This window comes from Paracoccus sp. NBH48 (genome assembly GCF_015390265.1).
Taxonomy (GTDB): domain Bacteria; phylum Pseudomonadota; class Alphaproteobacteria; order Rhodobacterales; family Rhodobacteraceae; genus Paracoccus; species Paracoccus marcusii.
Map to the genome: position 1 here is coordinate 1 of NZ_VUOJ01000010.1, position 47,419 is coordinate 47,419.

Consider the following 47,419-nt stretch of genomic DNA (forward strand, 5'->3'; position numbering starts at 1 on the left):
CACGTGACGCAGGTCGAAATCCGCAGCGCCGACGACATCCGTCACCGCCTGCTGTTCGATCCGGGCCATGGGCTGGACGAACGCCTGCTGCGCGAACAGTTCGTCTAAGGGGGCGTCAGCCCGCGCAGATCTGCTGCAGCGCCAGCCACTGTTCGTCGGTCAGCAGGCGGGCAGGCGTGGTTCCCTGACGGATCGGGTCGGCCTCGATCAGTGGCAGGACGGCGGCGCCGGTCGGATCGATGCTGCGCGCATAGGGTTCGGTCGACAGCCCGCGTTCCGCAAAGGCCGGGGGCAGGGTGGCCAGGTCGGGCCGGGGCAAAGACTGCGACAGCAGCGTCTCTCCATAGCCCTGCATCGCGTCGCGGGACAGCGTCCCAAGAGTCATCAGACGCAGTGAGTTCATCAGTCCCGCATGCCGCAGCGCATCCAGCGTCGCCTGCTTGTCCGCGACCGCCAGACGGGCGGCGATGAGGTGACCGGCAGAGGCTTCGGGCCCGGGGGTGGTGGCCAGCAGGTCGTTGCCCAGCACATAAAGATCACCCGGCAGGCGACGCGCCCCGTTCAGCGGCGCGGGCACGACCTGCACCAGGGCCTGGTCGCCGATCAACTGGGGTGCGATCCAGTCCAGCACCTGCTGGCCCGACCGCCGACGGCAGACGGCACCGGCGCTGTGCTCCAGATCGGCCAGCACGGCCAAGCCGATTGTTCGCGCCTGCGCAGGGGGAGCGATCCGGGCCGCATGGCGGATCAGCGCGTCGGGCAGCCAGAACGTCAGGGCAGCCAGCATTGCCACCGCGCCCAGCACCGTGACGACGCCCCGCAGGCGGCCCGGCACGGCACGGTGGATGGCGATGGCCCGTTGGACGCGTTCGATCCCCTCAATCATCAGCGGATCATCGATCTCGACGGTCTCGTCGGGCGCCTGACCGTTTGGGGTATAGATCGCGGGCAGCTGTCCCGGATTGATCCGCGTCACCGCAGGCAGCGACCAGTGCGACAGAGGTCGGTCAGATTTCGGGTCCATCATCGTCAGAGTCGCGGCGCCCACCGAGACGATGACCTCGCGCAGCCGTGATTCGGGCGTCTCGCGCCACGAGCCCTGCGCCTCAAGGCGCTGGAATTCAGTCAGGGCAGTCACGGGGGCGGGCATGGTCTAGGGTCGTCCTGCAGGGTGCCCAGACCATAGCGACGCGCCGCGTTGCGTCAATGCGGCGCGGGTCACTCGACCGTATCGGCGATCCGCATGCCCTTGTCGCGGGCCAGGGTGCGCATCCGTTCCTGCAGCTTCTCGAACGCGCGCACCTCGATCTGGCGGATGCGTTCGCGCGATACGCTGTAGCGGCTGGACAGATCCTCCAGTGTCATCGGATCGTCACGCAGACGACGCTCCATCAGAATGTCCTTCTCACGCTCATTGAGTGCATCCATCGCGTCGATCAGCATCTGGCGTCGGGTGTCCAGCTCCTCGGATTCCGCATAGGCCTCGGCCTGATTGGCGTTCGTGTCCTCCAGCCAGTCCTGCCACTGCGCCGACGATTCGCCGTCGCCCGACCCGACCTGCGCATTCAGCGAGGCGTCACCACCGGAAAGCCGGCGGTTCATGTCGACGACCTCTTTTTCGGTGACGTTCAGTTCAGTGGCGATCTGCGCGACATTCTCGGGACGAAGATCGCCTTCCTCCAGGGCGCCGATCTTAGACTTGGCCTTGCGGAGGTTGAAGAACAGCTTCTTCTGTGCGCTTGTGGTGCCCATCTTGACCAGCGACCAAGACCGCAGGATGTATTCCTGGATCGACGCACGGATCCACCACATCGCATAGGTTGCAAGGCGGAAGCCTCGTTCCGGGTCAAACCGCTTGACCGCCTGCATCAGGCCGACATTCGCCTCGCTGATCACCTCTGCCTGCGGCAGGCCATAGCCGCGATAGCCCATCGCGATCTTTGCGGCCAGACGCAGGTGACTTGTGACCAGCTGATGCGCGGCATCGCTGTCCTCATGATCGGCCCATGCCTTGGCCAGCATGTATTCCTGTTCGGGTTCCAGCAGCGGAAACTTGCGGATCTCCTGCAGATAGCGGTTCAGACCCTGTTCCGGGCTTGGGGCGGGAAGATTTCCATAAGTCGCCATGATGTTCGCCTTTCGCAGAGACCGGTTAACGCAGCGTCGAACAGCCCGGTTCCGGGACAGAATGCCGCATCCGCGCGGGCAGTGTCATGTGTGGTCGGCTCACGCTTTCGTCAAGGGGCGGTGCGAAGGGCGTCCAGAAGGGCCTGCATGTCGTCAGGCAGGGGACTGTCGAACCCCATCTCGACCCCGGTCACCGGATGGACGAACCCCAGATGCGCGGCGTGCAACGCCTGTCGGGAAAACGCCTGGACCGCTGCTGCAGCTGTGCCAAGCGCCTTGGCAGAGGCGCGTCGCGACCCGCCATAGACCGGATCGCCGATCAGCCCCAGGCCGCAATGGGCCATGTGCACCCGGATCTGGTGGGTGCGCCCCGTTTCCAACCGGCATTCCACCAGCATGGCCGAAGGCGGCGTGCCGAACCGTTCTAGCAGTCGTGCGCGGGTTACGGCATGCCGGCCCTTGTCGGCAAAGACCGCCTGACGTTGGCGGTCGGTCGGGTGGCGCGACAGGTGCGTGGCGATCCGCAGCACCAGCCCTTCCTCGAACGAGACGCCGGGCGTGCCACGCAAACGCGGATCGGCCGCGTCGATCGCCCCATGCGCCAGCGCAAGATAGCGCCGGTTGGCGGTGTGCGCCTCGAACTGGGCGGCAAGACCGTGATGCGCACGGTCCGACTTGGCGACGACCAGCAGGCCCGACGTGTCCTTGTCAATGCGGTGCACGATGCCGGGGCGCTTTTCACCCCCGATGCCCGACAGCGAATCGCCGCAATGGGCCAGCAGCGCATTGACCAGCGTGCCGGTGGGGCTGCCCGGCGCGGGATGGACGACCATCCCGGCGGGCTTGTCGATCACGATCAGGTCATCATCCTCATGCGCGATGACCAGCGGAATGGCCTCGGCCCGCGTCTCGACAGGCTCGGGCGGGGCCAGGGCGATGCGGTATTCCTGACCCTCGGCGACGCGCGCCTTGACGTCGCGTGCGGGGCCATCCGGACCGCTTACAGCACCGTCGGCGATCAGCCGCGCCAGGCGCGACCGCGACAGGGCCGCATCCTCTGGCACCGCCATGGCAAGCGCCTTATCAAGTCGGTCGGGCGGGTTGGCCGGAATGGTCACGGAAAGGATCGACATGGCGCAGGATGATACCGATTGGAAGGTGGCGGCGAAAGCCGTCCCGGAACTGCGCTTTCTAAAGACGCTGGTGACGGGGCTGACGCTGGTCATGGGGGTGGGGATGATCGCGGTCGTGGCGCTGCTGTGGGTGCGGCTGAACCAGCCCGTGCTGCCCGAACTGCCAGATGCGATCACGCTGCCCCAAGATGCGCAAACCCGCGCGGTGACCTTCGCGACCGATCGGATCGTCGTGCTGACGACGGACGACCGGGTGCTGGTCTATGACCGCGCGGGAACGCTGATGGGACAGACGGTGCTTCAGCCCTGAGGCTTGTCGGCACCCGCGGACAGGGCGTCCAGCCGCGCCTTCAGTTCGGCATTCTCGGTGCGGGCCTTGATCGCCATCTCGCGCACGGCCTCGAACTCCTCGCGGGTGACAAAGTCGCGGTCGGCCAGCCAGCGGTCAATCCAGCCCTTCATGGCCGTCTCGGCCTCGCTGCGGGCGCCTTGGGCCACGCCCATCGCATTGGTCATCAGCTTGGACATGTCGTCGAAGAAACGGTTCTGGGTGGTCATCTGGCGGTGCCCTTCTGTCTTGCGTTGCGTCCTATATGGTCCGGTGCGGTCCCGGGTTCAATGTTGACAGTGCGGCTTTGGCGACTAGCGTGCGCGGCAAATCGCAGACCCGAGGCCTCATGATCCCGTTTCCCGACATCGCCCCCGAAATCTTCACGATCACCCTGGGCGGGTTCTCGTTCTCGCTGCGCTGGTATGCGCTGGCCTATCTGGCCGGCCTGATCCTGGGCTGGCGGCTGATCGTCGCGATGATGCGCCGTCCCGCGCTGTGGGGCGGCACGCCGCCCACAGCGCCCGACCGGGTCGACGACTTGCTGACCTGGGTCATCCTGGGGGTGATCCTGGGCGGGCGTCTGGGGTTCGTGCTGTTCTACGAGCCCGCCTATTATCTGTCGAACCCCGGGCAGATCCTGCAGGTCTGGCAGGGCGGGATGAGCTTTCACGGCGGCTTTGCCGGCGTGATCGTGGCGACCTGGGCCTGGTCGCGCAGCCAGGGCGTGCCCGTCCTGCGGCTGGCCGACGCGATGGCCGTCGTGGCGCCGATCGGCATCTTCTTCGGGCGCATCGCCAACTTCATCAACGCCGAACTGTGGGGCCGCCCCACCGACCTGCCGTGGGGCGTGGTCTTTCCCGGCGAGGCGGCGCAGACCTGTCCCGGCATCGTCGGACCCTGCGCCCGCCACCCCAGCCAGTTGTACGAGGCGGGACTTGAGGGCCTGCTGCTGGGCCTGATCCTGCTGGTCCTGGTCCGCGCCGGGGGGCTGCGCCGTCCGGGCCTTGCGTTCGGGGTTTTCCTTGCCGGCTATGGGCTTGCGCGCATGTTCGTCGAACTGTTCCGCGTCGCCGATGCCCAGTTCATCACGCCGGACAACCCGCTTGGCCACGTCCTGGGCGGCCCTGTAATCGGCCTGACGATGGGGCAGACGCTGTCGCTGCCGATGGTCCTGATCGGGCTGGCGCTGGTGGCTTATGCGCGGCGCCGCCCGCCTGTCGCCGCATGACGCCGCTGGCCGCGATCATCGCGGCGCGCATCCGCGCGACGGGGCCGATCAGCCTGGCCGAGTACATGCAGGTCTGCCTGATGGACAGTCGTCACGGCTATTATGCGACGCGCGATCCCTTCGGCATCGCGGGTGATTTCACGACCGCCCCGGAGATCCACCAGATGTTCGGCGAACTGTGCGGCCTTGCGCTGGCGCAGGCTTGGCTGGACCAGGGTGCCCCGGCCCCGTTCGCCTTGGTCGAGCCGGGACCGGGCCGCGGGACGCTGATGGCCGACATGCTGCGCGCGATGCGGCAGGTGCCAGGCCTGCACCAGGCCGCCGACGTTGCCCTGATCGAGGCCTCGCCGCATCTGCGCGGCGTTCAGCGCGATCGCCTTGGTCCCCTCACGCATCTCGACCGGATCGAGGATATAGGTTCCAAACCTTTGTTTATGATCGGAAACGAGTTCATCGACGCCCTCCCGATCCGTCAGTACCAGCGGACCGACGATGGCTGGAGAGAGCGTCTGGTCGGGCTGTCGGATGATGGTCTGCGCATGGGACTTGGCCCCGTCGTGTCGCTGGCCCGGACGGGGTCCTTGGGCGACATCGTCGAGGAATGTCCCGAAGGCGCGGCCTTTGTCGAGGCCGCTGCCCGCCACATCGCGACCCATGGCGGCTGCGCGATCCTGATCGATTATGGCGGGTGGAACGGCTTCGGCGACACGTTTCAGGCTCTGCGCAACCATGCCCCCGAAGATCCGCTGGCGCATCCGGGGCAGGCCGACCTGACGGCGCATGTTGACTTCGCGCTTTTGGCAGCTGCGGCCATCCGGGGCGGGGCGGTGGCGTCGCGTCCGGTGCGGCAGGGCGATTGGCTGCGCGCCCTGGGGGCCGAAGCACGGGCCGCCCGGCTTGCCGCTGCGGGTGACGGGGGCGCGATGGCCGCGCTTCGGCGCTTGACCCACCCCGACGAAATGGGTCACTTGTTCAAGGTAATCGCGATCTGGCCCAAGGGCGCGCCGCCCGTGCCCGGATTTGTCGCGCTGGAGGCCCATGCAGACCACGCTTGAGATCCTGACCCACCCGTTGCTTTACGACGTTAGGCACGGATTTTTCACGCGAAAGGGTGGGGCATCCTCCGGGTTGTTCGCAGGTCTGAACTGTGGGCGCCGCTCTTCGGACCAAAGCGAGATGGTGCTGGTTAACCGGGCCCGCGTTGCGGGCGCGATGGGCCTGCCGCTGGCGACCGTCAAGCAGATCCATTCGGCGGACGTGGTCACCTTAATGGACGATCACGATGTCAATGTGGTCAAGGACATCAAGGCCGACGGGCTGGTCACCGCCCGGCGCGACGTGGCCCTGGCTGTGCTGACCGCCGATTGCCAGCCCGTGCTGCTGGCCGATGCCGCGGCCGGCGTCGTCGGCGCCTGTCACGCCGGTTGGCGCGGCGCCATCGCTGGCGTGATCGAGGCGACGGTGGCTGCCATGCGCGATCTGGGCGCGACCGACATCCGCGCGGTGATCGGTCCCACGATCAGCCAGCGCGCCTATGAGGTCAGTCCCGAATTCATGGATGAGTTTCTGGCTGACGATACGGCCAATGACCGGTTCTTTTCCGGCGGTCCGAATGGTCGGCCGATGTTCGACCTTCCCGCGTTCGGGCTGTCACGCCTGCGCGCAGCTGGCGTGCAGGCGGAATGGTCGCGGCACTGCACCTATTCGGACCCCGACCGCTTCTTCAGCTATCGCCGGTCCACGCATGAGGGCCAGGCCGATTACGGTCGGCTGATCAGCGCCATCTCGCTCTAGCCCCCGAACGCAACTGAACGCAACGGAGGCGGCATCCGCCGCGCAGGGTTCGGGCGCAGGCCGCGGCGCAGGGCCATCTGAATCCCGGCGCCCAGCAACGCCGCCATCTGTCCCAGGACCAGCGCGATCAGGGCTGCTGCGGCCATGGCGGCATCGGCCAGGCGCCGCATCAGGCGCAGGCTGTCGGATTTGCCCAGCACTGTCAGGACGCGGGTGGTGTCCGGCCCCGCGGCTTCCGACAGACGCGCAAGGCGGCGCAGGTCGTCCGGATCGTCGGCCAACCGAATGATCGGCAGCAGTTCGGGAACCGAGGCCTGTCGCCCGATCGTCCGCAGATCACCGGCGATGCCGGACAGGGCCCGTGCCGGGGCCGGGCTGCGCGCCGCGGCTGACAGCGCGCGTGTCATGCCGGGCGACAGCGCATCGGCGCGACGCGCGACGCGCAGCGTGGTGGCCGCGCCCTTGATCGACAGGCTGCTGCCCGCCGTGATCAACGTACTGGCGGTCGCGGCAAGGCCCAGGGTCGCCAGCGCAGCCTCGATGCCGTCGGGGTCGCCTCCGGTAGCCCAGGTGCCGCCCTGCCGGATCAGCGCGGCGGCATCGCCTGCGGGCGACAGTTCGAACGGCAGGGTGCAGGCGGCGACCAGCGACAGGCTGGGACAGGCGGTCACGTCGCGCATGCAGGTGCCGCAATCGGACAGCGTGTCCAGCATGCCAACCGCCAGCGCGGCGTCGGCACGGGCGCGCAGGTCGGGTGGCAGCGGCATGCCCTGATCGCGGGCCAGATCCATCAGCATCTGCACCCGCTGGCGGTCGCCTGCATTCAGCGCGGCGGTCAGGCGGGGGATCAGCCAGTCCGGGGTCGCGCGGTCGGCCACGGCGCGCATCAGGGCCGCACGGGCCTGATCCAGGCCGCGATCGACCAGCGGTGCGGCAAAGGGGTTCTGAGACAGCATCCAGCCCGTCACCGCGACCGTCGCCAGCGACCAGATCAGCAGCGTCAGGCGGGCCAGCCTGCGCAAGGATCAGCCTGCTTCGCGGACGCGTTCCTCGACGATCTCGAAGGGGACGGCGGGTTCGTCCTTGGCGCCCCGGATCACCAGCGACGTCTTGACCGATGCCACGTTCGGCGCGGCGGTCAGGCTGTTGGTCAGGAAGCGCTGGAAGGTCGACAGGTCCGGAGAGATGCATTTCAGGATGAAATCGATCTCTCCGTTCAGCATGTGGCATTCGCGGACCAGCGGCCATTCCTGGACCAGCGCCTCGAAGGCCGACAGGTCGCGTTCGGATTGTGACGCAAGGCGGACCATGGCAAACACCTGCACCTCGAACCCCAGTTCGCGGGCGTCGATGTCGGCATGGTATCCGCGGATATAGCCCAGCTCCTCCAGCGTGCGGACGCGGCGCAGGCAGGGCGGCGCCGAAATGCCCACCCGGCGGGCCAGTTCGACATTGGTCATGCGCCCGTCGGCCTGAAGTTCGGCCAGTATCTTGCGGTCAATGTCGTCCAATTTGGCGCCGGCCATGGTTGTCTTTCTTCTGTCAGGTCTTGGCGTTGCCGGAAACTACAATGCCGCCCCGTCCGGCGCAACAATCTTATCGACGTCGGTCCGTGGCGGGGATGCGTTGCAGTCCGGCGCATGAGGGACTACCTCATGCACAAACCGCGAAAGGGGCGCAAGATGACCGAACGCAGCCATGTGAAACTTTTGATCGTGGGATCGGGCCCGGCGGGATACACCGCCGCCGTCTACGCCTCCCGCGCCATGCTGGAGCCGATGCTGATCCAGGGGATGCAGCCCGGCGGGCAGCTGACCATCACCACCGAAGTGGAGAACTGGCCCGGCGACACCGAAATCCAAGGCCCCGACCTGATGGTCAAGATGGAGACACACGCCCGTGCAATGGGTGCCGAGATCGTGACCGATCTTGTGACCGCGCTGGACCTGCAGAAGCGTCCCTTCACGGCGACCTGCGACAGCGGTCGGGTGGTCACCGCAGACGCGGTGATCCTGGCCACGGGGGCGCAGGCGCGCTGGCTTGGCCTGCCGTCCGAGGAGAAGTTCAAGGGTTTCGGCGTCAGTGCCTGCGCCACCTGTGACGGGTTCTTCTATCGCAATCGCGAGGTCGTGGTGATCGGCGGCGGGAACACCGCGGTCGAGGAGGCGCTGTTCCTGACCAAGTTCGCCAGCAAGGTGACGTTGGTTCACCGCCGCGACAGCCTGCGGGCCGAGAAGATCCTGCAAAACCGCTTGTTCGCCCATCCCAAGGTCGAGGTGATTTGGAACAGCGAACTGGCAGAGGTCACGGGCACCGAGACGCCGGTCGGCGTCAGCGGTGCCACTCTGCGTAACCTTGTCGATGGAACAACGCAGATGATCAAGGCTGACGGCGTGTTCGTGGCGATCGGTCATGCACCTGCCAGCGAATTGGTCAAGGATCAGCTGGAGCTGCACAACGGCGGTTACGTCAAGGTCGAGGCGGGCAGCACGCGCACCTCGATTCCGGGCGTGTTCGCGGCGGGCGACCTGACCGATCACATCTATCGTCAGGCTGTGACCAGCGCCGGCATGGGATGCATGGCCGCGCTGGATGCTGCGCATTTCCTCGAGGCTCAGGGCGAGGTCGAGCTGGAGCCTGAGCAGCGGGTCGCCGTCATCTACTGACGGCTCAGCCGCGCTCGCGCGAGCGTTCGCGGGCCGGCAGCTCGCCCGCGTGATCCAAGGCACCCGACGGTGCGGCCTCACGCTGCGTCTCTGCCAAGCCGGCCTTGCCGGGATCGGCATCGGGGTCGTTCGGGTGCAGCGGTCCACCGGTCTCCATCATCGCGTTGGTGGCGTCGTCCTTCAGTGCTGCAGCTTTCTCGGCCAGATCCTTCTGGCTGGGATCGGCATCGCCTTCGCGCCGTTCGCGTTCGACCGTCGCCCGGTTCAAGGCGGCGGTCAGGAACTCGGCCTTGTTGCGCGTGCCCGCGTTGCCGGCCGCAGGGTTTGTGCCCTTGGGCCCGGCCTTTCCGCGCGCCTCGCGCCCTTGGCGGGCCGCAATGTCGCGCGCGCGGTTTCGACGGACGCGCAGCAGCCCCACCAGATCGGACAATTCCTTGTCGGACAAACGGCCCAAGGCAGGTTGTCGGGTCTGGTTCGCCAGCTCCAGTTCATCCTGGGACAAGGCGCGCTGCTCTTCCTGGCTTGCGGTGGTCTGGTCGGTCATCATGCGCTCCTGTCGTTGCGGTTCGCGGACCCAACGTGACGCGTGTGGTCGGGTTCCCCGCGGCACGCCCGAAGCGAAAAGCGTTTTCCCAGACTTGAATATCGCTTTCATGGGGGCTATGCGTCGCCTCGAGTCGCGCGATCCCCGCAGGGTCGCGTGTTGATCCGTTTCTGCGCAACCCACGAGTCGTGACCATGACCCTGCCCAAGCATGCCCCCATTCCCGAACTCTATGTCTCCGAGGCGTCGGCCGCCGCGCTCAAGGACGATGCCGGGCGGATGCCCAGCTGGGACCTGACGCCGCGCCAGATCTGCGATCTGGAGCTGCTGATGAACGGCGGCTTCAACCCGCTGAAGGGCTTTCTGACCCAAGCCGACTATGACGGCGTCGTCAGCGACATGCGCCTGACGTCGGGCGCGCTGTGGCCGATGCCCATCACGCTGGACGTCTCCGAAAAGTTCGCCGAAGGGCTGGAGCCGGGCACCGACATCGCCCTGCGCGACCAGGAGGGCGTGATCCTGGCGATCATGTCGCTGACCGACAAATGGGTTCCCAACAAGGCGCTGGAGGCCGAGAAGGTGTTCGGCGCCGACGACCTGGCGCATCCGGCGGTGAACTATCTGCACAACGTCGCGGGCCCGGTCTATCTGGGCGGCCCGGTCAAGGGTCTGCAGGCGCCGACGCATTACGATTTCCGCGCCCGCCGCAACACGCCCAACGAACTGCGCACCATGTTCAAGAAGCTGGGCTGGAGCCGCGTCGTCGCGTTCCAGACCCGCAACCCGCTGCACCGTGCGCACCAGGAGCTGACCTTCCGTGCCGCCCGCGAGGCTCAGGCGAACCTGCTGATCCATCCGGTCGTCGGCATGACCAAGCCGGGCGATGTCGACCACTTCACCCGCGTCCGCTGCTACGAGGCGGTGCTGGACAAGTATCCGGCGGCCACCACCAACCTGTCGCTGCTGAACCTGGCGATGCGCATGGCCGGCCCGCGCGAGGCGGTATGGCACGGCCTGATCCGGGCCAACCACGGCGTGACCCACTTCATCGTCGGCCGCGACCATGCCGGACCCGGCAAGAACAGCCAGGGCCAGGACTTCTATGGCCCCTATGACGCGCAGGAGCTGTTCAAGGCCCACCAGTCGGAAATCGGCGTCGAGATGGTCGACTTCAAGCACATGGTCTATGTGCAGGAAAAGGCGCAGTATTTCCCCGCGAACGAGATCCCCGAGGGCAGCACCGTCCTGGACATCAGCGGCACCGAACTGCGCCGGCGCCTGCGCGAAGGGCTGGACATCCCGGAATGGTTCAGCTTCCCCGAGGTCGTGCAGCAGCTGCGCCGCACTTCGCCCCCGCGCGCCAACCAGGGCTTCACCGTGTTCTTCACCGGCCTGTCGGGGTCGGGCAAGTCGACGGTTGCCAACGCGCTGATGGTCAAGCTGATGGAGATGGGCGGTCGTCCCGTGTCGCTGCTGGACGGTGACGTGGTCCGCAAGCACCTGTCGTCCGAGCTGGGGTTCAGCAAGGAGCATCGCGACATCAACATCAAGCGCATCGGCTATGTCGCGTCCGAGATCACCAAGAACGGCGGCATCGCGATCTGCGCGCCGATCGCGCCCTATACCGCGACCCGCCGCGCCGTGCGCGAGATGGTCGAGGCCGGCGGCGCCTTCGTCGAGGTCCATGTCGCCACGCCCCTGGAGGAATGCGAACGCCGCGACCGCAAGGGCCTCTACAAGCTGGCGCGGGAAGGCAAGATCAAGGAGTTCACCGGAATTTCCGATCCCTATGAAAGAACCGGCCAACCCCGAACTGCGCGTCGACACGACCGACATCGACGTGGACAGCGCCGCCCATCAGGTGCTGCTTAAGCTGGAGAGCATGGGCCTGATCGGCCTGTCCTGATCCCTGCCGCAGTGATACGAACGGCCCCGGTGCGACACCGGGGCCGTTTGGCGTCCGGAACCTTGCGCGCCTGCGGATGGTTCCGCGCTGACCGTCAACGGAGTTGCCCGATGCCCCATCCCGCCAGCCCGCCCAAGGGCGTCAACCCCTGGGCAGCAACCGTGCTGTTGCTGATGGGCAATTTCATGAACCTGATCGATGTCAGCATCGTCAACGTGGCGTTGCCCTCGATCCGCACCGATCTTGGCGCCAGCGAGACGCAGATCGAATGGATCTCGGCGGCCTATGTGCTGGCCTTTGCGGTGGGCCTGCTGCCCTGCGGGCGCTTCGGGGACAAGCTGGGACGCAAGCGGCTGTTCCTGTCGGGCGTGGGGCTGTTCACGCTGGCATCCGTCCTGTGCGGGCTGGCGCCCGACATCAACGTCCTGATCGGCGCGCGTGCGCTGCAGGGCATCGGCGGGGCGATGATGGTGCCGCAGGTCATGGCGATCATGCACGTGATCTTTCCCCCCGAACAGAAGGCCAAGGCATTCGCGCTGGCGGGCGTGGTCATCAGCCTGGGCGCGGTCACGGGGCCGCTGCTGGGCGGCGTGCTGATCAGCGGGAACTTCTACGGCCTTGAATGGCGGCCCATCTTCCTGGTCAACCTGCCTGTGGGGCTGCTGGTCGTATTGGCGGGGTTCTGGCTGATCCCGCGGCTGGAATCGTCGCGCGACATGGCGATCGACTGGTGGGGCGTGGGCCTGTTCGGTCTGGCCATCACGCTGGTCGTCCTGCCGATGATAGAGGGACCGCTGCTGGGCTGGCCGTGGTGGACGCTGGTCACCCTGGTCGCGGCAATCCCCGTCGGGGCGCTGTTCCTGCGGCGCCAGCACGCGCTGGAGGCAGAGGGCCGGGAACAGCTGCTGCCGATGGTGTTGCTGCGGGATCGGGGCTTTCTGTCCGGGGTGACGGTGGTGATGCTGCATTTCTCGGCCATTCCGGGAATGTTTCTGGTCCTGGCCATCTATTTCCAGACCGGCTTTGGCCTGACGCCGCTGGAATCGGGCATCGCCACGGCGCCGTTCCCATTGGGCATCATGCTGGGCAGCTATGTCACCGGGCGGTTCGGGACGCGGGCGCTGGTGGGGCGGGTCGCCCTGGGCGCGGCGGTCATGCTGGCCGGGATGATCTGGTTGCGCCACGCGGCGGGCCATCCGCCTGCCGATCTTGGCCCCGGTACGCTGGCCGAGCCTTTGGCGATGAACGGCCTGGGGATGGGTCTGGCGATCTCTCCCCTGTTCCAACTGGTGCTGCGTGACGTGCCGGGGCGCATCGCGGGGGCCGCGACGGGCGGCATGCAGGCGTTCCAGCAGATCGGCGCGGCCATCGGCATTGCCATCGTCAGCAGCCTGTTCTTTGTCCGCCTGCGCGTTGATCAGGACCATGCCGCGGCCATCGGCCACGCGCTATCCTATCAGATCTGCGTCTTTGCGGCGATCCTGACGGTGCTGGCACTGCGCCAATGGCGCGGTGACCGCCGGGCGGTGACGTCATGAGCTGGCGGTCGTCCCTGGAGGTCTGGGATGTCGCCACCGGGCAGTCCCGCGTGATCCTGCGCCACCCCGATGCTGATCGAGGCGCCGAATTGGCACCCCGACGGCTGGTTTCTTGTGAACGGAGAGGGGCGCCTTTGGCGCGCCGATGCCGACGGCCTGCAGCCGCTGCAGACAGGCTGCGCCGAACGGTGCAACAACGACCATGGCTTTCTGCCCGACGGGCGGGTGATCTTTTCCGCACATGACGGGACCGGCGCCGGGATGCATGTCTGGGACGGCGCGGCCACCCAACCGGTGGGCACGCAGCGCCCAAGCTGGTGGCACGGCGCGCATGGTGACCGGCTGGTCTATGCCTGCGCGCGGGGCGACCGCGTGGTGCGGATCGCCACCTGCGCCCTGGATGGCAGCGGCGAACGGGTGCTGACCCCGGACGTCGCCCATCACGACGGTCCCGATTTCAGCGCGTGTGGCAACTGGATCTGGTTCAACAGCGACGCGACCGGTCATGCGCAGATCTGGAAGATGCGTGTCGATGGCTTGGACGCCGCGCCGGTCTTTCGCGACTATTCGGTGAACTGGTTCCCGCATCCGTCGCCCTGCGGGCGCCATGTCGTCTATCTGTCCTATGCGCCCGGGACGCTGGAACATCCGCGCGACCGGGACGTGTCCCTGTGGATCATGGCGCCTGACGGGACGGAACGGCGCAAGCTGTGCGACCTGTTCGGTGGACAGGGCACGCTGAACGTGCCCTGCTGGTCGCCCGATGGGCGGTCCTTCGCGTTTATGCGCTATGCCTAATGGACGCTGACGGGCCGCAGCTCGTTCTCGCGCGCCAAGGTGAAGGCCAGGGCGCGGTCCTGAACCAGGGCCAGCCGTTCGCCGTCGGTGTCGTGGACGGCGTACAGGGTCTGAACGCCGGGCAGTTGGTCCTGAACGTCGCGGGGCAGGGTCGCGGCGGCGACTTGCCGGATGTAGACGGTCTGGGCGGACGTACCGCCTCCGAAATCGAATTTACTATCCATGATGATCCCCTTGCTTGCGGCTGATCGGAATGGTCTTGACGACCTGCTGCGGGTTCACCCGGCGCAGGTCGATGTGCAGAAGCCCGTTTTCCATCGCGGCGGACGTTACCTCGACCCCGTCAGCCAGCACGAAGCTGCGCTGAAAGGCGCGGGCGGCGATGCCGCGATGCAGATAGACGCGGGCGTCGTCCGGTTCGGGTTGCCGGCCGCGGATCACCAGCTGGCGGTCCTCGGTCGTGATGGCCAGGTCGTCCTCGGCAAAGCCGGCGACGGCTAGGGTGATGCGGAAGGCATCGGGCGGCAGGTGTTCGATGTTATAGGGCGGATAGCCCTCGGCCCCCTTGGAGGCCCGTTCCACCAGGCGTTCAAGCTGGTCGAACCCCAGCAGATAGGGATGTGCCCCTAAGGAAATCTTCGTCATCTCAGCCCTTTGCGTTGCAGCGACTGCAGGTCCGGGGTCCCCGTTTGCGGCGGCCCCTGTCCTGCACAAGATATGGAAAGGACGGCATCGTTTTGCAAGATCCGCGCTGTCAGGGCCGAAGGTCGCAGGCCTCCATCGCCTGTCCGATCGCGCGCCGAGACCCCTCCAACGGCAGGCTGAGCGTCACCGGCCCGGCCAGCAGGGTGACCTGCCGCCCCCCGGTCAGCGCCGACAACAGCTGTGATCCGGGATCGGCGGCGATCGAATGGACGCCGTTCGTCATGTCGGACGGCACGGCGATCCGCTGTCCGTCGACCAGGACGACGATCGGATCATCGGTCTGTCCCATCCCGTCGATCACCAGCCGTCCCTCATCGCCGGGCCGGCAGACATAGCTGAGCCTGCGTCCCTCATAGGCGATCTCGGCGGCGTGGCCGGGCCCGTCGGGCAGGCGCCCCGTGTTCCAGGTGACATCGCCATCGGACTGGCCCGCGGCGGGGCCGGCGATCATCAGCGCAAGGATGGTGGCAAGCCGCGACATGGCAACCCTCCGGAACACGCCCTCACGATGGCGTGAGCCGCGCAGTTTGTCCATGCCAGCTTAACAGATGCCGCGCGACGCGCTATAAGTCGGAACCACGGCATTTCCCAAGAGCCCGCCCGATGAACATGCAGCATTCGATGAACCACGACGAGATCAGCCGCGCCCGTCTTGCGGCCCTGCGCTGCGAGCATCGCGACCTGGACGAGGCCATCGCCGCCCTTCAGGGCCAGCTGACCGCCTCCGTCGCCCTGCAGCGGCTGAAGAAGCAGAAACTGTCGCTAAAGGATCGCATCGCCCGACTGGAGGATGAGCTGACCCCCGACATCATCGCCTGATTGCGACCCGCGCGGACCCGCGCTAGGACAGGCACGCGGCGCACAATACGGGGACGACAGATGACCGAAGCGGTGGGAATCATCATGGGCAGCCAGTCCGACTGGCCGACCATGCGCGAGGCGGCACAGATCCTGGACGAACTGGGCGTGCCCTATCACACCCGCATCGTCAGCGCGCACCGCACCCCGGACCGGCTGTGGGACTATGGCAAGTCGGCGGTCGGGCGTGGTCTGCGCGTGATCATTGCGGGGGCAGGGGGCGCGGCCCATCTGCCCGGCATGATGGCGTCCAAGACCCGCGTCCCGGTGATCGGGGTGCCGATCCAGACCAAGGCGCTGTCCGGTGTCGATTCGCTGTATTCGATCGTGCAGATGCCCAAGGGCTATCCGGTCGCCACGATGGCGATCGGGGCGGCGGGTGCCGCCAATGCGGGGCTGATGGCCGCGGGCATCCTGGCGCTGAACGACCCGGCACTGGCGCAGCGGCTGGACGACTGGCGCATGGCGCTGTCGGCCTCGATCCCCGAGGAGCCCGCCGATGACTGAGGTCCGCACCATCGGGATCCTGGGCGGCGGCCAGCTGGGCCGGATGCTGTCGGCGGCCGCAAGCCGCCTTGGCCTGCGCTGTCACATCTTCGAACCGGGCGCCGCCCCTGCGGGTGACGTCGCCTGGCGCGTGACGACCGCCCCCTATGAGGACGAGGCCGCACTGCGCTCCTTTGCGGACAGCGTCGACGTCATCACCTATGAATTCGAGAATGTGCCGACCAGCGCACTGGATCTGCTGGAAAGCCTGCGCCCCATCCGCCCGGGGCGGCGCGCGCTGGCCGTGTCGCAGGACCGGTTGACCGAAAAGACCTTCCTGACCGACATCGGCCTGACCGTCGCGCCCTTTGCCGACGTGGCGGATCAGGGCGCGCTGGACGACGCCATCGCGCGGATCGGTCGCCCGTCGATCCTCAAGACCCGCCGCATGGGCTATGACGGCAAGGGGCAGGTGCGCATCGGAGAGGGTCCGGCCGACTGGACCGGCGCACCGTCGGTCCTGGAGGGGTTCGTCGATTTCACTGCCGAGATCAGCGTGATCATCGCACGCGGCACCGATGGCCAGGTGGCGGCCTTCGATCCAGGCCTGAACGTCCATGAGGGCGGCATCCTGCGCACCACCACGGTGCCCTGCGGGCTGCCCGGGCGGGTGACCACCGACGCGGTGCTGATCGCCGCGCGCATCGCCAACGCGCTGGATTATGTCGGCGTGCTGGGGGTCGAGCTGTTCGTGACCCCGGAGGGACTGATCGTGAACGAGATCGCGCCCCGCGTGCACAATTCCGGCCACTGGACGCAGGCCGGTTGCGCGGTCGATCAGTTCGAACAGCATATCCGCGCCGTGGCAGGACTGCCCCTGGGCGACGGCAAGCGCCATTTGGACGTGGTGATGGAGAACCTGATCGGCGACGACATGGACCGTGTGGCCGCGCTGCTGGCACAGCCGCGGACGCAGGTTCACCTCTATGGCAAGGGGCAGGCGCGGCCGGGCCGCAAGATGGGCCATGTGAACCGGATCGCCGGATGATCCGACTGGCGGTGCGTGCCGCGATCCTGCATCGCGATCGCGTGCTGGTGGTGAATGCCTATCCGGTGCAGCAGTCCGACCTGTGGTGCCTGCCGGGCGGCGGGGTCGAACCGCAAGCCTCGCTGCCCGACAATCTGGCGCGCGAGGTTTTGGAGGAGACGGGCCTGAGCATCGCCGTCGGGGATCCCTTCCTGGTGAACGAATTCCACGACCCCTCCCGGCGGTTTCACCAGGTCGAGGTGCATTTCCGCGCCACGCTGACAGGGCCTGACGTGCCGACGCTGACCGATCCCGAAGGCGTCGTGAATCGTGCGCGATGGGTCACCCGTGCCGAGCTGACCACGCTGCGGCACAAGCCCGATATGCTGGGGGGATGCGATCTGGGGAGATGGCACTGCGCGGTACGACCCGCTGGAGCGGATCGTCGGCTGATGCGGAACCACGGCGGGGGGTCCGGGGGGCTGGCCCCCCGGCCCGTCGCGGGACGCACCTACTCGGCGGCTTGCTTGACCGCGGTCTCGGATCCGACCTTCATGCGGAAGCCGCGCTCCAGCTGATCGAAGGGCGCCACCGGATAGTCGCCCGAAAAACAGGCGTCGCAATAGCGAGGCGCCTGCGGGTCGCGGCCCGCGGCCTCGCCCGCCGCGCGGTACAGTCCGTCCAGCGACACGAAGGACAGGCTGTCGACGCCGATCCATTCGCGCATCTGTTCCGGCGACATGTTCGCCGCCAGCAGCTTGTCGCGGTCGGGAGTGTCCACGCCATAGAAGCAGGGCCAGGCCGTCGGGGGCGACGCGATCCGGAAATGCACCTCGGCTGCACCCGCATCGAGGATCATGTCCTTGATCTTGCGGCTGGTGGTGCCGCGGACCACGCTGTCGTCAACCAGAACGACCCGCTTGCCGCGGATCAGTGCCCGGTTCACGTTCAGCTTCAGCCGGACGCCCATGTTGCGGATCTGGTCGGTGGGCTCGATGAAGGTGCGGCCCATGTACTGGTTGCGGATGATCCCCATGCCATAGGGAATGCCCGATTCCTGCGCAAAGCCGATCGCCGCAGGCGTGCCGCTGTCGGGGACCGGGCAGACCAGGTCGGCCTCGACCGGTGCCTCACGGGCCAGTTCCACGCCGATCTGGCGGCGGGTCTCATAGACCGACCGGCCGCCGATGATCGAATCGGGTCGCGAGAAATACACGTGTTCGAAGATGCAGAAGCGCCCGGTCGACGGGCCAAAGGGCCGCGACGATTCGATCTGGCCCTTGGAGATGACAACCATCTCTCCGGGCTCGATCTCGCGCAGGAATTCGGCGCCGATGATGTCCAGCGCGCAGGTTTCTGAGGCCAGGACGTACCCGTCCTCGCCCACGCGGCCCAGCACCAGTGGACGCACGCCCAGGGGCGTCGCGGACGCCGATCAGCTTGGTGCGGGTCATGGCGATGACGCTGAACGCGCCCTCGACCCGGCGCAGCGCGTCCTTCATCCGCTCGGGGATGTTGCGCTGGATCGACCGGGCCATCAGGTGGATGATGCATTCGCTGTCCGACGACGACTGGAAGATCGAGCCGCGCTCGATCAGTTCGCGGCGCAGGGCGGCGGCATTGGTGATGTTGCCGTTATGCGCGATCGCGCAGCCGCCCATGTGGAACTCGCCGAAGAACGGCTGCACGTCGCGGATCGCGGTGTTGGCCTTGGTCCCGGCGGTGGAATAGCGGACATGGCCGATGGCCAGCTGTCCCGGCAGCGTCGCCATCAGGTCGGGCTTCGTGAAATTGTCACGGACATAGCCGAACCGGTGGGCGCTGTTGAAGCCGAAGTCGGGATGGTGGGCGACGATGCCGCCCGCTTCCTGTCCGCGGTGCTGCAGCGCGTGCAGCCCCAGGGCCACGAAGTTCGAGGCATCGACCACGCCGATCGCGCCAAAGATGCCGCACTCCTCGTGCAGACGGTCCGAATCGAACGGATGGGCCAGGAAAGGTTGCATCGCGCGGGCCTCGATCTGTGGGGGCTGATGTCGTCGTGCTGTCGGGGGACATGTAGTGCCGACGGCCGACAAAGTCACGCCCCCGCGGTTCCGCAGGGGCGCTTTTTCGTCACCTGCCTGTCATGGCGGATCAGTTCGCGGCGGGCGCTTCGGTCGTGACGGGGGTGCCGGTGGCGGTGCAGCCCATGACCATCTGTTCATAGCGGGTCACGATCCAGCCCGGCGCGTCGGCGGGGATCTGGTCGTCCATCTGGCCGCGCATACGCTCGAAGACCTGGGCCGAACGCGAATTCTCGACCATCGGGACGTCCTGCGTGGTCATCACGCGGTCATAGACAATGAAGGTGATGGCGACCAGCAGGATGCCGCGCGCCACGCCCGAACAGGAAGCCCATCCCCTGGTCCACGCCACCCAGGGCCGAGCGTTGCACGACCGAGGAGAACAACGGCGTGATGATCGAGAAGATCACCAGCGCCAGCGCGAAGACGACGGCAAAGCCCGCGATCGTCGCCAGCTCGCAGCTGTCGCCCATGAAGCGGTCCAGCACCGGCAGCTGCGCCACCATCGGCCGCACCGTCGGCGCGAACAGGAAGGCCAGTACGGCCGCCCCGATCCAGCCCAGGATCGCTAGCGATTCGCGCACGAAACCGCGCGACCACGCCAGGATGGCCGACAGGATGATGACAGCCGCCACCACCGCATCAATGATCGTAAATCCGTCCATAAAACCGCCCCTTGCGCCGGTTGTCGTTCAGTATCAGGCGGTTCAGCCGGCGCCGAAGACCTCGCCCACAAATGCGGTCAGATCGGTGATGCGCCGAAGGGCCATCCCCGACTGGCCCTCGACCTTGGAGGCGTCGGGCAGGATAGCCTGTGAAAAACCAAGTTTCTGCGCCTCCTTCAACCTGTTTTCGGTCTGCGACACGGGGCGCAACGCCCCCGACAGGCTGATTTCGCCGAAAAGCACGGCCTCCGGAGGCAGGGCGTTGTCTTCACGCGCTGACAGAAGCGCGCCGGCGATGGCCAGGTCTGCCGCGGGTTCCGCAACCTTCATGCCGCCCGCGACGTTCAGGAAACACGTCCAGCCCCGCGAAGGGTATCCCGCAGCGTGCCTCAAGGACCGCCAGGATCGTGCTGACGCGGGCCGCTGTCCAGGCCACGACGGTGCGCCGGGGGCTGGCAAGCGTCGATGGCGCCACCAGCGCCTGAACCTCTGTCAGGACCGGGCGGGTGCCCTCGATGCCCGCAAAGACCGCGCTGCCGGCGATGGGCTGACCGCGTTCCGACAGGAACAGCGCAGACGGGTTCGTGACCTCGGCCAGGCCCGCTGCCGGTCATCTCGAACACGCCGATCTCTCCGGACGGGCCGAAGCGGTTCTTGACGCTGCGCAAGATGCGGAACTGGTGGCCGCGTTCGCCTTCGAAATACAGGACGCAATCGACCATGTGCTCGACCACGCGGGGGCCCGCGATCTGGCCGTCCTTGGTGACATGCCCCACCAGGATCACCGCAACGCCGCGGCTTTTGGCGAATGTCACAAGCTCGTGGGCGGCGGCGCGGACCTGGGCCACGCTGCCCGGCGCGGCCTCGACGGTGTCGGACCACAGGGTCTGGATCGAATCGATCACCGCCACGTCGGGGCGTTCGGCGTCCAGCGTGGTCAGGATGTTCCTGAGGTTCGTCTCGGCCCCCCAGGCGCATCGGTGCCTCGGCCAGCCCAAGGCGCACGGCGCGCATCCGCACCTGTGCGCTCGCCTCCTCACCCGAGAAATAGATCGCCTGATAGTTCGCACGCGAAAACGCCGCGGCTGCCTGCAGCAAGATCGTCGACTTGCCGATGCCCGGATCGCCGCCGACCAGCAGGGCCGAGCCGGGAACCAGGCCACCGCCCAGCACGCGGTCCAGCTCGTCGATGCCCGACAGGAAGCGGGGCGGGGGCGGTTCGCTGGTCGACAGGCCCGACAGGGGCACGGCCCGACCCTTGGCCGCGCCCAGTCCCCGGCCGGGGCCCTGGGACAGGGGCGCTTCCTCGATGATGGTGTTCCAGGCGCCACAGGCGTCGCAGCGCCCGGCCCATTTCTTGTGGGCGGCGCCGCAGGCGGTGCAGGTGAAGGCTGTTGTCGCTTTTGCCATGCCCCTCATGTCGCACCGGGGCGCGGGCGTCGCAAGGTGGGTATTAGCACGAATGCAAGGCATTCACGCCTTTGTCGGGTTGAATTTCAGGGTCAGCGGGGGCAGGGTCCGGGCGGAAATTCAGGGGCTTGGACCATGGCGATAGGCTTTTCGCGTTTCGAATTCATGATCGCCTGGCGGTACCTGCGGGCGCGGCGCGCCGAGGGCGGCGTCCAGCGTCATGACCTGGATCAGCCTGATCGGCATCGCCCTGGGCGTCATGGCGCTGATCGCCACGCTGGCCGTCCGCGCGGGCTTCCGGGCCGAGTTCGTGGACACGATCCTGGGCGCGAACGCGCACACGACTGTCTACATGGCGCCGCAAACCATCACCAACGAGTTCACCGACGACGTCTATGTCGTGCCCGGTCGGATCGCCGACTATGAGGCCATGGCCGCCAGGCTGGCCGAGGTTCCGGGCGTCACCCGCACCGCGGCGATCATCAAGGGCCAGGTGATGGCCAGCGCCAACGATTCCTCCAACGTGGCCGAGGTCTTCGGCGTCACGCGGGCCGACCTGGAGGCGATGCCCCGGATCGTCGACCCCGCCACATCCGAGGGTGACCTTGCCCGGTTCGATCAGGGCATCGCCATCGGGTCGGGCATCGCGCGCGAACTGGGCGTGGGGGTGGGCGACCGCATCCGCCTGATCGCGCCGGAGGGTGCGCGCACCGCCATGGGCACGACCCCGCGGGTGAACGCCTATGAGGTGACCTATATCTTCAGCGCCGGGCGCTATGACATCGACCGCACGCGGGTCTACATGCCCCTTGCCGAGGCGCAGTCCTATTTCAACCGCGAGGGTGTCGCGGACGAGATCGAGGTCTTCGTCGACGACCCCGAACGCGTGGGATGACTGGACGCTGCCCCTGATGCGCGCCGCCGGAGAGGGCGCGCAGACCTGGTCCTGGCGCGACAGTTCCGGGTCGTTCCTGTCCGCGCTGGACATGGAGGACGACGTGATGTTCGTGATCCTGTCGGTGCTGGTCCTGATCGCGTCGATGAACATCACCAGCGGGTTGATCATGCTGGTCAAGAACAAGGGCCGCGACATCGGCATCCTGCGCACGATGGGTCTGACCGAAGGGTCGATCCTGCGGGTCTTCTTCCTGTGCGGTGCCTTCACCGGGATCATCGGCACGATCGCGGGGGTGATCCTGGGCGTGGCCCTGGCGCTGAACGTGGACAACATCATGGCGGCCCTGAACGCGCTGACCGGGGGTGGCGCGTGGCAGCCCGAGGTACGCGGCATCTATCGTCTGCCCGCCGACCTGCGGGCCTGGGACATCTTCCGCGCGGTGGCTCTGTCGCTGACGCTGTCCTTCGTCGTGACGATCTTTCCCGCGCGCCGCGCCGCGCGTATGAACCCGGTGGAGGCCCTGCGCTATGAGTGACGTGTTGCGGCTGGAGGGCGTGGGCAAGACCTATGCCAAGGACGGTCCCGCGCCTGTGACGGTGCTGGACAGGCTGGACCTGACCGTCGCGCGCGGAGAGGTCGTGGCGCTGGTCGCCCCGTCGGGGGCGGGGAAATCGACGTTGCTGCATATCGCGGGACTGTTGGACACACCCGATGCGGGCCGCGTCTGGCTGGCGGGGGCGCGACATGACCGGCCTGCCGGACCGCGCGCGGACCGAAGCGCGGCGGCAAGAGCTGGGCTTTGTCTATCAGTTCCACCACCTGCTGCCCGAATTCAGCGCGGCCGAGAACATCGTCCTGCCACAGCTGGCCAATGGCACAGCCCCCCGCGACGCCGCAGGCGCAGGCCGCCGATCTGCTGAACCGCGTCGGCCTGGCGCATCGCGCGGATCACCGCCCCGCGCAGATGTCGGGCGGAGAGCAGCAGCGCGTGGCCTTCTGCCGGGCGCTGGCGAACCAGCCCGCGCTGCTTCTGGCGGACGAACCCACGGGCAACCTGGACCCCGAGACGTCGGACAGGGTCTTTGACGTGCTGATGGGGCTGGTGCGCGATACCGGCCTGTCGGCGCTGATCGCCACGCATAACCATGCCCTGGCGGCACGGATGGACCGCGTGGTGCGTCTGACCGCCGCCTGATCGTTGCACCGCCCCGTGCGCGGGTGCATGCTGGACAAAACGACAACCGACGGGGGCACGGACGATGCGGGCAGTGATGATGGCAGGGGCGGCGGGATTGGCGCTGGCGGGGCTGGTCGCCGCCTGCGCGCCCGAGGCGCAACCGACGGGCGCGGCGCGCGATTACGCGGATTACTGTGCAAGCTGTCACGGGCCGGGCGGGCGGGGCAACGGGCCCCGCCGCCGTGGGCATGGTGCCCGCACCCGCAGACCTGACCATGCTGGCCGCGCAGGATGGGGGCGTCTTCCCCAAGACCCGCGTGATGGGCCAGCTTGTCGGATACACGATGGGACGCAGCGAATCGCACATGCCGATCTTTGAGGTCCTGCGCGAGGGGCCGGTCGTCATGTATGACGACGGCTCGGGACAGCGCGGTCGCCACGCCGGCGCGGTTGGTCGCGCTGGCGGATTACCTCCAGACCCTGCAGCGCTAGGGCCATGCGCGCGGCGATTGTCGGGCTGACCTGCATGCTGGCCGTGCCTGCGGGTGCTGACGGGCTGGAACGGTTCGGGACCACGATGAATATGCGCTGCCGCTGGCGGCCGCCGTCTGCGCGGCCGATCAGGATCGGCTGGAGGATTTCGCCGTGCGCGGTGCCCTGCAGGCGGCGGTGGTGCTGGGCCTCAAGGCGGTGTTCGACGGATCGCCCCTGGGCACCCGTCCGACCGGAGAGGGGCGGGGTTTCCCCGTCGGGGCATTCCGCCGCCGCCGGGTTCGGGGCCGCGGATCTGGCCGGCAAGTGCTGGGAGGACGATCCCGCCCTTGGCGCCGCCGCCTATGGCGCCGCAGGGCTGACCGCTTTCAGCCGTGTGCAGGCGGGCGAACATACGGCCGATCAGGCGCTGGCCGGTGCGCTGATCGGGATCAGCTTCGGCGCGGCCAGCTTTGGCATCGGCTCCGAAGGGGCCGCGATCAGCGTCGGCCTGCGCTTTTAGCGCAGAATGACGCGGGGTGCGTCGCTGTGCGGGCCCGACCTCGCCGATGACGGCGGCATCCGCGAAACCGTGACGCGCAAAGGCCGCCTGCACCGCCTCCAGCGCGTCCGGCGCGCAAGCGACCATCAGCCCGCCGCTGGTCTGCGGATCAGTCAGCAGCGCGCGTTCGGCATCGCTGAAGCCCTGCGGCAGGGCCACGCCCGCGCCATAGCTGGCCCAATTGCGGCCCGAGGCGCCGGTGACATGGCCCGCCGCGATCAGCGCGTCGATGCCCGGCAGGCGCGGCACGGGCGGACCAGTCGATCATCAGATCGCAGCCCGATCCGCGCGCCATCTCCAACCCGTGGCCGCCCAGACCAAAGCCGGTGACATCGGTCATCGCATGCACGCCCTCGATGGCGGCAAGGTCCGGGCCGGGGCGGTTCAGCTTGGTCGTGACCTCGATCATGCGGGCATAGCCCTGGTCATCCAGTTGACCCTTCTTCAGCGCCGCCGACATGACCCCGACACCCAGTGGCTTGCCCAGCACCAACAGATCGCCCGGTTGTGCCTCGGCATTGCGCTTCAGCAGGGCAGGGTCGATCAGGCCCAATGCCACCAAGCCATAGATCGGCTCGACCGAATCGATGGTGTGGCCGCCGGCGATGGGGATGCCCGCCTCGCGGCAGATCGAAGCGCCGCCATCCAGGATCGCCGCGATCGTCGCATGAGAGATCGCGTTGATCGGCATGCCCACCACCGCCAGCGCCAGGATGGGCGTCGCGCCCATCGCATAGACGTCGCTGATCGCGTTTGGTCGCCGCAATGCGGCCGAAATCATGCGGATCGTCCACCACGGGCATGAAGAAGTCGGTCGTCGCCACCAGCGCCTGCCGGTCGTTCAGCTTGTAGACGGCCGCATCGTCCGACGTCTCGATCCCCACCAGCAGTTCGGGGGGGACGGGCAGGGCGGCGCTGCCTCGCAGCAGGTTCGACAGGACGCCCGGTGCGATCTTGCAGCCGCAGCCGCCGCCATGGGCCAAGGATGTCAGGCGCGGTTCTTGCATGTCGGTGGCGGTCATGGGGACTCCTGTCGGTTGGACGCAGCATAGCGCGGCGGCGGGGATGTTCCAGCGCCCGGTGACCGCAATCTGCTTGCAGGCCAGCGGCACGGCGACTAGAACGGCTCAAATTTTCAGGCCGCCGGATCGGTGGCCCTTCTTTCTATGAGGACGATGATGCAGGTCAAGGAAACGCAGAACGACGGTCTTCAGCGCGGGTATCAGTTCACGCTGCCCGCAGCAGACCTGGCCAAAGCCGTCGACGCCAAGCTGAAAGAAGCTCAGCCGGAAGTCGAGATGAAGGGCTTTCGCAAGGGCAAGGTGCCCATGGCGATGCTGAAGAAGCAGTTCGGCCCGCGCATCCTGGGCGAGGCCATGCAGGACGCCATCGACGGCGCGCTGAAGGACCACCTGGAGAAGTCGGGCGACCGCCCCGCCGCCCAGCCCAAGGTCGAGATGGAGAACGGCGAAACCTGGAAAGAGGGCAACGACGTCGTGGTCAACGTGACCTACGAGACGCTGCCCGCGATCCCCGAGGTCGACCTGACCGCGCTGTCGCTGGAAAAGCTGACCGTGCCCGCCGAAGACGCGGCCGTCACCGAGGCGCTGGAGAACCTGGCCAAGTCGTCGCAGTCCTTCGAGGACCGCAAGAAAGGCTCCAAGGCCAAGGACGGTGACCAGGTCACCATCGACTTCAAGGGTTTCGTCGACGGCGAGGCCTTCGAGGGCGGCGCGGTCGAGGACTATCCGCTGGTCCTGGGTTCGAACAGCTTCATCCCCGGCTTCGAGGATCAGCTGGTCGGTGTGAAGGCCGGTGACGAGGTCAAGGTCGAAGTGAAGTTCCCCGAGGAATACGGCGCACCGCACCTGGCCGGCAAGGACGCCACCTTCGAATGCACGGTCAAGGCGGTCAAGGCCCCGAAAGAGGCCGAGATCGACGACGAGCTGGCCAAGAAGTTCGGCGCCGACGACCTGGACGGTCTGAAGAAGCAGATCACCGAGCGTCTGGAGGCCGAGTATGCCGGCGCCGCCCGCGCCATCATGAAGCGTTCGCTGCTGGACCAGCTGGATGCGGCGGTCAAATTCGACCTGCCCAAGTCGCTGGTCGAGGCCGAGGCCGCCCAGATCGCGCACCAGCTGTGGCACGAGGAGAACCCGAGGTTCAGGGCCACAACCACGATGCCATCGAGCCGACCGAAGAGCACAAGACCCTGGCCGAGCGCCGCGTGCGTCTTGGCCTGCTGCTGCCGAGATCGGCCAGAAGGCCGAGGTGACCGTGACCGACCAGGAGATGACCCAAGCTGTGCTGCGCGCCGCCCGTCAGTATCCGGGCCAGGAGCGTCAGTTCTTCGAGTTCATCCAGCAGAACCAGGCGGCCCAGCAGCAGCTGCGCGCCCCCGATCTTCGAGGACAAGGTCGTCGACCTGATTGCCGAAAAGGCCAAGGTCGAGGAAAAGACCGTGACCAAGGCAGAGCTGGAAAAGGCCGTCGAGGCGCTGGACGAGCTGTGATTTCGGTCCACTGACCGCGCAGGGGCCGCATCTTCGGATGCGGCCCTTTTGCGTTCGGGGCTTGATGGACGGGTCGGGCGCGACTAGGTGATCGCCATGACGACAAGCCTTCACCTGATGAAACTGTGCGTGGGTGCCGAAGGCCCCGATGAGCTGGCTGCGTGGCAGACCCGGTTCGGGTCCGGCCCGGCGCGTCACGTCACGCGCATGTGGCCCAAGCGCGAGGCGGAGCTGCTGGAAGGCGGGTCGATCTTCTGGGTCTTCAAGGGCGTCATGATGGCCCGCCAGCGCATCCTGACCCTGGAACGGGTCGAGGGTGCCGACGGCATCCAGCGCTGCGGCATCGTGCTGGACCGCGACCTGGTTCGGGTTGCGGCCGTTCCGCGCCGTCCGTTCCAGGGCTGGCGTTATCTGGCCGCTGCGGATGCGCCACCGGACCTGCCCGCAGGCCGCGCGCTGGAGGAGGCCTTGCCCCCCGCCATCGCTGCCGCCTTGGCGGACATGGGCCTGCGCTGAGGCTTGACTGGACTGTGGCCAGCCGCTATCCGGACGAACGATGCGGGTGTAGCTCAATGGTAGAGCAGAAGCTTCCCAAGCTTACGACGAGGGTTCGATTCCCTTCACCCGCTCCACTTCCCGATCTGTATCTGATGCGCCATGGCGAGACGCTCTGGAACGTCGAAGGGCGCCTGCAGGGCCGCGGCGATTCCCCCTTGTCCGACCGCGGGATACGTCAGGCCGGATGGCTGGCGCATCTGACGCGCGGGATCGACGGCTTTCGCGTCTCCAGCCCGCTTGGACGGGCTGACCAGACCGCGCGGATCGTGTTTGGCGACAGGTTCCGGCATGATGCGCGCCTCTCCGAAATCTGCGTGGGTGAATTTGCGGGGCACCTGGAGCGCGATCTGCGCCGCCGCCATCCCGACCTGTTCCGCGGTGGCGACTTGGCGTGGTACGACCGCTGCCCGGGCGGCGAAGGGTTCGCTGCACTGGAGGTACGGTGCCGGGCATTCCTGATGGACCTGACCGGCCCCACGCTGATCGTGACCCACGGCATCACCCTGCGCATGCTGCGCTGCCTTGCCTTGGGCCAAGCCCCCGCTCATCTGGCCCATGGGGTGATTCACCAAGGCGGCATCCACGTGATCCGCAACGGTGCAGAAACCGTCATGCGCCACATGGATGATGTCTGATCTGCCCTTGCCAAGCGGTACCCAAATCGGTTTTATGCGCGGCGAGCGTGGCCCGTTAGCTCAGTGGTAGAGCGTCCCGTTTACACCGGGCCGGTCGGGAGTTCGAATCTCTCACGGGCCACCATGCATCATTTCCGACATCACGACAGCATGGCCCCAAAATGGGACATTGGCACTATTCTGTTGAGAAATGCCACATCGGCCATCACAATTGAACTGATGGAAAATGGCGGAGAGGGTGGGATTCGAACCCACGGAACCCTTGCAGGCTCAACGGTTTTCGAGACCGCCCCGTTCGACCACTCCGGCACCTCTCCGCGCTTCTTGGTGTGGTGACGCGGAATTAGAGGGGTGGGGGTTGAAGCGCAAGAGGGTTTGGACGAAAAAATCCCGACCGTCGAAATTTTTCGCGAAAGGTGCGGGACATGCTGACCATTCTGGGATTGCTTGCCGTTCTGGCACCTCCCGCTCCGGCGGTGCCGCCGCCCGCGGACGTCCATCTGGTGCAGATGCAGCAGGACTCGGCCGACCGCATGTGGTGCACCCTGGACCTGGCCGCGCTGATGCCGATCCTGCAGGAGGAGGCCGTGACCGAGGCCGCCCGGATGGAGGGCGAGGGGCTGATCGCCGGGGGCGGCCTGCCGTGGGCCCGTGTCGTAGCGCGAATCCACGACACCCCGCGGATGGAGGCGCTGTTCCGGGCGGGCGTCCGCGGACGCCGCTGCGCGCATGGACCCACAGCTGGTGGATCGGGCACTGGCCTTTCACGGGTCCGGCTTGGGCCAGCGGGTCATCCGCCTGGAGGGGTCCGCGCGGCGCGCCCTGCTGGAGGACGGGGTGGAGGATCAGGCACGGGCGGACTTTGCCCGCGCCCTGCGCAACGGTGATCCGCGTGCGGAACAGATCGTCCAGCTGATCGACGGCGCGGACCTGATCGCGCCGAATGTCGCGGGTGGCCTGAACGCGGCCATCGCCTTTTCCCGCGGCTATGCCGATGGGGGCGGGTTCGACATGGCCCCGGATCAGCAGCAGCTGATGGCCGATGCCTGGGCGCAGCGCGACCAGATCGAGGCCGAGGCGACGGTCTGGCTTCAGGGTTTCCTGATGCTGGCCTATGGCCCGCTGAGCGACGCCGAACTTGCGGATTATGCCCAGCACGCCGCATCGGCCGAGGGGCAGGCGCTGTCGCAGCTGCTGTTTGCGGGGTTCGACCGGGTTTTCGGGCAGACCTCATATGACATGGGCATGGCCGCGGCCCTACGCGGTCAGGGCCAACAGCTGTGATCGTCGTCGTCGGGGCATTGGTGCAGCCGCAGCTGGGCGCGGTACTGGGCCTAGAAGGAACGCTGGTCGAGGTGCCGGGCGTCCTGACCGGCGGCCACCGGGCGGGGGTCGTGCTTGACGGCTGGCCTGCGCTACTGCCTGCGCCGAGGACAATTCCGGGGATGGCCATACAGCCGACGCCGCAGCTGGACCGCTATGCCGCGGTGATGGGCCTGACGGTGCAGGAGGTGGGCGGGATGCAGGTCATGGGCATCGGACCCGGACCCGCCGCGGATCACGCGCCGATCGTCGACCGTGACGCGATCGCCGCCGAAATCGCGGTCCAGATCCTGCAGGCACCCAGCGGGACGGAGGCGGACCTGTTGGCATGGCGGCTGCCGATGATGGGGATCTGGGCGGGCAGCCGGCTGCGTGCCCGCGCATCGGCGCCGTCGGGGCAGGGGATCGTCCCGCAGCGTCCCGCGGATGCGTTGCGTATTCAGCGGCGCAGTAAGCCGTTCCTGGGGTTCTTCGGGGTCGAACGGCAGGTGCTGACCCATGCCCTGCATCAGGGCGGCCAGACCGCCCCCATGACCCGCGAGGCGTTCCTGTCGGGCGATGCTGCCGTCATGCTGCCTTGGGACCCGGTCCGCGACCGCGTCCTGGTGATCGAGCAGTTCCGCATGGCCCCCGCCCTTCGCGGCGATCCGCAGCCATGGCTGCTGGAGCCGGTCGCCGGTCGCGTGGACGCCGGTGAGACCCCCGAGGCCGCGATCGTGCGCGAGGCGCAGGAGGAAGCGGGGCTGCAGGTCACACGGCTGATCCCGGCCTTCAACGCCTATCCCAGCCCCGGCGCGCTGTGCGAGTTTCTGTATCACTATATCGGCATCGCGGACTTGCCGGACGGCTGCGCCGGTGTCCACGGGCTGGATTCCGAGGCGGAGGATATTCGCGGCCACCTGATGGACCGCGAAACGCTGTCCGCGCTGGTGGATGCGGGGACAGATCGCCAATGGGCCGCTGGCCACCCTGTCCCTGTGGCTGGACGCGCGGCAGGACCGGCTGCGGGCGCAGGTCTGAGGGGCAGGGCGGGGTTGCCCCTCCAACCCGGGGGCGTATAGGTAAATGGAAAGTCCTGCACCTGTGAACAAAGGGTCGATCGCCATGCGAATCTATTCTGATCTGGCCGACGCGATCGGCAACACCCCGTTGATCCGCCTGAACCGCGCCAGCGAGGAGACCGGCTGCGAGATCCTCGGCAAGGCCGAATTCATGAATCCCGGCCAGTCGGTCAAGGACCGCGCGGCGCTGTACATCATCAAGGATGCGGTCGCGCGCGGCGCGCTGCGCCCCGGCGGCACCATCGTCGAGGGGACGGCCGGCAATACCGGCATCGGCCTGGCGCTGGTCGGCGCATCGATGGGGTTCAAGTCGGTGATCGTCATCCCCGAGACCCAAAGCCAAGAAAAGAAGGACATGCTGCGGCTGGCCGGTGCGACCCTGGTCGAGGTTCCGGCTGCCCCCTACAAGAACCCCAACAACTATGTCCGATATTCCGGCCGTCTGGCCGAAGCGTTGGCGCGCACCGAGCCGAACGGGGCCATCTGGGCCAACCAGTTCGACAACGTGGCCAACCGCCAGGCCCATGTCGAGACGACCGGACCCGAGATCTGGGACCAAACCGACGGCAAGGTCGACGGGTTCATCTGCGCGGTGGGCTCCGGCGGCACGCTGGCGGGCGTCGCGGACGCGCTGCAGCACAAGGGCGTCAAGATCGGCCTTGCCGATCCCGAAGGCGCGGCCCTGCATTCGTTCTACACCACCGGAGAGTTCGACAGCCCCGGCAGTTCGATCACCGAAGGCATCGGCCAGGGCCGCATCACGGCCAACCTGGAGGGGTTCACCCCCGATTACAGCTGGCGCATCTCCGACGAGGAAGCGCTGCCCATCGTCTTTGACCTGCTGAAGGACGAGGGTCTGTGCCTGGGCGGATCGTCCGGCATCAACATCGCGGGCGCCATCCGCATGGCGCGCGAGATGGGGCCGGGCCATACGATCGTCACCATCCTGTGCGATTACGGGAACCCGCTATCAGACAAAGCTGTTCAACCCCGACTTTCTGCGCGCCAAGGGCCTTCCCGTACCGGAATGGCTGACCCGTCCGGCGCCGGATCTGCCGCAGGTATACGAAGACTGAAAGGTTTCATGCGACATCTGATTGCAACGTTCCTGGTGGCGCTGCTGGCCCTGACAGCCGCGCCCGCCATCGCCCAATCCGTAAACTACGACACCTGGAACCAGGTCGCCGAACGCGCCGAGTCGCTGACCGCGAACCCCCAGGCCACCAACGAGGAGCTGGCCCGCACGCGGGCGCGGATCGTCGACTGGCGGGATCGGTTGCAGGAGGGTCAGAACGCCAACGGCGACCGCATCGCCACCCTGCGCAACCAGATCGAGGCCCTTGGCCCCGCGCCCGCAGAAGGCGCGACCGAGGACGAGGAGGTCGCAAACCGGCGGACCGAGCTGAATCAGCAGCTGTCCACCGCCCAGGCCCCCCGCATCGCCGCGACCGAGGCCACCAGCCGCGCCAACTCCATCATCGGCCAGATCGACGAGATCGTGCGGCAACGTCAGGCGCTGGAACTGGCCAAGCAGACGCCGTCGCCGGTGCTGCCCGCATCGTGGGCCGCGGCGGCGACGGACGGCCTTGCGCTGCTGGAGGGCGTCGGAGGAGAAGTGTCGGGCCAAGACGCCACGCCTGAAATCTGGGCCGACCTGCGTCCCCGGCTGCCCTATGTCGCGGGATACCTGATCGCGGCGCTGCTGATCCTGACCTATGGCCGGGCATGGATCGTGGCGCTGCCCACCCGCCTGTCCAGCCGGGCGTCGGAATATTCCAAGGCCGTGCTGGCCTTTGTCGTGTCTCTGGGCCAGATCGCCGTGCCGATGGCGGGCGTCTATCTGGGCATCAGCGCCATCCAGGCCACCGGTCTGCCCGGACCCTGGACGACGCCCTTCCTGAATGCGCTGCCGGTGGCGGCGGTGATCCTGTTCGGCGGGATCTGGATGGCCCGTGCGCTGTTCCCGCGCACCGCCATCGCCTATACCTCGCTGCAGATGACCGAGGAGGCTCGCGTCTCGGCAGGTCGCATGGTTCAGACGCTGGCCCTGCTGATGGCCATCCACCACATCCTGTCGCGCGCCATGCTGCCGCTGTCGGGCCTATATGAACAGGGCGAGGCGCAGGTCGGCCGTGTCCCCGTCCAGTTCGGAGAGGCCTCGGCCGGTGTCTGGCACCTGGTGCTGATCGTGCTGGCCGCGCTTGCGATGTTCCGGCTTGGCAACATCCTGCGGCGGCTGACGCGCGATGCCGTGACGCAGGACCTGTCCTATCGCCACTGGATCGCGGCCTGGGCGGGTCGCCTGACGCGCATCATCGCGCCGATCGCGGTGCTGCTGACGGCGGCCGGTTTCGTCAACCTTGGCAACCTTCTGGTCTGGCCGTGGCTATTCTCGCTGGCGCTGGTGGGGCTGCTGATCCTGCTGCAGGACTTCACCGCCGACCTGTTCAACATGATGCAGCGCGGGGCCGAAGGCGCACGCGAGGGGCTGGCCCCGCTGCTGACCGGGTTCGGCCTGGTCCTGGCGTCGATCCCGATCTTCCTGATCATCTGGGGGTCGTCCGGCGCCGAGCTTGCCGAATACTGGGTCCGGTTCCGCCAAGGCATCAGCTTGGGCGGGGTGAACCTGTCGCCGGGCGCGATCCTGACCTTCCTGATCATCTTCGCCATCGGCTATGCGCTGACGCGCGGGGTGCAGGGGATGCTGCGCACCTCCATCCTGCCCAAGACGCGGCTGGATGCGGGCGGACAGAATGCCGTGGTGTCGGGCCTGGGCTATGTCGGGATCTTCCTGGCGGCCGCTGTTGGCCATCACCTCGGCGGGGATCGACATGTCGTCCTTTGCGATCGTCGCGGGTGCGCTGTCGGTCGGTATCGGTTTCGGCCTGCAGAACATCGTGTCGAACTTCGTCAGCGGGATCATCCTGCTGATCGAACGTCCGGTCAGCGTCGGCGATTGGATCAGCGCCGGCGGCCAGCAGGGCATCGTCAAGAAGATCTCGGTCCGCGCCACCTTGGTCGAGACCTTCGACAAGACCGAGGTGATCGTCCCGAACAGCGACCTGATCAGCCAGCCAGTGACCAACTGGACGCGTCACAACAAGGTCGGCCGGATCATCATCCCCGTCGGCGTTGCCTATGGCAGCGATACGAAGAAGGTCGAGAATGTCCTGCGCGAGATCGTCGAGGATCACCCGTTGGTCTCCATCGACCCGGCACCGGCGATCCTGTTCCGGGGCCTTGGGGCAGATGCTCTGAACTTCGAGATCCGGGCGATCCTTGCAGATGTCGGCACGGGGCTGGGCGTGACGTCGGACCTGCTGCATTCCATCGTCCAGCGCTTTGGCGCGGAGGGGATCGAGATCCCCTTTGCCCAACGCGACATCTGGCTGCGCAACCCCGAGGCGCTGCCCGGTCAGTCGCACGGGCCCGCGTCGCGGAATGCGCAGCCGGGTGCCCTGACGGCGCCCACGACCGTCAGCCCCGAACTGGCCCGCGATGACGCCGATGAGGCGCCGGGCCTGCCGGACGACGGCGACAGCCGCTGATCGACCCTTCGGGGCATGGGGCCAGGCGCCGCATGCCCGGATCAGGCCGCCATCCGGTCGGATTGGACGTCGTTGTCACCGTCGTCGGGCAACCCTTCGCGCGACAGCATCACTGCAACGCCCCGCAGCCAGGGGATATGGGCGCAGATGATCATCAGCGCGACCATGATCGGAACCGCCAGGAACATCCCCGGCACCCCCCAGATCGCCCCCCAGAAGGCAAGCGACAGGATGATGCCGAAACTGGACAGCCGCAGCGTCTGGCCCAGCAGCATCGGATCGATGATGTTCCCGATCAGGAACTGCGTGACCGCGCACAGCACGCCCACGATCACCGTGGCCGTCGGGTCGCCGGTCAGCACGAAGGCCAGAAGGACCGCAATCAGCGTCGCGATGATCGACCCGACCGACGGGATGAAGTTCAGGACGAAGGTCAGCAGGGCCACCGCGGTGGCCAGCTCCAGCCCCATCGTCCAGAAGATCAGCCAGACGATCGAGGCCGTGACCGCGCTGACCCCGGTCTTGACCACCAGATAGCGGTTCACGCGGTGCATGATGGACGCGATGATGCGGCGGATCTGGCGCGCATGGTCCGCGTCGTTGGCCAGACGCTCGATCTTCAGCGGAAACCACACCTGTTCGGCGAACATGAATCCCACGAACAGGATCACCAGCACGCTGCCCGACAGCAGCCCGGAAGCCTGTCCCGCCAGCGAACGGATCCAGCCGGTGATGTTGAAGTTGGTCAGCGCCGTGATGATGCGTTCCTGCGCCTCGGGGCCAAGACGCTCGGTCAGTGCGGGTAGGGCGGCCTGCGCCCGTTCGGCATAGCTGATCGCCAGGAACACCACCTCGTTCACCTGTGCGACGATGGTGGTCGACACCCACAGCAGCCCAAGCGCGATCCCGATCAGCGCCAGCGTGGTCGCCAACCAGTTCGGCACCCGAAGGCGGGTCGAGATAGCATGGATCGCATCCGAGGTCAGCGAGAACAGGATGATCGCGATCGCCAGAGAGATCAGGATGAACTTGGCCTGTACCAGCATGAACATCAGCAGCGAGAATGCGATCAGCCCCAGAAACCCGGTCTGCAGGCGCTCTCTCAGCACGGTCTCGTTCGAATGGTTCCAAATGACGCCCCTGCGGATCGGAAAAACCCGACCCCGGCGGCCGGGGTCGGGTCGATGATGTCAGTCCTGCGCGGGCGCGTCTGGCCGGGATCGCCCTCGTCCAGGTCGACCGCGTCGCCCTGTTCGGCAATCCGCGCGACCGAGACGACGACCTCTCCGGCGGCGGTGTTGAAGACCCGCACCCCACCAGCGCTGCGCGAGCGGAAGCTGATGCCCTGCACCGGAACCCGGATCGACTGTCCGGTCGATGTCGCCAGCATGATCTGGTCAAAGCTTTCGACCGGGAAGCTGGCGACTAGCGGGCCGCCCCGCATGGCGCGGTCCATCGCCATCACGCCCTGGCCCCCACGGCCACGGACCGGATAGTCGTGGCTGCTGCTGATCTTGCCCGATCCCTTGGCGGTGATGGTCAGGATCAGATCCTCGGCCGCCGACATCTCGATGTAGCGTTCCTGGGTGACGGTGCCCTCGGGGGTGTCGTCATCCTCGTCCGCTTCGGCTCCGTCGTCCAACGCACCGGCAACCGCACGGCGCATCTTCAGATAGGCCACGCGTTCGGACGGGTCCGCCTCGAAATGGCGGATGACCGACATGCTGACGACCTTGTCGCCCTCGGCCAGACGGATGCCCCGGACGCCGGTGGAATCGCGGCCCTTGAAGACCCGCACCGCCGTGGTCGGAAAGCGGATCGCCCGGCCTTGTGCGGTGACCAGCATCACGTCGTCCTGCTCGGTCGCCATCCGCACGTTCACCAACGTGACGCCCTCGGGCAGCTTCATCGCGATCTTGCCGTTCGCGCGCACGCTGCCGAAATCGGACAGCGCGTTGCGACGCACGTCGCCGTCATCCGTGGCAAAGACCACCTGATAGTTGTCCCATTCCGTCTCCGGCGCATCCATCGGCAGCAGCGCCGCGATGCTGACGCCCGCGCCGATGGGCAGGATGTTGACCATCGCCTTGCCCTTGGAGGTGCGGCCCCGCCAGCGGCAGACGCCAGGTTTTCATCCGATAGACCATGCCGTCGGTGGTGAAGAACAGCAGCTCGGTATGCGTGTTGGCCACGAACAGCGTGGTGACCACGTCGTCTTCCTTGGTGGCCATGCTGGACAGACCCTTGCCGCCGCGCCGCTGCGCGCGGAATTCGGCCAGCGCGGTCCGCTTGATGTAGCCGCCAGAGGTGATTGTGACGACCATGTCCTCGCGCTCGATCAGGTCCTCGTCCATCATGTCGCCGGACCAATCGACGATCTCGGTGCGGCGCGGCACGGCGAACAGATTGCGGACCTCGCGCAGCTCGTCCGCGATGATCGCCATGATCCGTTCGCGCGACGCCAGGATCGCCAGATAGTCGCGGATGCTGTCGGCCAGCGACTGCAGCTCGTCCGTGATCTCCTTGACGCCCAGCTGGGTCAGACGCTGCAGGCGCAGCTCCAGGATGGCGCGGGCCTGGGTCTCGGACAGGTTGTAGGTCCCGTCTTCGTTCACCGGATGCAGCGGATCGTCGATTAGGCGCAGATATTCGACGATGTCATGGGCGGGCCAGCGCCGCTCCATCAGCTTCTCGCGGGCCTCGGCTGCATCGGCGCTGCCGCGGATGGTGGCCACGACCTCGTCGACATTGCTGACCGCGACGGCCAGGCCGCACAGCACATGGCTGCGTTCGCGTGCGCGGCGCAGCTCGTAGGCAGTGCGGCGGGCGACGACCTCCTCGCGGAAGGTGATGAAATGGGTCAGGAAGTCGCGCAGCGCCAACTGTTCGGGCTTGCCGCCGTTCAGCGCCAGCATGTTGCAGCCGAAGGTCGTCTGCAGCTGGGTGAAGCGGAACAGCTGGTTCAGCACCACGTCGGGGGTCGCGTCGCGCTTCAGTTCTACCACGACGCGCACGCCGTGGCGGTCGGATTCGTCCTGGACGGTGGCGATGCCCTCGACCTTCTTCTCCTTGGCCAGTTCGGCAATCCGCTCGATCAGGGTCGATTTGTTCACCTGATACGGGATCTCGTCGATGACGATGGCAAAGCGGTCCTTGCGCGGTTCCTCGATATGGGTCTTGGCGCGGATCATGACGCTGCCGCGACCTTCCAGATAGGCCTTGCGCGCCCCGGACCGGCCCAGGATCGTGGCGCCCGTGGGAAAGTCGGGGCCCGGGATGATTTCCAGCAGGCGCTCGGTGGGCAGGTCGGGATCGGCGATCAGCTCCAGCGTGGCGTCGATGACCTCGCCCAGGTTGTGCGGCGGGATGTTGGTCGCCATGCCGACGGCGATGCCGCCCGCACCGTTGACCAGCATGTTCGGAAACCGCGCCGGAAGGACGGTGGGCTCGCGGTCCTTGCCGTCATAGTTGTCTTGGAAATCGACGGTGTCCTTGTCGATATCCATCAGCAGGAAGTTGGCGGGCTTGTCCATCCGCACTTCGGTATAGCGCATGGCCGCGGCCGGATCGCCGTCCATCGACCCGAAGTTGCCCTGACCGTCCAGCAGTGGCAGCGACATCGAGAACGTCTGCGCCATCCGCACCAGCGCGTCATAGATCGCACTGTCGCCATGGGGGTGATACTTGCCCATCACGTCGCCCACGGACCGCGCGGACTTGCGATAGGGCTTGTCGGCGGTGTTGCCGCTTTCGTCCATCGCATAGAGGATGCGGCGGTGAACCGGCTTCAGGCCGTCGCGCAGGTCGGGGATCGCCCGGCTGACGATCACCGACATGGCATAGTCCAGATACGAGGTCCGCATCTCGGCGCTGATGTCGATCATGGGGCCGTCGTGATGCATCACGACGCGGCCCGCGGCACCGTCTTCGGGGGTTTCGGGCAGATCGTCTTCTGGGGTGTCGGCCACGGGTATTCCTCAACATCTAGTTGGGGTTCGGTATAGCCGAGCCTGCCGCAGGGGGCAATCGCGCCCCGCCCCCAAGGTCAGGAAATCACGCCTTGCGGGGGTCTCAGGCGCCCTTGCGCGCGGCCACTGCCCACAGGCCCGCCAGACCCGCCGACAGGATCGCGTTCCAGCCCGCCATCGACACGCCCATGAACTGCCATGCGATCTCGTCGCAGCGGACCACGGGGGCGGATTGCAGGCGGGTCATAAGGTCCTGCGTGGTCATCCGCGACAGATCGCCCACGCCGCCCGAACAATGCGCCGGTCCGGCCCACCAGGTCATCTCGACCCCGACGTGATAGATCGCAAGCCCCATCGCCGCACCCGCGGCGATCATCCCCAGAACCGCCAGCGCCCGCACCCGGCCGGTCAGCCAGATCAGCGCCGCGATGCCCGCCGCCGCCACATGTGGCCAGCGCTGCAGGATGCACAGCTCGCACGGGGCATAGCCCGCCGCCTGGAATCCAAGCGCCGCGATCAGCAGCAGCGCGGACCCCGCGCCCGCCAGAAGGGAAAGCCTGATGCCCGTCACAGGTACCTCACCGCCGCAAAGCCGCCGATCAGGCAGGCCATGAAGATGGAGAACATCAGCCCAAGCCGACGTTCGATGAAATCGCGAATCGGCGGCCCGAACCGCCATAGCAGCCCGGCCACGACATAGAACCGCCCCGCGCGGCCGATGATGCTGGTCAGCACGAACAGGGGCAACGAAAAGCCCACGGCGCCGGAAAAGATGGTGATGACCTTGAACGGAAAGGGCGTCAGCGCCGCGACCAGCACCGCCCAACCGCCGAACTCGGCAAAGCGCGCGGCCAGGTCGTCGAACGCGGCCTCCTTGCCGTACATGGTCAGAACCCACATGCCGAGGCTGTCCATCAGGATCGCGCCGATCGCGTATCCCAGCAGCGCGCCCAGAACCGACCCCGCCGTGGCGATGAAGGCAATGGCCCAGGCCCGCGCCCGCTGCGCCAGCACCATCGGGATCATCAGCACGTCGGGCGGGATCGGAAACACCGAACTTTCGATGAAGCTGACCGTGAACAGCGACGCGTTCGCGTGGCGATGCGACGCCAGCCCCATGGTCCAGTCGTATAGCCTGCGCAGCATGTCCGCCCCTTTGTCGCGTGCCCCGTGCATCCCCCCGCAGGACCGTCGCGTCAAGCGCCTTGCACGCCCGTCGCGGCGCTGTGATGGTTGGCGGGAACCCCCGGCGGGGCGGGGCGTTCGGGGCGACAGCCAGCAGGGGGACCAGGGCATGCAGTGGCGCGGACGACGGGGCAGCGGAAATGTCGAGGATCGGCGGGGCATGGGCCGTGCCGGGGTCGGCGGATTGGGCGTGGCGGGCACGCTGGTGGTGCTGGCGGTCGGCTATTTCTTCGGGATCGACGTGACGCCGCTGGTCCAAGGCCTGGATCAGGGCGGCGGGCAGCCCACCGAACTGAGCCAGCGCGACCAGGAATGGGGCGAATTCGTCAGCGTGGTTCTGGCCGACACCGAAGAGGTCTGGCAGCCCGTGCTGCAGCAGCAGACGGGCGTCGCCTATCAGGATCCGACCCCTGGTCCTGTTCAGCGGCGTGGTGCAGTCGGCCTGCGGTGGTGCGTCGTCGGCCATGGGTCCGTTCTACTGCCCCGGAGATCAGCGCGTCTATCTGGACACCGACTTTTTCGACATGATGGCGGACCGCATGGGTGCAGGGGGCGATTTCGCCGCAGCCTATGTCATCGCACACGAGGTGGGGCATCACGTCCAGAACCTGACCGGCACCCTTGGCGCCGCGCAGCAGCCGGGCCTTTCGGAAACGCAGGCCAACCAGTTGTCCGTCGCAACCGAGCTGCAGGCCGACTGCTATGCCGGCATCTGGGCGCGCCAGGCGCAGGAACGTTTCGGCACCCTGGACGTTGGCGATATGGACGAGGCGATGCGCGCAGCAGAGGCCGTCGGCGATGACGTGATCCAGGCCAGTGCGGGCCGGACCCCCATGCCCGACAGCTTCACCCACGGCAGCGCGGCGCAGCGTCAGGAATGGCTGATGCGCGGGTTCGACTCGGGCGACATGAGACAATGTAACACGTTTGGTGCCGGGGCCCTGTGATCCCGACACCAAACAGACCGGAGGAAATGATGACCCTGATTCTGACTTTCGCGGGCCTTCTGACCGCTTTCGCCATCACCTTGGCATTGGGTGCGCCCAAGCCCCGTCCGGTCGCCATTCGCGATCGCGACTGACCGTCAGCGGGGCAGGCGGTGCGGGCGTTGGTCCTGCGTGGCCCAGTCCGGCCACCAGCCCAGCTTTTCCAAAGCCAGCAGCGCAAGCCCGATCGCGATCACGGCGATCACCAGCTTGACCATCTTGGCACTGGGAGGGTTGCGCGCCCATTTTGCCGCACGCAGCAGCCATATCATGTTCATCGCGCGTCCTGCCTGTTAAATCGGTGCCGAATCGAAACAGACGCCGCGACGAAACTCAAGAGCGATAGCCCGTGCCGAACCACCGCGACAGCCGCAACCTTCCCTACAGTGCCCGCCAGATGTACGATCTGGTGGCCGACATCGAAAGCTATCCGCAGTTCCTGCCCTGGAACAGCGCGGCCCGCATCCGGACGCGCACCACCCGCCCCGACGGCGCGGAGGAGATCGCCGCCGATCTGGTGATCAGCTTCAAGGTCTTTCGCGAACGCTTTGGAAGCCGGGTCGTCCTGTGGCCCGAACAGGACGGCGTCTGGAAGATTGACACGGAATATCTGGACGGCCCGTTCAAGTACATGCGCAGCGGCTGGTCCTTTAAGGATCGCCCGGAAGGGGGCTGTCATGTCGAGTTCTTCGTCGATTTCGAATTCAAGAACGCGATCCTGCAACGCCTGATCGGCGTCGTCTTCCACGAGGCGATGTCCCGCATCGTCCGCGCTTTCGAGGATCGGGCTCGCAAAGCTGTATGGATGACAAGGAAAAAGGCCGCCCGGTGGGGCGGCCTTCGTCATTCAGCTCAGCGCCGCTTTCAGCGCTTCCGCCTTGTCCGTGCGTTCCCAGCTGAACGCGGTCGCCCCGTTCAACGCATAGGGTTCGCGACCGAAATGGCCATAGCTGGCCGTCGGGCGATAGATCGGGTGCAGCAGGTCCAGTTCGCGGATGATCGCGAACGGGCGCAGGTCGAACACCTCGCGCACGGCCGCGACGATCCGGTCGACCGGCACGGTTTCGGTCCCGAAGCAGTTCAGGCTGATTGAGGTGGGCTCGGCCACGCCGATCGCATAGCTGACCTGGATCTCGCAGCGCTTGGCCAGACCGGCCGCCACGATGTTCTTGGCAACCCAACGGCCCGCGTAGGCCGCCGAGCGGTCGACCTTGGACGGATCCTTGCCCGAGAACGCGCCGCCGCCATGACGGGCCATGCCGCCATAGCTGTCGACGATGATCTTGCGCCCGGTCAAGCCGCAATCGCCGACAGGACCACCGATGACGAACTTGCCGGTGGGGTTGATGAAGAACTTGGTGGCATCCGACAGCCATTCCGCGGGCAGGACCGGGCGGATGATCTCCTCGATCACCGCCTCGCGCAGGTCGGCCAGGCTGATCTCGGGGTTGTGCTGGGTGGACAGCACGACCGCGTCGATCCCCTCGGGGCGGCCGTCGGCGTCATAGCGCAGCGTCAGCTGCGATTTGGCATCCGGGCGCAGCCAGGGCAGAGTGCCGTCGCGCCGCACCGCCGCCTGGCGTTCGACCAGACGATGGGCATAGGTGATCGCGGCGGGCATCAGCACGTCGGTCTCGTCGCTGGCATAGCCGAACATCAGGCCCTGGTCGCCTGCGCCCTGCTCCTCCAGGCTGGCGCGGTCGACGCCCTGGTTGATCTCGGGCGACTGCTTGCCGATGATGTTGATGACCGAACAGGTCGCCCCGTCAAAGCCCACATCCGACGAATTATACCCGATGTCGGTGATCACACCGCGCACGATGGATTCCAGATCCACCCAGGCACTGGTGGTGATCTCTCCCGAGATGATGGCGACGCCGGTCTTGACCATGGTCTCGCACGCAACGCGGGCGCGCGCGTCCTCGGCCAGGATGGCGTCCAGGATCGCGTCCGAAATCTGGTCGGCGATCTTGTCGGGATGGCCCTCGGACACGGATTCCGAGGTGAAGGTCGAATACTCTGTCATGACATCAATACCGGTAATGGTCGGATTTGAAGGGGCCCTCCGGCGTCACGCCGATATAGGCGGCCTGTTCGGACGACAGCACGGACAGTTTCGCACCGATCTTGTCCAGGTGCAGTCGCGCGACCTTTTCGTCCAGCGCCTTGGGCAGGATGTAGACGCCGGGCTTGTAGTCGTCGCCCTTGGTCCACAGCTCGATCTGCGCCAGCACCTGGTTGGTGAAGCTGGCCGACATCACGAAGGACGGGTGGCCGGTGGCATTGCCCAGGTTCAGCAGGCGCCCCTGCGACAGCAGGATGATGCGGTTGCCCGAAGGCATCTCGATCATGTCCACCTGGTCCTTGATATTGGTCCATTTGTGGTTGCGCAGCGCCGCGACCTGAATCTCGTTGTCGAAATGGCCGATGTTGCCGACGATCGCCATGTCCTTCATGGCGCGCATATGCTCCAGCCGGATCACGTCGCGGTTGCCGGTGGTGGTGATGAAGATGTCGGCGCTGTCGGCCACATCCTCCAGGGTCACGACCTCAAACCCGTCCATCGCGGCCTGCAGCGCGCAGATCGGATCGACCTCGGTCACCTTCACGCGGGCGCCGGCGCCCTGAAGGCTGGCGGCCGAGCCCTTGCCCACGTCGCCATAGCCGCAGACGACGGCGAACCTTGCCCGCCATCATCACGTCGGTGGCACGGCGGATGCCGTCGACCAGCGATTCCTTGCAGCCGTACTTGTTGTCGAATTTCGACTTGGTCACGCTGTCGTTCACGTTGATCGCGGGGAAGGGCAGCTGGCCGTTCTTCTGCAGATCGTACAGGCGGTGGACGCCGGTCGTCGTCTCCTCTGACACGCCGACGATCTGGTCGCGCATCTTCGTGAACCAGCCGGGCGACTGCGCCAGGCGCTTGGCGATCTGCGCCTTGATGACGGTTTCCTCGTCCGACTGCGGCACGGGGATCACGTCCTCGCCGGCCTCGGCGCGGGCACCCAGCAGGATGTACAGCGTCGCATCGCCGCCATCATCCAAGATCAGGTTCGGGCCTTCGGGGAACTGGAACGAGCGATCAAGGTAATCCCAATGCTCGGCCAGGCTCTGCCCCTTGATGGCGAAGACCGGGACACCCGCGGCGGCGATGGCGGCAGCGGCGTGATCCTGGGTCGAATAGATGTTGCAGGACGCCCAACGGACATCCGCGCCCAGATGGGTCAGCGTCTCGATCAGGACGGCGGTCTGGATGGTCATGTGCAGGCTGCCGACGATCCGGGCGCCCGCCAGCGGCTTGGCCTCGCCGTATTCGGAACGCAGCGCCATCAGGCCGGGCATTTCAGTCTCGGCGATGTCCAGTTCCTTGCGGCCGTATTCGGCCAGCGCAATGTCCTTGATGATGTAATCGGTCACGGCTGCTCTCTTCGGTCATTCACAGGTTGCAACCGGGATACCGCAAGCACCATGGGTCCGAAAGGGGCTAATCCGTCACATGCCGGCCATATGGGGCTGGCTGCTGCGCGCCATCCGATGCACGAAATCATGCGTCAGATGCTTGGCGGTGGTCAGGGAATCGCGTTCCTCGGTCCAATCCTTCAGGCGACCGTCCAGAACCAGCCGCGCAAGCCCGACCACATAGCAGCGCGCGGACAGGGCCAGCATCGCGATATCCTCGCGCGGGTGCAGGCGACCGGTGTCGCGGGCCCGTGCCAGCATGCGCAGCGTCAGATCGGCGATGCTGTCGGTATAGCGCCGCAGGATGGGTTCATGCCGCGCGTTGGTCAGATCGCAGTCCTGCAGCAGCCTGAACTGCGCGGGATAGCGGCAGGCCCAATCCAGATAGGTGTCGCCCCAGGCTCAGGAACTGCGCGACGGGGTCGTCGGGATCGACGCGGACCACCGCGCGGGTGCAGCTGTCGATCAGCACGACCAGCGCCTGTTCGACGCTGGCCACCAGCAGGGCGCGTTCATCGGCGAACAAGGCACGGACCCGTTCGACGGGTTCGTCGACGGCTTCGGCAATATCGGCAATCGTGGGGGGCTGGCGGCGTTGGTCCAGGACAAGCGTCATCGCGGCACTGATGGCGCGGTCGTGCAGACCCCTGGGGTCACGGCGTTCCGACAGGTGTTTCATCACGATGCAATCCGATCCGTTGCGGGGTGGGCCAAACGAAAAACAGATGACTTGAATGTGATTTAGGGCCAGAATGCCCCAGAAAAGCAGCCGTGGAATCTGTGTAGCAACCAAATTTGTGCATCTTAAACGGGTGCGCAATTCGGATAAGACAATCATAGCACGAAGTGTCGCCTTGGCGACATATCTAAATGGACAGGTCCGCGTGCCGGGGGGGCACGCGGACCTGTGATTTCAGCAAACTCGCGGTAGACGCTTATCAGGCGCCGGACCGTGCGACACGCTTGCGTTCGTGCGGATCCAGGTGCCGCTTGCGCAGGCGGATGTTCTTGGGCGTGACCTCGACCAGTTCGTCGTCGTTGATATAGGCGATCGCCTCTTCCAGCGACTGGCGGACCGGGGGCGTCAGGCGGACGGCCTCGTCGGTGCCGGAAGCACGGACGTTGGTCAGCTGCTTGCCCTTCAGCGGGTTCACCTCAAGGTCGTTGTCCCGGCTGTGTTCGCCGATGATCATGCCCTGGTACAGCTCTTCCTGCGCGCCGATGAAGAACTTGCCGCGATCTTCCAGTTTCCACAGCGCATAGGACACGGACACGCCGTTCTCCATGCTGATCAGCACGCCCTGGCGACGGCCCTGGATGGCACCCTTGTGCGGCGCCCAACCGTGGAAGATGCGGTTCAGCACGCCGTTCCCGCGCGTATCGGTCATGAACTCACCCTGATAGCCGATCAGGCCGCGCGACGGGACATGGGCCACGATGCGCGTCTTGCCGACGCCGGCGGGACGCATCTCGACCAGATCGCCCTTGCGGTCGCCGGTTAGCTTCTCGATCACCACGCCGGTGTACTCGTCATCGACGTCAATGATGACTTCCTCGATCGGCTCAAGGCGCTGGCCGTCCTCTTCCTTGTAGATCACGCGCGGGCGGCTGATCGACAGCTCGAACCCTTCGCGGCGCATGTTCTCGATCAGGACGCCCATCTGCAGTTCGCCGCGACCCGAGACAACGAAGGCCTCGCCGCCGGGGGTGTCCTCGACCTTGATGGCGACGTTGATCTCGGCTTCCTTCATCAGGCGCTCGCGGATCACGCGGCTCTGGACCTTCTTGCCGTCCTTGCCGGCCAGCGGGCTGTCGTTGATGCCGAAGGTGACGCTGATGGTCGGGGGATCGATCGGCTGCGAGGGCAGGGCCTCCATCACGTCCGGGTGGCACAGCGTGTCGGCCACGGTGGCCTTGGCCATGCCCGCGATCGTCACGATGTCACCGGCCTCGGCCACGTCGATCGGGGTCTGTGTTAGGCCGCGGAACGCCATGATCTTGCTGATGCGGAACTGCTCCAGCCGCTCGCCGTCGCGCGACAGCGCCTTCAGCGTGTCGCCGGCCTTGGCGGTGCCCGCCTCGACGCGACCCGTCAGCAGACGGCCCAGGAAGGCGTCGGCACCAAGCGTCGTCGCCAGCATCTGGAACGGCTCGTCCGCGCGGGTGATCTGCTTGGGCGGCTGGACGTGCTTCAGGATCAGGTCGAACAGCGCGTCCATGTTCTTGCGCTCGCCATCCAGCGTCGCGTCGGCCCAACCGCCGATGCCCGAGGCATAGACATGCGGAAAGTCCAGCTGCTCGTCGCTGGCGCCCAGATTGGCGAACAGGTCGAACACGTCGTTCAGCGTCTCGTCGGGTTCGGCTGCGGGCTTGTCGACCTTGTTCAGCACGACGATCGGACGCAGGCCCAGGGCCAGTGCCTTGGAGGTCACGAACTTGGTCTGGGGCATCGGACCTTCGGCCGCGTCGACCAGCAGGCAGACGCCGTCCACCATCGACAGGATGCGTTCGACCTCGCCGCCGAAATCGGCGTGGCCGGGCGTGTCGACAATGTTGATGCGCGTGCCCTTCCATTCGACCGAGGTTGCCTTGGCCAGAATGGTGATGCCGCGTTCACGTTCGATGTCGTTGCTGTCCATCGCGCGTTCCGCGACGGCCCTGGTTGTCGCGGAAGGACCCCGACTGACGCAGCAGCTGGTCCACCAGGGTGGTTTTGCCGTGGTCGACGTGAGCGATGATGGCGATGTTGCGGATATCCATGACGGCCTTAATCTGTAGGTTTCGCGGCTGCCCTAGCCGATAAGGGCCGCGAATGCCAGCCCGCAAATGCGCGTGGCCCCCGACACGGGGGTCGGGGGCCACGCTTGTCACAGTTCCGTCGCGTCGGACGGAGAGGTCCCGTCAGGTGCGGCGACGCGACAGGCCGCCCCAGACGCGACCTGCATCGCGGTCCGAACCGCCCTTGATGGCGCCCATCCAGGCGGCCAGACCGGCAACCAGCGACGACACGGCCAGGAACAGTGCGCTCCACACCGCGCCGCGGCGGGCGGATTCGGCAGCGGCGATGGCGGCATCCTGTGCCTCCTGCAGCTGCTGTTCGGCCTGCGCCTGCAGTTCCTGGGCGCGCTGTTCGGCAGCGGCCACGGCTTCCTCGGCCTGGGTCCGCGCTTCTTCGATGCGGGCTTCGGCTTCGGCACGCAGGTCCTGGGCCTGGGTCACGGCTTCCTCGACGCGGGCGTCGATCTGGGCCGGGGTCAGGTCGGTACGGGCGGCAAGCGCGTCGCGCAGATAGTCAAGATCGTCATCGGCCACCTCGCCCGTGCGCAGAACGGTGCCCAGGATGCCGGTAACCTCGTTGCGGATCGCCTCGTTCGAGAACTGATCCGGTGCCGCAGCCTCGCTGCGCAGCAGACGGTCGGTCACATAGTCCAGCGGATTGCCGCCCATGTCCTGACCACCAGCGGCCTCACCGGCGCCCGAGATCGCGCCGCCCGCCAGCTGACCGACGCCACTGACGGCACCGCCAGCGATCTGGCCAACGCCACCGACCACGCCGCCGGCCAGTTGGCCCGCGCCCTGAACGGCACCACCCACGGCGGAACCTGCAGCTTCGACCGCGGTCGACGCCGCATTGCCCGCCGCGCGGACGCCGCTGGACACCGCGCCTGCGGCCAGGATGCCCGTCAGGATCATGCCGATCGCCCAAACGGTCAGGCCATGAATGCCGTCGCGTGCGTCGGTTTGGTCCTCACCGGAATGGGTGCGACGGCGCATCCGTCCGGACACGTATCCACCCAG

37 protein-coding genes, 3 tRNA genes and 17 pseudogenes are annotated in these 47,419 nt (G+C 66.9%); 31 read left to right on the forward strand and 26 right to left on the reverse strand.

What is annotated here, in order from left to right:
• Positions 1-108 (forward strand): annotated as a pseudogene (locus F1642_RS16035) (NAD kinase); the annotation flags it as partial.
• Positions 109-115: 7 nt separating this feature from the next.
• Here F1642_RS16035 and F1642_RS13505 read toward each other — a convergent pair.
• The 3 genes from F1642_RS13505 to F1642_RS13515 all read right to left on the reverse strand — a co-directional run bounded on the left by F1642_RS13505 (position 116) and on the right by F1642_RS13515 (position 3,260).
• Entirely contained in the window at positions 116-1,150 is a 1,035-nt protein-coding gene (locus F1642_RS13505; RefSeq protein WP_206692775.1) for a hypothetical protein, read from the reverse strand.
• Between the two features lie 68 nt (positions 1,151-1,218).
• A complete protein-coding gene (gene rpoH, locus F1642_RS13510) occupies positions 1,219-2,127 on the reverse strand; it encodes an RNA polymerase sigma factor RpoH (RefSeq protein ID WP_045999157.1) in 909 nt (302 codons plus the stop codon).
• A gap of 110 nt (positions 2,128-2,237) precedes the next feature.
• Complete coding sequence (locus F1642_RS13515; protein WP_194886460.1) at positions 2,238-3,260, reverse strand: RluA family pseudouridine synthase; 1,023 nt, start codon at positions 3,258-3,260, stop codon at positions 2,238-2,240.
• On the opposite strand from F1642_RS13515, the gene F1642_RS13520 reads away from it, so the two are divergent.
• The gene (locus F1642_RS13520) at positions 3,259-3,570 is read left to right on the forward strand and encodes a DUF6476 family protein (RefSeq protein WP_045999159.1); all 312 of its coding nucleotides are present in this window, start codon (positions 3,259-3,261) and stop codon (positions 3,568-3,570) included. The genes F1642_RS13515 and F1642_RS13520 overlap by 2 nt on opposite strands.
• Here the strand turns inward: F1642_RS13520 and F1642_RS13525 are convergent.
• Positions 3,561-3,818 carry an accessory factor UbiK family protein gene (locus tag F1642_RS13525; protein WP_045983033.1) on the reverse strand — a complete coding sequence of 86 codons (258 nt, stop codon included), beginning with the start codon at positions 3,816-3,818 and terminating at the stop codon, positions 3,561-3,563. The two genes, F1642_RS13520 and F1642_RS13525, sit on opposite strands and share 10 nt — an antisense overlap.
• A gap of 119 nt (positions 3,819-3,937) precedes the next feature.
• Between F1642_RS13525 and lgt the strand changes: the two genes are divergently transcribed.
• From lgt to pgeF, 3 genes are read left to right on the forward strand one after another with little or no spacing between them, the layout of a single operon-like run.
• Positions 3,938-4,819, forward strand: a complete 882-nt coding sequence (gene lgt / locus F1642_RS13530; protein ID WP_045983034.1) for a prolipoprotein diacylglyceryl transferase — start codon at positions 3,938-3,940, stop codon at positions 4,817-4,819.
• The gene (locus F1642_RS13535) at positions 4,816-5,874 is read left to right on the forward strand and encodes a class I SAM-dependent methyltransferase (protein ID WP_194886461.1); all 1,059 of its coding nucleotides are present in this window, start codon (positions 4,816-4,818) and stop codon (positions 5,872-5,874) included. Before lgt ends, F1642_RS13535 begins: the two co-directional genes overlap by 4 nt.
• Positions 5,858-6,613, forward strand: a complete 756-nt coding sequence (gene pgeF / locus F1642_RS13540) for a peptidoglycan editing factor PgeF (protein WP_194886462.1) — start codon at positions 5,858-5,860, stop codon at positions 6,611-6,613. The genes F1642_RS13535 and pgeF overlap by 17 nt, the downstream gene beginning before the upstream one ends.
• Here the strand turns inward: pgeF and F1642_RS13545 are convergent.
• Together F1642_RS13545 and F1642_RS13550 are read right to left on the reverse strand one after the other, a co-directional pair.
• Positions 6,610-7,635 carry a hypothetical protein gene (locus F1642_RS13545; RefSeq protein ID WP_194886463.1) on the reverse strand — a complete coding sequence of 342 codons (1,026 nt, stop codon included), beginning with the start codon at positions 7,633-7,635 and terminating at the stop codon, positions 6,610-6,612. The genes pgeF and F1642_RS13545 overlap by 4 nt on opposite strands.
• Before the next feature lie 3 nt (positions 7,636-7,638).
• Complete coding sequence (locus F1642_RS13550) at positions 7,639-8,139, reverse strand: Lrp/AsnC family transcriptional regulator (RefSeq protein WP_045999164.1); 501 nt, start codon at positions 8,137-8,139, stop codon at positions 7,639-7,641.
• Between the two features lie 129 nt (positions 8,140-8,268).
• Between F1642_RS13550 and trxB the strand changes: the two genes are divergently transcribed.
• Positions 8,269-9,279 carry a thioredoxin-disulfide reductase gene (trxB, locus tag F1642_RS13555; protein ID WP_255522457.1) on the forward strand — a complete coding sequence of 337 codons (1,011 nt, stop codon included), beginning with the start codon at positions 8,269-8,271 and terminating at the stop codon, positions 9,277-9,279.
• A 4-nt stretch (positions 9,280-9,283) separates the two neighbouring features.
• Here trxB and F1642_RS13560 read toward each other — a convergent pair whose 3' ends face one another.
• Complete coding sequence (locus F1642_RS13560) at positions 9,284-9,823, reverse strand: hypothetical protein (protein WP_194886464.1); 540 nt, start codon at positions 9,821-9,823, stop codon at positions 9,284-9,286.
• A gap of 194 nt (positions 9,824-10,017) precedes the next feature.
• On the opposite strand from F1642_RS13560, the pseudogene F1642_RS13565 reads away from it, so the two are divergent.
• From F1642_RS13565 to F1642_RS13575, 3 genes and pseudogenes are all read left to right on the forward strand, one after another.
• Positions 10,018-11,728 (forward strand): annotated as a pseudogene (locus tag F1642_RS13565) (bifunctional sulfate adenylyltransferase/adenylylsulfate kinase).
• 110 nt (positions 11,729-11,838) lie between these two features.
• The gene (locus F1642_RS13570; RefSeq protein ID WP_194886465.1) at positions 11,839-13,266 is read left to right on the forward strand and encodes an MFS transporter; all 1,428 of its coding nucleotides are present in this window, start codon (positions 11,839-11,841) and stop codon (positions 13,264-13,266) included.
• Between the two features lie 69 nt (positions 13,267-13,335).
• The gene (locus F1642_RS13575; protein ID WP_206692776.1) at positions 13,336-14,064 is read left to right on the forward strand and encodes a PD40 domain-containing protein; all 729 of its coding nucleotides are present in this window, start codon (positions 13,336-13,338) and stop codon (positions 14,062-14,064) included.
• Here F1642_RS13575 and F1642_RS13580 read toward each other — a convergent pair.
• The 3 genes from F1642_RS13580 to F1642_RS13590 form a co-directional block, all read right to left on the reverse strand.
• On the reverse strand, positions 14,061-14,288 hold the full coding sequence (locus tag F1642_RS13580; protein ID WP_045999169.1) for a DUF1150 family protein: 228 nt from the start codon (positions 14,286-14,288) through the stop codon (positions 14,061-14,063). The genes F1642_RS13575 and F1642_RS13580 overlap by 4 nt on opposite strands.
• Positions 14,281-14,709: an Hsp20 family protein gene (locus F1642_RS13585; protein ID WP_045983045.1), complete on the reverse strand. Its 429-nt coding sequence runs from the start codon at positions 14,707-14,709 to the stop codon at positions 14,281-14,283. The genes F1642_RS13580 and F1642_RS13585 overlap by 8 nt, the downstream gene beginning before the upstream one ends.
• Before the next feature lie 109 nt (positions 14,710-14,818).
• Positions 14,819-15,250 (reverse strand): hypothetical protein, encoded by a 432-nt coding sequence (locus tag F1642_RS13590; RefSeq protein ID WP_194886466.1) that lies wholly within the window; start codon positions 15,248-15,250, stop codon positions 14,819-14,821.
• 122 nt (positions 15,251-15,372) lie between these two features.
• Between F1642_RS13590 and F1642_RS13595 the strand changes: the two genes are divergently transcribed.
• The 4 genes and pseudogenes from F1642_RS13595 (at position 15,373) to F1642_RS13610 (ending at position 17,593) form a co-directional block, all read left to right on the forward strand.
• The gene (locus tag F1642_RS13595) at positions 15,373-15,588 is read left to right on the forward strand and encodes a YdcH family protein (protein WP_045983047.1); all 216 of its coding nucleotides are present in this window, start codon (positions 15,373-15,375) and stop codon (positions 15,586-15,588) included.
• A 60-nt stretch (positions 15,589-15,648) separates the two neighbouring features.
• Positions 15,649-16,134 (forward strand): 5-(carboxyamino)imidazole ribonucleotide mutase, encoded by a 486-nt coding sequence (purE, locus tag F1642_RS13600; protein ID WP_045983048.1) that lies wholly within the window; start codon positions 15,649-15,651, stop codon positions 16,132-16,134.
• Entirely contained in the window at positions 16,127-17,161 is a 1,035-nt protein-coding gene (locus tag F1642_RS13605) for a 5-(carboxyamino)imidazole ribonucleotide synthase (RefSeq protein WP_194886467.1), read from the forward strand. Before purE ends, F1642_RS13605 begins: the two co-directional genes overlap by 8 nt.
• Positions 17,158-17,593: pseudogene (locus F1642_RS13610) on the forward strand (NUDIX domain-containing protein). The gene F1642_RS13605 and the pseudogene F1642_RS13610 overlap by 4 nt, the downstream one beginning before the upstream one ends.
• 58 nt (positions 17,594-17,651) lie before the next feature.
• Here the strand turns inward: F1642_RS13610 and purF are convergent.
• The 3 pseudogenes from purF to radA form a co-directional block, all read right to left on the reverse strand.
• Positions 17,652-19,143: pseudogene (purF, locus tag F1642_RS13615) on the reverse strand (amidophosphoribosyltransferase).
• A gap of 130 nt (positions 19,144-19,273) precedes the next feature.
• A pseudogene (locus tag F1642_RS13620) lies at positions 19,274-19,868 on the reverse strand (CvpA family protein).
• Positions 19,869-19,910: 42 nt separating this feature from the next.
• Positions 19,911-21,278 (reverse strand): annotated as a pseudogene (gene radA / locus F1642_RS13625) (DNA repair protein RadA).
• Between the two features lie 135 nt (positions 21,279-21,413).
• On the opposite strand from radA, the pseudogene F1642_RS13630 reads away from it, so the two are divergent.
• From F1642_RS13630 to F1642_RS13645, 4 genes and pseudogenes are all read left to right on the forward strand, one after another.
• Positions 21,414-22,711: pseudogene (locus F1642_RS13630) on the forward strand (lipoprotein-releasing ABC transporter permease subunit).
• Positions 22,704-23,371, forward strand: a pseudogene (locus F1642_RS13635) (ABC transporter ATP-binding protein). The pseudogenes F1642_RS13630 and F1642_RS13635 overlap by 8 nt, the downstream one beginning before the upstream one ends.
• Before the next feature lie 176 nt (positions 23,372-23,547).
• Positions 23,548-23,874 carry a hypothetical protein gene (locus tag F1642_RS13640; protein ID WP_194886468.1) on the forward strand — a complete coding sequence of 109 codons (327 nt, stop codon included), beginning with the start codon at positions 23,548-23,550 and terminating at the stop codon, positions 23,872-23,874.
• 62 nt (positions 23,875-23,936) lie between these two features.
• Entirely contained in the window at positions 23,937-24,347 is a 411-nt protein-coding gene (locus F1642_RS13645) for a phosphatase PAP2 family protein (RefSeq protein WP_255522458.1), read from the forward strand.
• 24 nt (positions 24,348-24,371) lie between these two features.
• On the opposite strand, the pseudogene selD reads toward F1642_RS13645, so the two are convergent.
• Positions 24,372-25,408, reverse strand: a pseudogene (gene selD / locus F1642_RS13650) (selenide, water dikinase SelD); the annotation flags it as partial.
• 156 nt (positions 25,409-25,564) lie between these two features.
• On the opposite strand from selD, the pseudogene tig reads away from it, so the two are divergent.
• From tig to F1642_RS13675, 5 genes and pseudogenes are all read left to right on the forward strand, one after another.
• A pseudogene (tig, locus tag F1642_RS13655) lies at positions 25,565-26,898 on the forward strand (trigger factor).
• Between the two features lie 96 nt (positions 26,899-26,994).
• Positions 26,995-27,414, forward strand: coding sequence for a DUF1489 family protein (locus F1642_RS13660; protein ID WP_045980796.1), 420 nt, complete (start codon positions 26,995-26,997; stop codon positions 27,412-27,414).
• Positions 27,415-27,456: 42 nt separating this feature from the next.
• A tRNA-Gly gene (locus F1642_RS13665) sits at positions 27,457-27,530 on the forward strand.
• An 18-nt stretch (positions 27,531-27,548) separates the two neighbouring features.
• Positions 27,549-28,091, forward strand: a complete 543-nt coding sequence (locus F1642_RS13670) for a histidine phosphatase family protein (protein ID WP_194886469.1) — start codon at positions 27,549-27,551, stop codon at positions 28,089-28,091.
• Positions 28,092-28,140: 49 nt separating this feature from the next.
• Positions 28,141-28,215, forward strand: a tRNA-Val gene (locus tag F1642_RS13675).
• 103 nt (positions 28,216-28,318) lie between these two features.
• On the opposite strand, the gene F1642_RS13680 is transcribed toward F1642_RS13675, so the two are convergent.
• Positions 28,319-28,408 (reverse strand) — tRNA-Ser (locus F1642_RS13680).
• A gap of 108 nt (positions 28,409-28,516) precedes the next feature.
• On the opposite strand from F1642_RS13680, the gene F1642_RS13685 reads away from it, so the two are divergent.
• The 6 genes and pseudogenes from F1642_RS13685 (at position 28,517) to F1642_RS16050 (ending at position 34,023) form a co-directional block, all read left to right on the forward strand.
• Positions 28,517-28,978: a hypothetical protein gene (locus tag F1642_RS13685; RefSeq protein ID WP_194886470.1), complete on the forward strand. Its 462-nt coding sequence runs from the start codon at positions 28,517-28,519 to the stop codon at positions 28,976-28,978.
• Complete coding sequence (locus tag F1642_RS13690) at positions 28,869-29,375, forward strand: hypothetical protein (protein ID WP_194886471.1); 507 nt, start codon at positions 28,869-28,871, stop codon at positions 29,373-29,375. The genes F1642_RS13685 and F1642_RS13690 overlap by 110 nt, the downstream gene beginning before the upstream one ends.
• Positions 29,372-30,475, forward strand: coding sequence for an NUDIX domain-containing protein (locus F1642_RS16600; RefSeq protein ID WP_194886472.1), 1,104 nt, complete (start codon positions 29,372-29,374; stop codon positions 30,473-30,475). Before F1642_RS13690 ends, F1642_RS16600 begins: the two co-directional genes overlap by 4 nt.
• 43 nt (positions 30,476-30,518) lie before the next feature.
• A pseudogene (locus tag F1642_RS13700) lies at positions 30,519-31,551 on the forward strand (cysteine synthase A).
• A gap of 8 nt (positions 31,552-31,559) precedes the next feature.
• Positions 31,560-32,033, forward strand: a pseudogene (locus F1642_RS16045) (DUF3772 domain-containing protein); the annotation flags it as partial.
• Between the two features lie 1,273 nt (positions 32,034-33,306).
• A complete protein-coding gene (locus tag F1642_RS16050) occupies positions 33,307-34,023 on the forward strand; it encodes a mechanosensitive ion channel family protein (protein ID WP_255522460.1) in 717 nt (238 codons plus the stop codon).
• A 41-nt stretch (positions 34,024-34,064) separates the two neighbouring features.
• On the opposite strand, the gene F1642_RS13710 is transcribed toward F1642_RS16050, so the two are convergent.
• The 4 genes and pseudogenes from F1642_RS13710 to F1642_RS13725 form a co-directional block, all read right to left on the reverse strand.
• A complete protein-coding gene (locus tag F1642_RS13710; protein WP_370582878.1) occupies positions 34,065-35,132 on the reverse strand; it encodes an AI-2E family transporter in 1,068 nt (355 codons plus the stop codon).
• Positions 35,126-37,925 (reverse strand): annotated as a pseudogene (gene gyrA, locus F1642_RS13715) (DNA gyrase subunit A). The gene F1642_RS13710 and the pseudogene gyrA overlap by 7 nt, the downstream one beginning before the upstream one ends.
• A gap of 169 nt (positions 37,926-38,094) precedes the next feature.
• Entirely contained in the window at positions 38,095-38,562 is a 468-nt protein-coding gene (locus tag F1642_RS13720) for a disulfide bond formation protein B (RefSeq protein WP_282029447.1), read from the reverse strand.
• Positions 38,559-39,137 carry a YqaA family protein gene (locus F1642_RS13725; protein ID WP_045999183.1) on the reverse strand — a complete coding sequence of 193 codons (579 nt, stop codon included), beginning with the start codon at positions 39,135-39,137 and terminating at the stop codon, positions 38,559-38,561. Before F1642_RS13725 ends, F1642_RS13720 begins: the two co-directional genes overlap by 4 nt.
• Before the next feature lie 199 nt (positions 39,138-39,336).
• On the opposite strand from F1642_RS13725, the pseudogene F1642_RS16605 reads away from it, so the two are divergent.
• Both F1642_RS16605 and F1642_RS16610 read left to right on the forward strand, forming a co-directional pair.
• A pseudogene (locus F1642_RS16605) lies at positions 39,337-39,525 on the forward strand (neutral zinc metallopeptidase); the annotation flags it as partial.
• Between the two features lie 115 nt (positions 39,526-39,640).
• Positions 39,641-40,123, forward strand: a complete 483-nt coding sequence (locus F1642_RS16610; RefSeq protein ID WP_370582879.1) for a neutral zinc metallopeptidase — start codon at positions 39,641-39,643, stop codon at positions 40,121-40,123.
• Between the two features lie 137 nt (positions 40,124-40,260).
• On the opposite strand, the gene F1642_RS13735 is transcribed toward F1642_RS16610, so the two are convergent.
• Positions 40,261-40,440: a hypothetical protein gene (locus tag F1642_RS13735; RefSeq protein ID WP_127898487.1), complete on the reverse strand. Its 180-nt coding sequence runs from the start codon at positions 40,438-40,440 to the stop codon at positions 40,261-40,263.
• A 71-nt stretch (positions 40,441-40,511) separates the two neighbouring features.
• On the opposite strand from F1642_RS13735, the pseudogene F1642_RS13740 reads away from it, so the two are divergent.
• Positions 40,512-40,955: pseudogene (locus F1642_RS13740) on the forward strand (type II toxin-antitoxin system RatA family toxin); the annotation flags it as partial.
• Between the two features lie 54 nt (positions 40,956-41,009).
• Here F1642_RS13740 and metK read toward each other — a convergent pair.
• The 6 genes and pseudogenes from metK to F1642_RS13770 all read right to left on the reverse strand — a co-directional run.
• Positions 41,010-42,188, reverse strand: a complete 1,179-nt coding sequence (metK, locus tag F1642_RS13745; RefSeq protein WP_194886475.1) for a methionine adenosyltransferase — start codon at positions 42,186-42,188, stop codon at positions 41,010-41,012.
• Positions 42,189-42,192: 4 nt separating this feature from the next.
• A pseudogene (gene ahcY / locus F1642_RS13750) lies at positions 42,193-43,579 on the reverse strand (adenosylhomocysteinase).
• A gap of 75 nt (positions 43,580-43,654) precedes the next feature.
• On the reverse strand, positions 43,655-44,005 hold the full coding sequence (locus F1642_RS13755; RefSeq protein WP_194886480.1) for a WHG domain-containing protein: 351 nt from the start codon (positions 44,003-44,005) through the stop codon (positions 43,655-43,657).
• Positions 43,932-44,300, reverse strand: coding sequence for a hypothetical protein (locus tag F1642_RS13760; protein ID WP_194886476.1), 369 nt, complete (start codon positions 44,298-44,300; stop codon positions 43,932-43,934). The genes F1642_RS13755 and F1642_RS13760 overlap by 74 nt, the downstream gene beginning before the upstream one ends.
• Positions 44,301-44,559: 259 nt before the next feature.
• A pseudogene (typA, locus tag F1642_RS13765) lies at positions 44,560-46,381 on the reverse strand (translational GTPase TypA).
• Positions 46,382-46,522: 141 nt separating this feature from the next.
• Positions 46,523-47,419: hypothetical protein (locus tag F1642_RS13770; RefSeq protein ID WP_206692777.1), on the reverse strand; the 897-nt coding region annotated here is incomplete at its 5' end.

What these genes read in the sequence shown, in the direction of transcription:
- F1642_RS13660 (WP_045980796.1), top strand. Translation starts at nt 26,995, where the DNA reads ATGACGACAAGCCTTCACCTGATGAAACTGTGCGTGGGTGCCGAAGGC.
- F1642_RS13605 (WP_194886467.1), top strand. Translation starts at nt 16,127, where the DNA reads ATGACTGAGGTCCGCACCATCGGGATCCTGGGCGGCGGCCAGCTGGGC.
- F1642_RS13575 (WP_206692776.1), top strand. Translation starts at nt 13,336, where the DNA reads ATGCTGATCGAGGCGCCGAATTGGCACCCCGACGGCTGGTTTCTTGTG.
- F1642_RS13725 (WP_045999183.1), bottom strand. Translation starts at nt 39,137, where the DNA reads ATGCTGCGCAGGCTATACGACTGGACCATGGGGCTGGCGTCGCATCGC.
- F1642_RS16610 (WP_370582879.1), top strand. Translation starts at nt 39,641, where the DNA reads ATGGGTCCGTTCTACTGCCCCGGAGATCAGCGCGTCTATCTGGACACC.
- pgeF (WP_194886462.1), top strand. Translation starts at nt 5,858, where the DNA reads ATGCAGACCACGCTTGAGATCCTGACCCACCCGTTGCTTTACGACGTT.
- F1642_RS13590 (WP_194886466.1), bottom strand. Translation starts at nt 15,250, where the DNA reads ATGTCGCGGCTTGCCACCATCCTTGCGCTGATGATCGCCGGCCCCGCC.
- F1642_RS13580 (WP_045999169.1), bottom strand. Translation starts at nt 14,288, where the DNA reads ATGGATAGTAAATTCGATTTCGGAGGCGGTACGTCCGCCCAGACCGTC.
- F1642_RS13585 (WP_045983045.1), bottom strand. Translation starts at nt 14,709, where the DNA reads ATGACGAAGATTTCCTTAGGGGCACATCCCTATCTGCTGGGGTTCGAC.
- rpoH (WP_045999157.1), bottom strand. Translation starts at nt 2,127, where the DNA reads ATGGCGACTTATGGAAATCTTCCCGCCCCAAGCCCGGAACAGGGTCTG.
- F1642_RS13535 (WP_194886461.1), top strand. Translation starts at nt 4,816, where the DNA reads ATGACGCCGCTGGCCGCGATCATCGCGGCGCGCATCCGCGCGACGGGG.
- purE (WP_045983048.1), top strand. Translation starts at nt 15,649, where the DNA reads ATGACCGAAGCGGTGGGAATCATCATGGGCAGCCAGTCCGACTGGCCG.
- metK (WP_194886475.1), bottom strand. Translation starts at nt 42,188, where the DNA reads ATGACAGAGTATTCGACCTTCACCTCGGAATCCGTGTCCGAGGGCCAT.
- F1642_RS13760 (WP_194886476.1), bottom strand. Translation starts at nt 44,300, where the DNA reads ATGAAACACCTGTCGGAACGCCGTGACCCCAGGGGTCTGCACGACCGC.
- F1642_RS13645 (WP_255522458.1), top strand. Translation starts at nt 23,937, where the DNA reads ATGCGCTGCCGCTGGCGGCCGCCGTCTGCGCGGCCGATCAGGATCGGC.
- F1642_RS13505 (WP_206692775.1), bottom strand. Translation starts at nt 1,150, where the DNA reads ATGCCCGCCCCCGTGACTGCCCTGACTGAATTCCAGCGCCTTGAGGCG.
- lgt (WP_045983034.1), top strand. Translation starts at nt 3,938, where the DNA reads ATGATCCCGTTTCCCGACATCGCCCCCGAAATCTTCACGATCACCCTG.
- F1642_RS13595 (WP_045983047.1), top strand. Translation starts at nt 15,373, where the DNA reads ATGAACATGCAGCATTCGATGAACCACGACGAGATCAGCCGCGCCCGT.
- trxB (WP_255522457.1), top strand. Translation starts at nt 8,269, where the DNA reads ATGCACAAACCGCGAAAGGGGCGCAAGATGACCGAACGCAGCCATGTG.
- F1642_RS16050 (WP_255522460.1), top strand. Translation starts at nt 33,307, where the DNA reads ATGTCGTCCTTTGCGATCGTCGCGGGTGCGCTGTCGGTCGGTATCGGT.
- F1642_RS13520 (WP_045999159.1), top strand. Translation starts at nt 3,259, where the DNA reads ATGGCGCAGGATGATACCGATTGGAAGGTGGCGGCGAAAGCCGTCCCG.
- F1642_RS13685 (WP_194886470.1), top strand. Translation starts at nt 28,517, where the DNA reads ATGCTGACCATTCTGGGATTGCTTGCCGTTCTGGCACCTCCCGCTCCG.
- F1642_RS13670 (WP_194886469.1), top strand. Translation starts at nt 27,549, where the DNA reads ATGCGCCATGGCGAGACGCTCTGGAACGTCGAAGGGCGCCTGCAGGGC.
- F1642_RS13525 (WP_045983033.1), bottom strand. Translation starts at nt 3,818, where the DNA reads ATGACCACCCAGAACCGTTTCTTCGACGACATGTCCAAGCTGATGACC.
- F1642_RS13735 (WP_127898487.1), bottom strand. Translation starts at nt 40,440, where the DNA reads ATGAACATGATATGGCTGCTGCGTGCGGCAAAATGGGCGCGCAACCCT.
- F1642_RS13550 (WP_045999164.1), bottom strand. Translation starts at nt 8,139, where the DNA reads ATGGCCGGCGCCAAATTGGACGACATTGACCGCAAGATACTGGCCGAA.
- F1642_RS13560 (WP_194886464.1), bottom strand. Translation starts at nt 9,823, where the DNA reads ATGACCGACCAGACCACCGCAAGCCAGGAAGAGCAGCGCGCCTTGTCC.
- F1642_RS13570 (WP_194886465.1), top strand. Translation starts at nt 11,839, where the DNA reads ATGCCCCATCCCGCCAGCCCGCCCAAGGGCGTCAACCCCTGGGCAGCA.
- F1642_RS13515 (WP_194886460.1), bottom strand. Translation starts at nt 3,260, where the DNA reads ATGTCGATCCTTTCCGTGACCATTCCGGCCAACCCGCCCGACCGACTT.